Annotated in this window: 49 protein-coding genes and 1 other RNA gene (2 of these 50 running past the window's edge); 49 read left to right on the top strand and 1 reads right to left on the bottom strand. The window is 59.1% G+C overall.

The window, feature by feature from the left end:
• The 20 genes from recO to FFV09_RS02870 all read left to right on the top strand — a co-directional run.
• A protein-coding gene (gene recO, locus FFV09_RS02965) for a DNA repair protein RecO (protein WP_141446302.1) crosses the window boundary here: on the top strand, window positions 1-242 show its end. The gene continues 517 nt to the left of window position 1, outside the view; 242 of the gene's 759 nt are visible here — the last part of the coding sequence; the start codon falls outside the window, past its left edge; the stop codon is at window positions 240-242.
• Between the two features lie 472 nt (window positions 243-714).
• Window positions 715-1,596 (top strand): glycine--tRNA ligase subunit alpha, encoded by an 882-nt coding sequence (gene glyQ / locus FFV09_RS02960; protein WP_141446301.1) that lies wholly within the window; start codon window positions 715-717, stop codon window positions 1,594-1,596.
• Window positions 1,596-3,680, top strand: a complete 2,085-nt coding sequence (gene glyS, locus FFV09_RS02955; RefSeq protein ID WP_141446300.1) for a glycine--tRNA ligase subunit beta — start codon at window positions 1,596-1,598, stop codon at window positions 3,678-3,680. Before glyQ ends, glyS begins: the two co-directional genes overlap by 1 nt.
• Window positions 3,681-3,871: 191 nt before the next feature.
• On the top strand, window positions 3,872-4,336 hold the full coding sequence (locus FFV09_RS02950; protein ID WP_141446299.1) for a YaiI/YqxD family protein: 465 nt from the start codon (window positions 3,872-3,874) through the stop codon (window positions 4,334-4,336).
• Between the two features lie 37 nt (window positions 4,337-4,373).
• On the top strand, window positions 4,374-6,353 hold the full coding sequence (gene dnaG / locus FFV09_RS02945; RefSeq protein WP_141446298.1) for a DNA primase: 1,980 nt from the start codon (window positions 4,374-4,376) through the stop codon (window positions 6,351-6,353).
• A gap of 44 nt (window positions 6,354-6,397) precedes the next feature.
• Window positions 6,398-7,522 (top strand): RNA polymerase sigma factor RpoD, encoded by a 1,125-nt coding sequence (rpoD, locus tag FFV09_RS02940; protein WP_141446297.1) that lies wholly within the window; start codon window positions 6,398-6,400, stop codon window positions 7,520-7,522.
• Between the two features lie 298 nt (window positions 7,523-7,820).
• Window positions 7,821-8,654 (top strand): hypothetical protein, encoded by an 834-nt coding sequence (locus FFV09_RS02935; protein ID WP_141446296.1) that lies wholly within the window; start codon window positions 7,821-7,823, stop codon window positions 8,652-8,654.
• A complete protein-coding gene (locus tag FFV09_RS02930; RefSeq protein ID WP_141446295.1) occupies window positions 8,651-9,421 on the top strand; it encodes a tRNA (adenine(22)-N(1))-methyltransferase in 771 nt (256 codons plus the stop codon). The genes FFV09_RS02935 and FFV09_RS02930 overlap by 4 nt, the downstream gene beginning before the upstream one ends.
• Complete coding sequence (locus tag FFV09_RS02925) at window positions 9,388-10,503, top strand: Nif3-like dinuclear metal center hexameric protein (RefSeq protein ID WP_141446294.1); 1,116 nt, start codon at window positions 9,388-9,390, stop codon at window positions 10,501-10,503. Before FFV09_RS02930 ends, FFV09_RS02925 begins: the two co-directional genes overlap by 34 nt.
• 74 nt (window positions 10,504-10,577) lie before the next feature.
• Window positions 10,578-10,993: RNase P RNA component class A (gene rnpB / locus FFV09_RS02920), an RNA gene on the top strand.
• Between the two features lie 430 nt (window positions 10,994-11,423).
• The gene (locus FFV09_RS02915; protein ID WP_141446293.1) at window positions 11,424-11,924 is read left to right on the top strand and encodes a DUF3907 family protein; all 501 of its coding nucleotides are present in this window, start codon (window positions 11,424-11,426) and stop codon (window positions 11,922-11,924) included.
• 43 nt (window positions 11,925-11,967) lie between these two features.
• Window positions 11,968-12,753, top strand: a complete 786-nt coding sequence (locus FFV09_RS02910) for a lytic transglycosylase domain-containing protein (protein WP_246098456.1) — start codon at window positions 11,968-11,970, stop codon at window positions 12,751-12,753.
• 195 nt (window positions 12,754-12,948) lie between these two features.
• Window positions 12,949-14,100, top strand: coding sequence for a cysteine desulfurase family protein (locus FFV09_RS02905; protein ID WP_141446292.1), 1,152 nt, complete (start codon window positions 12,949-12,951; stop codon window positions 14,098-14,100).
• 3 nt (window positions 14,101-14,103) lie between these two features.
• The gene (gene thiI, locus FFV09_RS02900) at window positions 14,104-15,345 is read left to right on the top strand and encodes a tRNA uracil 4-sulfurtransferase ThiI (RefSeq protein ID WP_141446291.1); all 1,242 of its coding nucleotides are present in this window, start codon (window positions 14,104-14,106) and stop codon (window positions 15,343-15,345) included.
• A 137-nt stretch (window positions 15,346-15,482) separates the two neighbouring features.
• The gene (locus FFV09_RS02895; protein ID WP_141446290.1) at window positions 15,483-15,995 is read left to right on the top strand and encodes an intracellular growth attenuator family protein; all 513 of its coding nucleotides are present in this window, start codon (window positions 15,483-15,485) and stop codon (window positions 15,993-15,995) included.
• A 154-nt stretch (window positions 15,996-16,149) separates the two neighbouring features.
• Window positions 16,150-17,991: a translational GTPase TypA gene (gene typA, locus FFV09_RS02890; RefSeq protein WP_141446289.1), complete on the top strand. Its 1,842-nt coding sequence runs from the start codon at window positions 16,150-16,152 to the stop codon at window positions 17,989-17,991.
• 210 nt (window positions 17,992-18,201) lie between these two features.
• The gene (locus tag FFV09_RS02885; protein WP_141446288.1) at window positions 18,202-19,317 is read left to right on the top strand and encodes an LCP family protein; all 1,116 of its coding nucleotides are present in this window, start codon (window positions 18,202-18,204) and stop codon (window positions 19,315-19,317) included.
• 93 nt (window positions 19,318-19,410) lie between these two features.
• Complete coding sequence (locus FFV09_RS02880; RefSeq protein ID WP_141446287.1) at window positions 19,411-19,863, top strand: pyridoxamine 5'-phosphate oxidase family protein; 453 nt, start codon at window positions 19,411-19,413, stop codon at window positions 19,861-19,863.
• A gap of 132 nt (window positions 19,864-19,995) precedes the next feature.
• Window positions 19,996-21,333, top strand: coding sequence for a PhoH family protein (locus tag FFV09_RS02875; RefSeq protein WP_141446286.1), 1,338 nt, complete (start codon window positions 19,996-19,998; stop codon window positions 21,331-21,333).
• A gap of 127 nt (window positions 21,334-21,460) precedes the next feature.
• Window positions 21,461-22,723 carry an ABC transporter substrate-binding protein gene (locus FFV09_RS02870; protein WP_141446285.1) on the top strand — a complete coding sequence of 421 codons (1,263 nt, stop codon included), beginning with the start codon at window positions 21,461-21,463 and terminating at the stop codon, window positions 22,721-22,723.
• A gap of 135 nt (window positions 22,724-22,858) precedes the next feature.
• Here FFV09_RS02870 and FFV09_RS02865 read toward each other — a convergent pair whose 3' ends face one another.
• The gene (locus FFV09_RS02865; protein WP_141446284.1) at window positions 22,859-23,944 is read right to left on the bottom strand and encodes a hypothetical protein; all 1,086 of its coding nucleotides are present in this window, start codon (window positions 23,942-23,944) and stop codon (window positions 22,859-22,861) included.
• A gap of 269 nt (window positions 23,945-24,213) precedes the next feature.
• Between FFV09_RS02865 and FFV09_RS02860 the strand changes: the two genes are divergently transcribed.
• The 29 genes from FFV09_RS02860 to FFV09_RS02720 form a co-directional block, all read left to right on the top strand.
• Entirely contained in the window at window positions 24,214-25,194 is a 981-nt protein-coding gene (locus FFV09_RS02860; protein ID WP_141446283.1) for a ketopantoate reductase family protein, read from the top strand.
• A gap of 51 nt (window positions 25,195-25,245) precedes the next feature.
• Window positions 25,246-25,632 carry a DUF3397 domain-containing protein gene (locus FFV09_RS02855; RefSeq protein ID WP_141446282.1) on the top strand — a complete coding sequence of 129 codons (387 nt, stop codon included), beginning with the start codon at window positions 25,246-25,248 and terminating at the stop codon, window positions 25,630-25,632.
• 206 nt (window positions 25,633-25,838) lie between these two features.
• Entirely contained in the window at window positions 25,839-27,566 is a 1,728-nt protein-coding gene (locus FFV09_RS02850; RefSeq protein WP_141446281.1) for a peptide ABC transporter substrate-binding protein, read from the top strand.
• A gap of 227 nt (window positions 27,567-27,793) precedes the next feature.
• The gene (locus tag FFV09_RS02845; RefSeq protein ID WP_141446280.1) at window positions 27,794-28,726 is read left to right on the top strand and encodes an ABC transporter permease; all 933 of its coding nucleotides are present in this window, start codon (window positions 27,794-27,796) and stop codon (window positions 28,724-28,726) included.
• A 46-nt stretch (window positions 28,727-28,772) separates the two neighbouring features.
• The gene (locus tag FFV09_RS02840; RefSeq protein ID WP_170315131.1) at window positions 28,773-29,696 is read left to right on the top strand and encodes an ABC transporter permease; all 924 of its coding nucleotides are present in this window, start codon (window positions 28,773-28,775) and stop codon (window positions 29,694-29,696) included.
• 33 nt (window positions 29,697-29,729) lie between these two features.
• Entirely contained in the window at window positions 29,730-30,653 is a 924-nt protein-coding gene (locus tag FFV09_RS02835; RefSeq protein ID WP_141446278.1) for an ABC transporter ATP-binding protein, read from the top strand.
• Window positions 30,654-30,925: 272 nt separating this feature from the next.
• The gene (gene bshC, locus FFV09_RS02830; protein ID WP_141446277.1) at window positions 30,926-32,554 is read left to right on the top strand and encodes a bacillithiol biosynthesis cysteine-adding enzyme BshC; all 1,629 of its coding nucleotides are present in this window, start codon (window positions 30,926-30,928) and stop codon (window positions 32,552-32,554) included.
• Between the two features lie 57 nt (window positions 32,555-32,611).
• A complete protein-coding gene (locus FFV09_RS02825) occupies window positions 32,612-33,877 on the top strand; it encodes an adenosylhomocysteinase (protein ID WP_141446276.1) in 1,266 nt (421 codons plus the stop codon).
• Window positions 33,878-34,093: 216 nt separating this feature from the next.
• A complete protein-coding gene (gene mraZ, locus FFV09_RS02820) occupies window positions 34,094-34,531 on the top strand; it encodes a division/cell wall cluster transcriptional repressor MraZ (protein ID WP_141450301.1) in 438 nt (145 codons plus the stop codon).
• Window positions 34,532-34,577: 46 nt separating this feature from the next.
• Complete coding sequence (rsmH, locus tag FFV09_RS02815; RefSeq protein WP_141446275.1) at window positions 34,578-35,534, top strand: 16S rRNA (cytosine(1402)-N(4))-methyltransferase RsmH; 957 nt, start codon at window positions 34,578-34,580, stop codon at window positions 35,532-35,534.
• Between the two features lie 23 nt (window positions 35,535-35,557).
• Entirely contained in the window at window positions 35,558-35,965 is a 408-nt protein-coding gene (locus FFV09_RS02810; protein WP_141446274.1) for a hypothetical protein, read from the top strand.
• An 82-nt stretch (window positions 35,966-36,047) separates the two neighbouring features.
• A complete protein-coding gene (locus tag FFV09_RS02805; RefSeq protein ID WP_141446273.1) occupies window positions 36,048-38,453 on the top strand; it encodes a penicillin-binding transpeptidase domain-containing protein in 2,406 nt (801 codons plus the stop codon).
• Window positions 38,454-38,562: 109 nt separating this feature from the next.
• On the top strand, window positions 38,563-40,050 hold the full coding sequence (locus FFV09_RS02800; RefSeq protein WP_141450300.1) for a UDP-N-acetylmuramoyl-L-alanyl-D-glutamate--2,6-diaminopimelate ligase: 1,488 nt from the start codon (window positions 38,563-38,565) through the stop codon (window positions 40,048-40,050).
• A complete protein-coding gene (locus FFV09_RS02795; RefSeq protein ID WP_141450299.1) occupies window positions 40,050-41,459 on the top strand; it encodes a UDP-N-acetylmuramoyl-tripeptide--D-alanyl-D-alanine ligase in 1,410 nt (469 codons plus the stop codon). The genes FFV09_RS02800 and FFV09_RS02795 overlap by 1 nt, the downstream gene beginning before the upstream one ends.
• 7 nt (window positions 41,460-41,466) lie before the next feature.
• A complete protein-coding gene (mraY, locus tag FFV09_RS02790) occupies window positions 41,467-42,432 on the top strand; it encodes a phospho-N-acetylmuramoyl-pentapeptide-transferase (RefSeq protein WP_141446272.1) in 966 nt (321 codons plus the stop codon).
• Window positions 42,433-42,436: 4 nt separating this feature from the next.
• A complete protein-coding gene (gene murD / locus FFV09_RS02785; RefSeq protein ID WP_141446271.1) occupies window positions 42,437-43,870 on the top strand; it encodes a UDP-N-acetylmuramoyl-L-alanine--D-glutamate ligase in 1,434 nt (477 codons plus the stop codon).
• A 15-nt stretch (window positions 43,871-43,885) separates the two neighbouring features.
• Window positions 43,886-45,019 carry an undecaprenyldiphospho-muramoylpentapeptide beta-N-acetylglucosaminyltransferase gene (murG, locus tag FFV09_RS02780; RefSeq protein WP_141446270.1) on the top strand — a complete coding sequence of 378 codons (1,134 nt, stop codon included), beginning with the start codon at window positions 43,886-43,888 and terminating at the stop codon, window positions 45,017-45,019.
• Window positions 45,020-45,183: 164 nt separating this feature from the next.
• Entirely contained in the window at window positions 45,184-45,957 is a 774-nt protein-coding gene (locus FFV09_RS02775; protein WP_141446269.1) for a cell division protein FtsQ/DivIB, read from the top strand.
• Window positions 45,958-46,153: 196 nt separating this feature from the next.
• Window positions 46,154-47,407, top strand: coding sequence for a cell division protein FtsA (ftsA, locus tag FFV09_RS02770; protein WP_141450298.1), 1,254 nt, complete (start codon window positions 46,154-46,156; stop codon window positions 47,405-47,407).
• A 51-nt stretch (window positions 47,408-47,458) separates the two neighbouring features.
• Window positions 47,459-48,589, top strand: a complete 1,131-nt coding sequence (gene ftsZ / locus FFV09_RS02765) for a cell division protein FtsZ (RefSeq protein ID WP_141446268.1) — start codon at window positions 47,459-47,461, stop codon at window positions 48,587-48,589.
• Window positions 48,590-48,703: 114 nt separating this feature from the next.
• The gene (gene pgeF / locus FFV09_RS02760; protein WP_141446267.1) at window positions 48,704-49,579 is read left to right on the top strand and encodes a peptidoglycan editing factor PgeF; all 876 of its coding nucleotides are present in this window, start codon (window positions 48,704-48,706) and stop codon (window positions 49,577-49,579) included.
• Window positions 49,576-50,265, top strand: coding sequence for a YggS family pyridoxal phosphate-dependent enzyme (locus tag FFV09_RS02755; RefSeq protein ID WP_141446266.1), 690 nt, complete (start codon window positions 49,576-49,578; stop codon window positions 50,263-50,265). The genes pgeF and FFV09_RS02755 overlap by 4 nt, the downstream gene beginning before the upstream one ends.
• 2 nt (window positions 50,266-50,267) lie before the next feature.
• A complete protein-coding gene (locus FFV09_RS02750; protein ID WP_141446265.1) occupies window positions 50,268-50,723 on the top strand; it encodes a cell division protein SepF in 456 nt (151 codons plus the stop codon).
• A 10-nt stretch (window positions 50,724-50,733) separates the two neighbouring features.
• On the top strand, window positions 50,734-51,024 hold the full coding sequence (locus FFV09_RS02745; protein ID WP_141446264.1) for a YggT family protein: 291 nt from the start codon (window positions 50,734-50,736) through the stop codon (window positions 51,022-51,024).
• Between the two features lie 12 nt (window positions 51,025-51,036).
• Window positions 51,037-51,819, top strand: coding sequence for a YlmH family RNA-binding protein (locus FFV09_RS02740; RefSeq protein WP_141446263.1), 783 nt, complete (start codon window positions 51,037-51,039; stop codon window positions 51,817-51,819).
• A gap of 166 nt (window positions 51,820-51,985) precedes the next feature.
• Entirely contained in the window at window positions 51,986-52,516 is a 531-nt protein-coding gene (locus FFV09_RS02735; protein WP_141446262.1) for a DivIVA domain-containing protein, read from the top strand.
• A gap of 533 nt (window positions 52,517-53,049) precedes the next feature.
• Window positions 53,050-56,142: an isoleucine--tRNA ligase gene (gene ileS / locus FFV09_RS02730; protein WP_141446261.1), complete on the top strand. Its 3,093-nt coding sequence runs from the start codon at window positions 53,050-53,052 to the stop codon at window positions 56,140-56,142.
• Window positions 56,143-56,351: 209 nt separating this feature from the next.
• Complete coding sequence (gene lspA, locus FFV09_RS02725) at window positions 56,352-56,858, top strand: signal peptidase II (protein WP_141446260.1); 507 nt, start codon at window positions 56,352-56,354, stop codon at window positions 56,856-56,858.
• A 2-nt stretch (window positions 56,859-56,860) separates the two neighbouring features.
• On the top strand, window positions 56,861-57,671 hold the 5' portion of the coding sequence (locus tag FFV09_RS02720; protein ID WP_141446259.1) for an RluA family pseudouridine synthase. 161 nt of this gene lie beyond the right edge of the window; the window shows 811 of its 972 coding nt (coding positions 1-811); its start codon is at window positions 56,861-56,863; its stop codon lies beyond the right edge, outside the window.

The following is a 57,671-nucleotide window of genomic DNA, read 5'->3' as shown; positions in this document are numbered from 1 at the left end:
TGCTCAGCGTGCCTTTTCGCGCGGCCGATCCGTACGCGGTTCCGGTGTCGGCCCGCACGCTGTCGCTGCTGCGCGTATTCGCGCGGCTCGACCTGCGCCGCCTCGGCAACGTGGACGTCAAGCCGGAGACCAAAGCCGAACTGAAGATCGTCATGGAAGCGCTGATGCGCGAACATATCGGCATCAACTTGAAATCCAAGCGGTTTCTGGATCAGCTGGATCAGTACGGCTTTGACAAATAACCGTTCGGGTTTTACAATAAAGGTAGATTGCTGAAAGTTTCGCAGCAGCGTTGAACGGAAAATGCGCGGATGATTTACGAGGCCCAACACCAGCGAACCGGGAACAGTGCAAGCCCGGGAGGCCCTATTCCGCGTTTATCGGCATTTCCGGGAGCGTGCGACACGGGAAGCGTACGGAAAAGAGGAATGCGCATCGCGTCCGCTGGCGGACGCCGCGTATTCAAGTAGGGTGGAACCGCGGGAGCAAGGACGTTGGACGGGCTGTATTCGGATCTGCCGAATGCCTCATCCGCTTAACGGACCCGAACCCGGGAACGGCGCATGCAGCGGTATGATGTCGTTTCCGGGTCCGAAACTCTCGTCCCTACGTCTGTCGAATCAGGCGTAAGGACGGGAGTTTTTTGTGTACAGTCAGATAGGTGCCCAAGTTCCTTGTCCGGTCTGCCGATCCATTTTGCAAAGGGGTGTTTGTATGAATTTTCAGAACATGATCCTGACGCTTCAGAAGTTCTGGGCGGATCAGGGATGCATTAACGCGCAGCCGTACGATACGGAAAAAGGCGCGGGCACGATGAATCCGATGACGTATTTGCGTTCCCTCGGTCCCGAGCCGTGGAAAGTCGCTTACGTCGAGCCTTCGCGCCGTCCGTCGGATGGACGCTACGGCGAGAACCCGAACCGGTTGTACCAGCATCACCAGTTCCAGGTCATCATCAAGCCTTCGCCGGACAATATTCAGGAATTGTATCTGGACAGCCTCAAAGCGCTCGGCGTCGATCCGCTCGTGCACGATATCCGGTTCGTCGAAGACAACTGGGAGAACCCGACGCTCGGCTGTGCGGGCCTCGGCTGGGAAGTCTGGCTGGACGGCATGGAAATTACGCAGTTCACTTATTTCCAGCAGGTCGGCGGTCTGGAGACCCATCCGGTTGCGGTCGAGATCACGTACGGCATGGAGCGCCTCGCTTCCTATATCCAGGACAAAGAGAATGTGTTCGATCTGGAATACGTGGAAGGCATGACTTATGGCGACGTCTACCGCCAGGCGGAATACGAGCATTCCAAATACACGTTCGAGCTGTCCGACGCCAAGATGCTGTTCACGCTGTTCAACATGTACGAGCAGGAAGCGGCGCGTGCGGCCGAGGCGAACCTCGTGTTCCCGGCTTACGATTACGTGTTGAAATGTTCGCATACGTTCAACCTGCTCGACGCCCGCGGCGCGATCAGCGTGACGGAACGGACCGGCTACATTACGAGAGTGCGCAATCTGGCCCGTAAAGTGGCGGCTTCCTACGTGGAGGAGCGCGAGAAGCTCGGCTTCCCGTTGATCAAGAAAGGAGGGGAAGCGTAATGGCAAAAGATCTGCTGCTCGAAATCGGGCTTGAAGAAGTACCCGCCCGCTTCCTGCGCGCGGCGATGAACCAGCTGCGCGAGAAAACGGAAAAATGGCTGGACGCTTCGCGTCTGGGCTACGATACGGTAGAAGCGTACGCGACTCCGCGCCGCCTGGCCGTATTGGCGCGCGGCGTTGCGGAGAAGCAGGAAGACGTCAGCGAAGAAGTCAAAGGCCCTTCCCGCAAAATCGCGCAGGACGCAAACGGCGAATGGACCAAAGCCGCTCTGGGCTTTGCCCGCAGCCAGGGCGTGGAAGCGAGCGACTTCACGTTCAAGGAACTGGCCGGCGTGGAATATATCTACGCGACCAAAAGCCTGAACGGACAGGAAGCGTCCGCGCTGCTGCCGGAAGGACTCAAAAGCCTCATCTCGTCGATGAGTTTCCCGAAAAACATGCGCTGGAGCACGTACGATTTCAAATTCGTCCGTCCGATCCGCTGGATGGTCGCGCTGTTCGGCGAAGAAGTCGTGCCGTTCGACATTACCGATGTGCACACGGGCCGCGTTACGCGCGGACACCGGTTCCTCGGCGGCGAGACTTCGATCGAGCGGGCTTCGGATTACGTCGAAGCGCTGCGCGCGCAGCATGTCATCGCGAACGTGGAAGAGCGGCAGGCGCTGATTCTTAAGCAGATTCGCGACCTGGCCGAAGAACGCAACTGGAATATCGCGATCAAGGACGACCTGCTGGAAGAAGTGGTGTTCCTCGTCGAGACGCCGACCGCTTTGTTCGGTACGTTCGAGGAATCGTTCCTGAACATTCCGCAGGACGTGCTCATCACGTCGATGCGCGAACACCAGCGGTACTTCCCGGTTCTGGACGCCGAAGGCAAGCTGCTGCCGTTCTTCGTAACCGTGCGCAACGGCGATGCCAAGTCGCTCGACGTGATCGCCAAAGGCAACGAGAAAGTGCTGCGGGCCCGTCTGTCGGACGCCAAGTTCTTCTATGAAGAAGACCAGAAGCTGCCGATCGCGGACGCGCTGTCGAAGCTTGAGAACGTCGTGTTCCACGAAGAGCTCGGCAGCACCGGCGACAAAGTGCGCCGTATTCGCCAAACGGCCGACCGCATCGCGGAACTGCTCAACCTGGACAGCGAAGACAAGCAGGACGTCAGCCGCGCCGCCGACATCTGCAAGTTCGACCTCGTAACCCAGATGGTGTACGAGTTCCCCGAACTGCAGGGCGTCATGGGCGAAGACTACGCGCGCAAAGCCCGCGAGAAAGAATCCGTCGCGCGCGCCGTGTTCGAACATTACCAGCCGCGTTTCGCCGGCGAATCCGTGCCGGCTTCCATCGTCGGCTCGGCGGTCAGCCTGGCCGACAAACTGGACGCCATCGTCGGATTTTTCGGCATTGGCATCATTCCGACCGGTTCGCAGGACCCTTATGCGCTGCGCCGCCAGGCGGCGGGCATCGTGCAGATCCTGCTCGACCACAAGCTCGACCTGACGCTCGACCAGCTGTTCGACGTGTCGATCTCGGTGCATGAGCAGGCCGGCAACCTGAAGCGGACGGCGGATGAAGTGCGCAGCGACCTGCGCGACTTCTTCGAGCTTCGCGTCAAAAAACTGCTGTCGGAGACGCTGCGTTACGACGTCGTCGACGCGGTCATCGCGGCCGGCTTCGGCGACGTTCCGGCCGTCGTGGCCCGGGGCAAAGCGCTGATGAACGGTATCTCCGGCGAAGGCGATTTCAAGATCACCGTGGAGTCGTTCACGCGTACCGGCAATCTGGCATCCAAATCGGACGGCAGCAGCGTGCAGCCGGAGTTGTTCGAAGGCGAACCGGAGCAGGAATTGTTCCGCGCGTGGCAGGAGCTTCAGCAGCAGCGGGCGTCCTGGGCAAACGGCGAACGCGGCGCCGCCGAAGCGGAACTGGGCGCGCTGGCGGGGCTCAAGCAGCCGATTACAACGTTCTTCGACCGGGTAATGGTAATGGCAGAGGACGAAAAGGTACGCGCCAACCGTCTGGCCCTGCTTGCCGCGATCGATGCGGATCTCAAGCGCTTCGCCGATTTCGGCAAGTTGGTCTGGCAGTAAGACGCGCGGCCGCGCAAGCAGCTGAATAAGGAATCGATACGGAATCTTCCCCGTACAGAGAAGCAGGATCCGGCACGCCAGAGCGGCGCCGGCGCATTGTGTGCTCTGGCGGGGGAATTCCGTTTTTCGCATAGGGGCAGGCGGCGGTCTTCAAGCGGCCGCGGCGCGCCTTCGCGAAAAGGGGGAAGAAGATGGAAGCGGAAGGACTGCGGATTTTGGTCGATGCCGATGCGTGCCCGGTCAAGGAAGAGATCAAGCAGGCCGCAAGATTGACCGGCGTGCCGGTCGTCATGGTGTCCTCGTACGACCATGTGCTGCGCGAATCCGACAACGTGCGGGTCGTGCGGGTGGACCCCGGCAAGGAAAGTGCGGATCTGTATATCGTCAATCATCTGCGCGCCGGCGATCTGGTCATTACGCAGGATTACGGGCTGGCCGCGCTGGTGTTGGCCAAACGGGCTTACGCCCTGTCGGAGCGCGGCCTCGTGTACGACGCGGACAATATCGAACTTTTGCTGGATCGCCGGCATATTAGCGCCAAAGTTCGCCGCGGCGGCGGAAGAACCAAAGGTCCCAAAAAATTCACGTCGGAAGACCGAAGCGCTTTTTCGGAAAAATGTTTAAAACTTTTACATGATTTGCAGGAGAAGGCTTAATTATAGCGAATATTATTTTCATTAGAAGGTGGTTACTATGAGTACGGAATACGGAAATATTCCGGAGGAAACGATCGATGCGGTGCTCACGCAGCACGATATCGTCGAGACGGTGGGCAGACACGTTCATCTGACCAAGCAGGGCAAGTACATGAAAGGCCTGTGCCCGTTCCATTCCGAAAAGACCCCTTCTTTTACGGTGACGCCGGATCGCCAAATCTTCTATTGCTACGGCTGCGGCATGGGGGGCAACGCCATCAAGTTCAGGATGGAAATCGAAGGACTTTCTTTCCCCGAAGCCGTGAAGATTATGGCCGAAGAGTCGCATATCCCTTTCCAGAATACGAGCGGAAAGCCGGAGTCGCCTCAAGACCGAGAAACCGGACGTCTCCTTCAAGCTTACGAATGGAGCGAGAAATTTTATCATTTTCTGTTGAAAAACACGGAGCACGGGCTGCCCGCGCTGGAATATTTGCGCGGCCGCGGCATTAACGACAAGCTGATCGAACAATTCCGGATCGGATTCGCGCCGGACCGCTGGGACACGCTGGTCCAGTTTCTGGACAAACGGTCGTTCGACCTGGCGGAGATGGAAAAAGGCGGATTGATCTCGGCCCGCCAGAGCGGCGACGGTTACGTCGACCGCTTCCGCAGCCGGATCATTTTCCCTATCGCGAACCGCAGCGGCAAAACGATTGCCTTTGCCGGCCGGATTCTGGGCGAAGGTCAGCCGAAATACTTGAATTCGCCCGAAAGCCGGTTGTTCAACAAAAGCCGGGTGCTGTACAATTTCGACCAAGCGCGCAGCGCGATCCGCAAGCAGCGGCAGGCCGTCCTGTTCGAAGGCTACGGCGACGTCATCGCGGCGTGGGAAGCCGGCGTCCAGAACGGCGTCGCCACGATGGGCACGTCGCTTACCGAACAGCACGCCGCCATGATCAAGACGACGGCGGACGAAGTGCTCGTCTGTTACGACGGCGACAATGCCGGCCAGAACGCCGCGCTCAAAAGCATTCCAATTCTGGAGCAGGCCGGCTTGCAGGTCAAGGTGGCGATGCTGCCGCCCGGCCTCGACCCGGACGATTATATCCGGTCGAACGGCGGCGAACGCTTCGTACGCCAGATCGTGGAAGACGCGGCGTCGACAACGAAGTTCCGGTTGTCCAATCTGAAGCGGGGCTACAAGCTCGCCGAAGAAAGCGGCCGGCTCGACTATGCCAAAGCGGCACTGCCGATCATCGCGGCGCTGCATTCCCCGACCGAACGCGAAGTGTATCTGCGCGACCTGTCTTCGGAAGTCGACATCTCGTTCGACAGCCTGAAGCAGGATTCGAACCTGATCCGCCAGGAACAGAGCCGGCCGGCGCCGGGTCAGGAAGATCCGGGACCGGCCTACTCCGGGCCCCAGCAGGGCGGCCGGGGCGGCGGGCAGGGTCAGTACGGCGGCCAAGGACGCAAGCGGAGCGATTACAACAACAAAAGCGATTACGGCAACAAGGGAGGCTACGGCAAAAAAAGCGGCTTCGGCGGCGGCAATTACGCCAATGCCGAAGAAGACTTTTTCCCGCAGCAGCGCAGGTCGCGTCCCGACCGCAATCTGCTGCCGGGCCATCAGGCGGCCGAACGCCGTCTCCTGTTCCTCATGCTGCAGGACCGCCAGGCGGCCGATTACGTCGCGGCCCGCCTCGGCGAAGAGTTCAACACACCCGAATATGCGGCAATCGCCGCCTATCTGTATGCTTTTTACGCGCAGGACCGCGAGCCCGACAGCAGCCGCTTTATCTCGTCGCTGCAGGACGAGAAGCTGGAGAAAGCCGTCAGCTCGATCGTCATGATCGAAGGGCCGCGGGAGTGGAACGAGCAGGTACTCGACGACTGCATCCGGGAAGTGCGCAAGTTCCCCCGGCTGCGCGGCATCGAAAGCAAGCGCGAAGAGATGATCCGTGCCGAAAAAGACGGGGATTTCCTGCTCGCCGCTCAAATCGCAAGTGAAATCATAGCCCTGGAGCGTCAGTAACGAACGAGTTTCCGGTTCGAAGTCCGGGGAGGAGGGAGTCTAGAATGGCGAACGAGCAACATACGGAATTGGAAGGCGAACAGACCCTTGAACAGGTGAAAGAACAATTGATCGAACTCGGCAAAAAAAGATCCCATCTCAGTTACAAGGAGATTGCGGAGAAACTGTCGCCGTTCGATCAGGACCCCGAGCAGATCGAAGAGTTTTACGAGCAGCTCGGCGACCAGGGTATCGAAGTGAGCGACGAAACGGACGAGGAAGAAGAACAGGCACGGCCGCGCGAACGGGAGGGCAGCGAGGAATTCGAATTCAACGATGACCTGGCGCTGCCTCCGGGTATCAAGATCAACGATCCGGTGCGCATGTACCTCAAAGAAATCGGCCGCGTTCCGCTGCTGTCCGCCGACGACGAAGTCCAGTTGGCGAAGCGGATCATGGAAGGCGACGACGAAGCCAAGCGCCGACTGGCGGAAGCTAATCTTCGGCTTGTCGTCAGCATCGCCAAACGCTACGTCGGCCGCGGCATGCTGTTCCTGGACCTGATCCAGGAAGGCAACATGGGTCTGATCAAAGCGGTAGAAAAGTTCGATTACAAAAAAGGGTTCAAATTCAGTACGTATGCCACCTGGTGGATTCGTCAGGCCATTACCCGCGCGATCGCCGACCAGGCGCGTACCATCCGGATTCCGGTGCATATGGTCGAGACGATCAACAAGCTGATTCGGGTCTCCCGCCAACTGCTGCAGGAATACGGACGCGAGCCGTCGCCCGAAGAAATCGCGGCGGAGATGGAACTCAGCGTCGAGAAAGTGCGCGAGATCATGAAGATCGCGCAGGAGCCGGTATCGCTGGAGACGCCGATCGGCGAAGAAGACGATTCGCACCTCGGCGACTTTATCGAAGACCAGGAAGCGTTGGCTCCGGCCGACGCCGCGGCTTACGAACTGCTCAAGGAGCAGCTCGAAGACGTGCTCGACACGCTGACCGACCGCGAGGAGAACGTGCTCCGGCTGCGTTTCGGCCTGGACGACGGACGTACGCGCACGCTCGAAGAAGTTGGCAAAGTGTTCGGTGTGACCCGCGAGCGGATACGCCAGATCGAAGCCAAAGCGCTGCGCAAACTTCGTCATCCGAGCCGCAGCAAGCGTCTCAAAGATTTCCTCGAATAGAACCGGATACGCACAGCCGAACGCCGGAGCGCCGCTCCGGCGTTTTTTTGCCTCAAAACCTGCCCGCACCCGTCGGATTCGTTTCGTTCACGATCAAAAGTCCCGGATGTTTATGCAAAGCGCCGGATAGGCGGGACGATTCTTTCCGGGTAGACTGGTCGTAGAAGAATGTTCGCGTCCGCTTGTCGACGGGGACAAGCCGGTTCGCGGCAGAAAAATGCGCGTCCGCTTAATCGCGGCGAAGCGACCTGCCGATATAGAAGAAGAGAACGGCTTCAGTCATGGAGGAGGAGCGCTTTTGGAACGGGAAAAAAAGAGAGTCATTATTATGGAGATCGAAAATTGGCGCAAAGGCAAACTTTTGCCCGAACATTACTGCGATTTTTTGTTAAACTTATATGACGACGAAGCGACGCAGACCCAGAAAAGCACTTTGTCGGTCACCGAACTGAAAAAGGGCAATTTCAAGCTGTGGGCGCTTTCGTTTATCAGCGTGGCGCTGATCTTCCTGATCGGGTTCTATTTCCCGATTCTGGATTGGCCGTTTCAGGCGGCCGCGATCGCGGCGCTTGTCTCGTTCTGCTACGGGCTCGGTACATACGCCAGGGGAAGAGCCTGGATGGGCGGCATGGGCGGGCAGATGCTGTACGCGATCGGCAGCATCGTGCTGCTCGGCCTCGGGGCGTGGATGATTCGGCTCAACGGCTGGCAGGAACCGATGGCCATGCTCGGATTGATCGCGGTATGCGCCGTCGTCTGGTTGGCGGTCGGGATGATCGTGCCGAGCGGACTGCTGCATTACTGCGGCTGGGGCGCGCTGATTCTGCTGTACGCCAAATTTTTCGGGCAGATGAATCCGGCGGCTTCCTGGCCGATGCTCCAACTGCTCTGGGTGCCGCTCAGCATGCTGCTGCTGTGGCTCAGCTGGCTCGCCCATCATAAAGCGAAACGCTTCGCTTCGATTTACTTCGCGGTCGGCATCACGCTCTGGTTTATGCCGGAGCTCGACGACCTGCTGCTGCGCCAGAATACGACGGACGGCATCATTTTGTACATCCTCGGCAAGCTGGCGCTGGCGTTCATCTTCTTATTTGTCTGGCGAAAAAAATGGATTGCGTGGGTGTCTGTATGAAATTATCGGAACGTTTGAACAAGATTTGCGGGTTGATCCCGCCCGGCAGCCGCCTGGCGGACATCGGCTCGGACCATGCGCTGCTGCCGACTTTTGCGGTGCGCGAAGGCCGCGTTCCTTCGGCGATCGCGGGCGAGGTCAATCGCGGCCCTTACGACGCCGCGTCGAAGCAGGTCGCGGAAGCGGGACTGCAGAGCCAGATCGAGGTGCGGCTCGGCGACGGTCTGGCCGCGATCGAAGCGGGCGAAGCGGACGTCATTACGATCGCCGGCATGGGCGGCGCGTTGATCGTCCGCATTTTGACCGAAGGCAAAGCCAAGCTTGCCGGCGTGCAGCGGTTGATTCTGCAGCCGAACGTCGGCGAAGATCTCGTGCGCCGCTGGCTGCTGCGGGAAGGCTGGCTGCTGACGGAGGAACATATCCTCGAAGAAGACGGCAAAATCTACGAAGTGCTGACCGGGGACCGCAGTCTCTCGGCGGTCGAGGACAACGCGCGCCTGTACGCGCCGACGACCGTGGGCGAGCCGCCGGTCCGGCTTGAAGCCGACCAGCTGCTTGATTTCGGCCCTTTTCTCGTGCGCGAAGCTTCGCCGGTGTTCCACCGGAAATGGCGGAGCGAGATCGCGAAGCTGGAAGGGGTCGCGGCATCGATGGGCCGCTCGGATAGCGAAGACGCACGCGGCAAAAAAGAATCGCTCGAACGCCGTATTCAACGGCTCAAGGAGGTGCTGGCATGTTTGCCAAAGGACAAACCGTTGTCCAACTGATGGAGAAGTTCGCGCCCAAAGCGCTGGCCGTGGAGAACGACAAAATCGGCCTGCAGCTCGGCACGCTGAACAAGGAAATTCCGAAAGTGCTCGTCGCGCTTGACGTGACGCCCGAAGTGGTGGACGAAGCGATTGCACTCGGCGCCAATCTGATCGTCGCGCATCACGCGATCATTTTCCGGCCGCTTGCGAACTTGCGCACCGATACGCCGATGGGCGCCCTGTACGAAAAATTGATCAAGCACGATATCGCCGTCTATATCAGCCATACAAATCTGGATGTGGCCGAAGGCGGCATGAACGACTGGATGGCGGATCTGGTCGGCATCGTCGAACCGAAGCCGCTCGAAGAACTGCAGCGCGAGCCGCTGTACAAGCTCGTCGTCCATGTGCCGTCAAGCCATCATCAGGGCGTGCTCGACGCGCTGCTATCGGCCGGCGCGGGCACGATCGGCGACTATTCGCACTGCAGCTTCAGCACGGCAGGCACGGGCACTTTTCTGCCGGGCGAAGGGACCCGTCCGTATCTGGGCAGCCCCGGCAAGCTGGAGCGGGCCGAAGAAATCCGGATCGAGACCGTGCTGCCGGAGAGTGTGCGCGCCAAAGCGATCCGGGGCATGTTGAAGGCGCACCCGTACGAAGAAGTGTCGTACGACCTGTACAAGCTTGAGCAGACGGGCCAAGCGTACGGCCTCGGCCGTATCGGCAAGCTGGCGCAGCCCAAGACGCTTGGCGAGCTGACGGAAGTCGTCAAGCAAGGCTTTGACGTGCCGGCGGCCCGCGTCGTCGGCGATGCGGAGCGCGTAATCAAAAAAGCGGCCGTGCTCGGCGGATCGGGCAGCCGCTATATTCATCATGCGCTCCGTCAGGGAGCCGACGTGCTGATCACCGGCGATATCGATTACCATACGGCGCACGACGCGCTGATGGCCGGACTTGCGATTATCGATCCCGGCCACAACTCGGAGAAAATCATGAAGCGCGAAGTGGCGAATATTTTGGGCAAAATGCTGCGCGAAAGCGGCAGCGAGACGACCGTCCACGCTTCCGAACCGAATACGGAACCGTTCCGTTTCGTGTAGGAAGAAGTTCATGTCAAGAAAAAAGGCTTGTCACCCGCGGGAATTCGCGGTATAATAAATGCCGTTGCTTAAGGAAAGTTTAACAGACAATCGCCGGTGCCGCGTAAGGCGGCACGGGAGGAAAGTCCGGGCTTCGCAGGGCAGGATGCTGGATAACGTCCAGTCAGCGCGAGCTGAAGGATTAGTGCCACAGAAATGGACCGCCGATGGCCGCTTTCGGGCGTGCACAGGTAAGGGTGGAACCGGAGTGTAAGAGACTCCGAGGGGCGCTGGTGACTTCGTCCCTGGTAAACCCCATCCGAAGCAAGACCTAATGAAACGCCGTTTCCGGCTTGCCGGAAGCAGCCCTTGCCCGGGGTGCGTTTAGGTTGGTCGCTTGAGCCGTACAGCAATGTGCGGCCTAGACAGATGATTGTCGCTCACAGCGGGAGGGTAGTTCCCGTCTGCACCGCAAAGTAGCACAGAACCCGGCTTACGGTAAGCTTTCCGCACTGCGCAACCTCAAATCTTGATCGCGCCCCAGGGACGGTCGGGAACCGAATGTTTTGCACGAACACTTCGATTTGGCGGCGTCCGTTTCCTTCTTGCGAAGGAAACGGACGCCGTTTTGCTTGGGCTTCGTTGTATCGACAGCCGGGTCCCGCCCCGTACGCGCGTTTTGAAATTGCGCTGCCGGTTAAGTAACGGGTACAGGGATCTTGCGGCGCGTTCTCTTGCAGCTTCCGAAGGCCCGCCTCGAATCCGATCTCTTTTCACGGCATCGACCGCTTATCACGATTGTTTATCGGCGGCGGGGCACAGGCCCTTTGCGGATGCTTTTACTTCAATTTTATGCTACGATGGACGGAGCAGGGACAGGGTTTGCAAGGAAGCCCGCTTCGCGCCTTCGCGCGATCAAATACCAAGGGGGAAACGCCGTTATGTCAGCGTCTAACGTACAGAAAATGTGTGAATCGACCAGGGATAAGTTGAAAGCCGCCATCGTGAGAATCGAAGACTTTTTGAATGAATACTCTCTGCCTCAGCTTGCCGAATCGCAGGAAGAGGAAGAAGTCGCCTATTACAAAGGTTTCTTGTCCGATCTTCGCCATCTGCTCGTATTCTCGGAAACGTCCTCCGAAAAAATCGGAGTGCTGCTGCGTCGGGCCAATTTCGACGTCAATTCCGCGGAAGATACGCTGTATAAGGTATACCACAACGTGATCAACAGCTTCTTTTACCCGAAAAACGAATGTTATGCCGAAGACGGCCGCTATGCTTACACCGGCCAGGAAGCGATTCGTTTCCGCAGACATATCGCGGCTCCGGCCCGCGAAGTCATTCTCGACGTGACCAAGACGTATGAAGAACTGCGTGACGATCTGGATTACTACGAGAGCGATTATTTGAGCCAGCGCCGCATGAGCGCTCCGCGTTCTTAACGACACCGAGATTCCGGATCAACGCTGGAAAGGGAGTGTAAGGATGATTATCGATCCGAGGACGGCCAAGCAGCTGATCGAGCTGCAGTGGATAGACAGTATGAATCTGGACAAATCTTCGCTCAAGAGCATGGAACAGGGCAAGATCGACTCTTCGGTCTTTGCCACGCTGCTGCAGCAGAAGATGGACCAGTCCGGCACCGCTTCGATATCGGCGCAGGAGCTGATGAAGACGCTCGACGCGATCGCGCTGCCGGCCAACCAGATGGGCAAGCTCAAGCCCGGCGCCATGTCGCTGGACAGCGCTTCGGACTCGTCTGGCGCCGCCGGCGCTTCGCTGGACCGTTCGGCCGCCAAGATCAGCATGCCGAACGTGTCCGAGCCGACCGTCAAATCCGGCACGCCGAACAGCAATGCGGCCCAATACGCGGACCTCGTGCAGGCGGCAAGTTCCAGGTTCGGCATTCCGCAGTCGTTGATCAACGGAATCATCGACGCGGAATCTTCCTTCAACCCGAACGCCCAATCGGGCGCGGGAGCCAAAGGATTGATGCAGCTCATGGACGGAACGGCCGCCGGATTGGGTGTCAAAAATTCGTTCGATCCCGAGCAGAACATCAACGGAGGCGCAAGCTATATCGCTTCGATGCTGCTTCGGTTCGACGGATCGCAGCGGTTGGCGCTTGCGGCTTACAATGCGGGGCCGGGCACGCTGCAGCGTCTGGGCATCCGGACCGAAAGCGATTTGAACGCCAAGTTCGACCAGCTTCCGCGAGAAACGCAAAATTATATCGGCAGGGTCGAAACGGCCCAGGCGAAATACATTTGAGCCGATTCGGCGCAGGCGAAGATCAAAAAGGAAAGCTCGACTTTCCCTTTTTGATCTTTTTGCCGTCCGAGGGAATCCGGCTCCGGCAAACGGCAAACGGCAATCTGCCTGCCACAGACCACAGAAAAGTCCCTCCAAGAAAACAATTCGCCTAAAAAACAAGTCCTATAAGAAAACGAAAGAAGGTTCCGGTGTATGCTTAATTTCGACCATGCGGCTTCGACGCCCGCCCATCCCGACGTCGTTGCGACCGTCGCCCAGGTGATGGAGGCGCATAGCGGCAATCCGTCGTCGATCCACCGCGCCGGTCAGGACGCGGCCCGGCTGCTCCGGCGCGCGCGCGAAGTGTGCGCGGCGGCACTCGGCGTAACGCCCGGGGAAGTGCTGTTCACTTCCGGAGCGACGGAAAGCAACAATCTGGCGATCAAGGGCACGATGCTCGGCCGCAGCGACGGCAGGAACCATATCGTGACGACCGCGATCGAGCATGCTTCCGTGTATGCCAGCTGCCGCCAGTTGGAAGATTTCGGCTTCGAAGTGGCGTACGTCCGGCCGGAAGCCGACGGAACCGTCTCGCCCCAAAGACTGCTGGAGGCGGTCAACGAACGGACGGCGCTCGTCAGCGTCATGCACGTGAACAACGAGACGGGCGCGGTGCAGCCGGTCGAAGAGATCGGCCGGCGGCTCAAATCTCTTCATCCGCGCGCGCTGCTGCATGTCGACGGGGTGCAGGGCTTCGGCCGTCTGCCGCTTGATCTTCAAGCCGCCGGGATCGACCTGTACAGCGTATCGGCGCACAAAAACGGCGGTCCCCGCGGCGTCGGCCTGCTCATGGTGCGCAGCGGCGTCAAGCTGCTGCCGCTGCTGTCGGGCGGCAGCCAGGAGAACGGCATGCGTGCCGGCACGGAGAACGTCGCTTCGATCGTGGGCGCGGCCAAAGCGTTTCGCCTCGCGGCGGAAGGGCAGGCGCAGCGCGCGGCGCGGCTGAACGCGCTGCGGGAGACGCTCGCGGCGGAAGTGCGGCGGCACGGGGCGCTGACGCTGACCGAGCCGGCGCAGGCCGCTCCGCATATCGTGCATTTTACGTTTCCGGGCTTGAAATCGCAGGTCATTCTGCATACGCTGGAAGAGCTTGGGGTGCTGGTGTCGGCGCAGTCCGCCTGCGCGGCGAAGACCGAGAAACCGAGCCGGGTCCTCGAAGCGATGGGCCGGGACCGTCCGCACGCGACGTCGGGCATCCGCTTGAGCCTCGGAGAAGAACATACGCAAGAACAGATCCGGCTGCTGTCGGAGGCGCTGGACAAGGCCGTGGGCCGGCTGGCGCCGTTTGAGGGGAGAAAACGATAACGAATGAAAAAATACGATTACCTGCTGCTGCGGTTCGGCGAAGTGACACTCAAAGGCCGCAACCGCGCACGATTCGAAAAAGCCGCGGTCGAACACGTCCGCGCCCTGCTGCGTCCGTACCCGGACGCGAAGATCCGCCGCGAGTTCGGACGCATCTACGTCGATCCGGGCAGCGAGAACGTCGAGACGCTCATTCCCGTGCTGCAAAACGTATTCGGCATGACGTCGATGAGTCCGGTCCGGGCCGTGCGGCCCGAACTGGAAGAGATCGCGCGCGCGGCCGGAGAACTCGTCGAAGCGATGGACATCACGCGGGAAACGAAGTTCAAGACGAACGTCCGCCGCGTGTGGAAAGACTTTCCGCATTCTTCGCAGGAGTCCAATCCGCTTATTGCCGCGCCGCTGCTCAAACGCTTTCCGCTGCTGAAAGTGGACGTCCGGGAACCGGAGCTTGAACTGCGGGTCGAGATTCGCGACAAAGCCGCTTACGTATTCGGCGAAGTCATTCCCGGCGCGGGCGGTTTCCCGCTCGGCACGAACGGCAAAGCGCTGCTGCTGCTGTCCGGCGGAATCGACAGCCCTGTCGCCGGCTGGTCTTCGCTGCGCCGGGGGCTGGAAGTCGAATGTATCCATTTCCACAGCTATCCGTTCACGAGCGAGCAGGCTAAGGAAAAAGTGGTGGATCTGGCGCAGGCGCTGGCCGAATATGCGGGCAAAGTGCGTCTGCACGTCGTGCCTTTTACCGAAATCCAGACGTCGTTCACGCAGATGGGGCAGGACAATCTGATGATCACGCTGATGCGGCGGGCGATGCTGCGGATCGCGACGATAGTCGCGGAGCGGGAAAAAGCGCTGGCGCTCATTACGGGCGAAAGTCTCGGCCAGGTGGCGAGCCAGACGCTGCCGAGCATGAACGTGATCGAGCGCGCGACCGAGCTGCCGATTTTGCGGCCGCTCGTCATGACGGACAAAGACGAGATCATTCGCCTGTCGCGTACAATCGGCACGTACGACATTTCCATTTTGCCGTATGAAGACTGCTGTACGCTGTTCGTGCCGAAATCGCCGACGACCAATCCGAATCTGCGCATCGTGAACAAGGTCGAAGCGATGACGCCGAATCTCGAACGGCTGATCGAAGAAGCGGCCGCGGGCACCGAGACGATCGAACTGTTCGCGGGCGGTTCCCGCCTCCGCGTCGAAGAGAACGCCGCCTCGGCCGCGATCAATCCGGACTGGTTCTGAGCGACGGCAAGAACAAGGCGGAATTTTGGCAATTATCTGAATAAAAGGCCGAACATGTCCGATAATAAAAAGGATGGGATGCTCGCTTGGCGGCGCATGCCAGGAAAACGCGAAAATTCCGCAAGAGGAGACTCGGAATGTCAAAAAACGATAAAAAGGCTGTCGGAATTTTTATTTTAACTGCCGGACTGATCATTCTCTTGGGACAATGGGGCGTATTCGCTTTTCTGGGCCGGGTCTTCTGGCCGCTCCTGATCCTGCTTCCCGGCGTGGGCCTGCATCTGGCTTTCGCCTCGCGCGCGCTTCCCGCCTGGGCGTTGATTCCCGGAGGGACGCTGACCGTGTACGGACTTGTATTCTCGCTGTGCAACACGTGGGGATTCGGGTTGATCGAAGTGCTGTGGCCGGCGTTCCTGCTCGGTCCGGGACTCGGGCTGTACGAATACGCGCTGCTCGGCCCGGTCCGGCCCAAAGGAATTTATTACGCTTCCCTCGGCTTGATCGTGCTGTCGCTCGTACTGTTCATTTTCAGCCTGCTCGGCCCGTTTTTTCTCTACGCTTTCTCGGTTTTGCTGATTTTGTCGGGAGCGTGGCTCGTGTTTTGGCCTGAAATTCAGCCCGCCGGACGCCGCGGCAAGCGCAGAATGTAAAAAGTCTTGAAATTTTATGAAAATCGTGTATAATCAAAGGGATCGAGGAGCGTCGGCGGTTTTGCCAGACGCTTCTTTTGTGAGAAGCCTAGGCCCGTATACACCGAGTACAAGTTTTTTAAACATTTTTAATAGAGAAGGGAACATTCCATTCATGCATTCAAGACAAGAAATTCGCAATATCGCGATTATCGCTCACGTCGACCATGGTAAAACCACGCTCGTTGACAAACTGCTTCAGCAATCCGGTATTTTCCGCGACCACGAGCATGTCCAAGAGCGCGCCATGGACTCCAACGATCTCGAAAGAGAACGCGGCATTACGATTCTGGCGAAAAATACGGCGATTCCTTATAAAGATTACCTGATCAACATCGTGGATACGCCAGGACACGCCGACTTCGGCGGCGAAGTGGAACGGATCATGAAGATGGTCGACGGCGTTCTGCTCGTCGTGGACGCTTACGAAGGCTGCATGCCGCAGACCCGTTTCGTATTGGGCAAAGCGCTCGCGCACAACCTGACTCCGATCGTCGTCGTTAACAAAATCGACCGTCCGGCTGCCCGTCCGTCGGAAGTCATCGACGAAGTGCTCGACCTGTTCATCGAACTGGGCGCGAACGATCAACAGCTCGAATTCCCTGTCGTGTACGCTTCCGCACTGAACGGCACGTCGAGCAAAAACGCCGATCAGCAGGACGACAACATGAAGGCGATGTACGACACGATTATCGAGAACATTCCGTCGCCGACGGAAAGCGTCGATGAGCCGCTGCAGTTCCTCGTTACGCTGATGGACTACAACGAATACCTCGGCCGGATCGCAATCGGTCGCGTTAACCGCGGCATTATCCGTCAAGGACAATCCGTTGCGGTCATGACGCGCGACGGCGGCATGAAGCAGGCACGCATCGAGAAGCTGTTCGGCTTCCAGGGACTGAAGCGGATCGAGACCGACCAAGCCGGCGCCGGCGACATCATCGCCATCGCAGGCATCAAGGACATCAACATCGGCGAGACGATCGCCGATCCGCAAAATCCGGAAGCTCTGCCGGTCCTCAAGATCGACGAGCCTACGCTGCAGATGACGTTCCTCGTCAACAACAGCCCGTTCGCGGGCCGCGAAGGCAAATGGGTCACTTCCCGCAAACTGCGCGACCGTCTGTTCTTCGAACTCGAGACCGACGTCAGCCTGCGCGTGGATGAGACCGACAGCCCAGATGCGTTCATCGTATCGGGACGCGGCGAGCTTCACCTCGGCATCCTGATCGAGAACATGCGCCGCGAAGGATACGAGCTTCAAGTATCCAAGCCGGAAGTTATCGTCAGAGAAGTCGACGGCAAGAAAATGGAGCCGATCGAACGTCTGCTGATCGACGTGCCGGAAGAAAGCACGGGCGCCGTCATGGAAAGCCTCGGCGCACGCAAAGCCGAAATGGTCAACATGATCAACAACGGCACGGGCCAGGTTCGCCTGGAGTTCCTGATCCCGGCTCGCGGCCTGATCGGATACCGCACGAACTTCCTGAGCTTGACGCGCGGATACGGCGTCATGAACCACGCGTTCGACAGCTACGGCCCGCTGATCGGCGGACAGGTTGGCGGACGTCACCAGGGCGTACTCGTCTCGACCGAGAACGGCAACGCGACATTGTACGGCATTCTCGGCGTCGAAGATCGCGGTACGCTGTTCGTTGAACCGGGTGCCGAAGTATACGAAGGCATGATCGTCGGCGAGAACACTCGCGACAACGACATCGTCGTTAACATCTGCCGTGAAAAGCAGCTGACCAACGTACGTTCCGCGACCAAAGACGATACGGTCAAAATGAAGACGCCTCGCCTGTTCTCGCTGGAGCAAGCGCTGGAGTACCTCAATGACGACGAGTATTGCGAAATCACGCCTAAAAACGTTCGGATGCGCAAAAAGATTCTGAACAAAGGCGAGCGCGAACGTTTCGAGAAACAACGCAAAGCGGCTCAAGCGAGCCTGTAAGCCATAGCACGACAAAAGCAAGCAATCGGTAACTTTTCCCGCCCCGCCTACGTCTGATTTACGAGACGACAGGCGGTTCGGCGAACAGGGTCCGCCGCCGGGGTGGCGTGCGGACCCTGTTTTCGTTTGTACGGAAAACGGCAGACGGTCTTGTGAAACGGCCGCCTGCGCGATTCGTGCGGATTGCACAAGAGAAGGAGCTGGATAGACATGAGCAGTACACAAGGAGGCGGCCTTCCGCCGCGTTCCAACGCAGCCCGCGGCGCCAAGCCCGCGGAAGCGCCGCCGGTCCGCCGCAGCGCCGGAGGTTCCGGCGGCAGCGGAGGTAACGGCGGCGGACGCCGGCCCGCAGGCCAAAAGAAAAAAAGCGGCGCCAAGCGCTTCTGGACGTTCTTCGTCATTTTCCTGATTCTGTTGATCGCCGCGGCCGGATTGTATTTCGCCTGGGTGTATCAGAAATCGCAGTCGATCGGCACGGGCGGCGAACCGGCCAAGCCCGCCGATACGCAGCCGATCGCGATGGCGCTGCTCGGCACCGATTTTCGGACGGAGACCGGTTCCCACCTCACCGACGTCGTGATGGTGGCGGCGCTGAATCCGAATACCGACACCGCGACCGTCGTATCGCTGCCCCGCGATACGCGGATCGAACTCGAAGGCTACAAAGTCCGCAAAGTCAACGCCTACTACCCCGCTTTCCTGGCGCAGGAAAAGAAGGGAGAAGGCGAAGCCAAAGAAGCGATGCAGCGGATGCTCGGCAAATATTTCGACATTCCGCTCGACTACGTGACGGTCGTCAACTTCGAGAGCCTGCGCGACATCGTCGACGCCCTCGGAGGCATCGAAGTCGACGTGACGATGGACATGTGCTACAAAGATACGGCGGACGGCACGAACATCGATCTTACAGCCGGCCTGCAGAAGCTGGACGGCAAAAGCGCGCTCGATTACGTGCGCTACCGCAAAACGAACTGCACGCCGCCGACGGCACCGTCGGACGACTTCAGCCGCAACCAGCGCCAGCAGCAGGTTATCGGCGCGATCATGGACAAGGTGCAGTCGTTCAACGCGCTGACCAAATCCGGTTCGTTGATCGACGCGGTAGCGCACAATACGGAGACCGATCTGGAGAACAAGCAGATTCTCAATCTGGTTAGAACGTATTGGGATATCCCCAAAGAGAATATCCGTTTCCCGAAAGTGTCCGGCACGTGGAACAGTCCGTTCGTGTACATTAACGACGGCGAGCTGTCCGCCGCCAAGCAGGCGCTCAAAGACGAGCTCGCCGGCAATCACCGCGCGGCCGCGGCCGAAGCTTCGCCTTGATTGAATGCTCTTTTGCCGGTGTGATATAATCGGATTAGCAACAGAAACGTTCTTGCGACTATTCCGATCAGATGCCGTATAGGAGGCCACGTCATGTCCGAAGCCGTTACGCAATTGACCGAGACCCTCTTCACGCAGCTGCAGGGCGAGACTTTCGCCTTGTTGGCCACCGTCGATGCCGAGACACAAGGTCCGACTTCAACGGCGATTTCCTGGGTTTATGCCGTCAATCCGGGCACGCTCCGGTTTGTGGTGGACCATCGTTCGCGCCTGGTCCGCAATATCCTGGCCAACCCGCAGGTGACCCTCACCGTGTTCGGGGGCGAGAAAGTGTACGCCGTCAACGGAACCGCGGTCGTCGCGCAGGACCCGCTGCAGGACGTACCGTTCAAAATGTGCTGTTTCGACGTCGAAGTCGAAGCGGTGCGCAACGCTCTTTTTTACGGAGCGCATCTGTCTTCGCCTCCCGTCTATACCCGTATGCTCGACCTGCGCGCCGCCGAAACGCTGGACGGACAGGTCATGAGCGCCATGAAAAAAGCCTAGCGGTTTTCCGCAGGCTTTTTTTCCTTTGGACGGCGATTGAAAGGGGGTGAGGCCCGGTTTTGGACGGCTCGTGTGAAGCGCACCGCGAATGAATCAGACTCGTGTTCCATTAAGCCTCGGGAGGGATTTCTCGTGAAAAAGCTTTTTGTTCTCGATACCAACGTTCTGCTGCATGATCCGCGCTCCATTTTTTCGTTCCAGGAACATGAAGTGGTGATTCCGGCTACGGTGCTGGAAGAAATCGATTCGAAAAAAAGGCTGGCCGACGAGATCGGACGCAATGCCCGAAGCGTATCGCGGGAATTGGACGCCCTGCGGGAACGGGGGCATCTGCATGACGGAGTCACGCTCGAATCGGGCGGCACACTCCGGGTTGAACTCAATCATCGCAGCTTCCAGAGCATGCAGGACAAGTTCGGCGAGATGACGAACGACAATCGCATCCTGGCCGTTGCGCTTAATTATCATAACGAACAACAAAATTTGCCCGACAGCGAAGCGCGGCCGGTGATCATGGTCAGCAAAGACGTGCTCGTTCGCGTCAAAGCCGACGTGCTCGGCGTGCTCGCGCAGGATTACATGACGGACCGGGCCGCCGATCCCGACTCGCTCTATGCCGGTTACGTGACGCTGCAGGTGCCGGAAGAGATCGTGGACCGTTTTTACCGCGACAAGTACGTGTTCGTCTCCGAAGTCGGTGGGGCGGCGGAGCGGCTCTACCCGAACGAGTTTGCGATTCTCAAAGACGAAGCCGGCGGCAAATCGGCGCTCGTGAAGCTGAATGCCGAAGCGAACCGGCTGGACCCGCTGTTTCAGGGACATGATCCGGTCTGGGGCATCGGAGCCCGCAACGCCCAGCAGCGCATGGCGCTCGAACTGCTGCTGTCGGACGATATTCCGCTCGTGACGATTACCGGCAAAGCGGGCACGGGCAAGACGCTGCTGGCGCTCGCCGCGGCCCTGATGAAAGTCGAAGACGAACGCAAGTACAAAAAGCTGCTCGTCGCGCGGCCGGTCGTGCCGATGGGCAAAGATATCGGCTACCTGCCCGGCGAGAAGGAAGAAAAGCTGCGTCCGTGGATGCAGCCGATCTACGATAACCTGGAGTTTTTGTTCGATACGAAAAGTGCGGGCGATATCGACAAGATTCTGATGGGACTCGGCAGTATTCAGGTCGAAGCGCTGACCTATATTCGCGGCCGCTCTATTCCTTCGCAGTTCATCATTATCGACGAAGCGCAGAATTTGTCCCGCCACGAAGTAAAAACGATCATCTCGCGCGCCGGGGAAGGCAGCAAGATGGTGCTCGTCGGCGACCCGGAACAGATCGACCATCCGTATCTGGACGCGGCAAGCAACGGGCTGACCTACGTCGTGGAACAATTCAAGACGCAGAAGTTGGCCGGCCATATCCATCTAGAAAAAGGGGAACGGTCGAAACTTGCGCAGCTGGCGGCGGATCTGCTGTAGAAGCCGCTTGGATAGGGAAGCTCGCCTAAATATAGAAAGAATCCGGTTTTGCTACCGGATTCTTTTTTTGGTTGGAAAAAGGATCGTTTGTTACAATAGGGAAATCAGGAAAAGGAGGGGACGGACTTTGAAGCGAAAAAATCATCTCGTGCTGTTCGGCGTACTGCTGCTTGCCCTGATCAATTTGTCGCCTTCTCTGCCCGAAACTTCCGATTCCGGCCCGCAGCCGCGTGCGGGCACCGGATCGGCAGCGCTTGGAGGCGGCCAGTCCGAACGGCCGCTGCGCGATATCGAAGTGTACACGATGATGGCTTCGGAAGAATTCGAAGCGCTCCAGTCGGTCAATGCGGAATACGAACGTCGTTCGGGAACGGTCGTTACGCTCGTGAACGTGGCGCCGGGACAGGCTTACAAAACGTACCGCGAAGCGTACGCGTCCGGACGGGAACCGGACGTCTTGATGCTCGACGGAGCGTGGGTGGCGGACTTCGCTTCCGCCGGCCGGCTGCTGCCCGCCGATCTGTACGAAGCGGGCGTGGCCGCCGCCGCGGATTCGCTGCCGCTGCCGGCGGCTTCGGTCGAATGGAACGGCTACCGCTGGGCCGTGCCGCTCGACCTCGATCCGTACGGGGCCGTCTGGGACCCGAAGCGGTTCGAGCAGACTTCCGGCGAGCTGCCGCAGACTGCCGCAGACTGGGAAGCGTGGGCTTCGCCGGCGGCCGGCGGCAAATCGTCGGCAGGCCGCGCCGCCGATCCCGCCTCGGCGCTCGGCCTGCCGTCCGGCGACGTTCGGGCTTTTGCGGCCTTGATCGCGCTGTGGACCGAACCGGATACCGAAGCGGCCGGATTGAAGCGTTCGCTGAACTTGGCCGGCACGCTGCGCGGTCGGACCTACCTGTCCGGAATGTCCGCCCAGGAAGGACGACCGGCCGCGACGCTGCGCGAAAAGGTCGACGCCCGCGAACTGGGGCTCGCGGTCGACCGACTGTCCAAACTTGGGGCCGAAGACTCGGAGACTTCCCGGCTTCGCCCGCTCGCTTTCGCCGCGCGTACAGCGGCGCTGCGCTGTTTCGGCATTACGGCCGACACGGAGCGCTCGCGCGAGGCTTCTCTCTGGATCTCGTATGTGACCGGCCGGGAAGCGCAGAGCGACTGGTACGTCTCCACGGGACATCTGCCCGTCCTGCGCGCAATCTACGACGAGCCGGGCAGCGCGCAGCTGGTACGCTGGCTGCCCGATCCGCAGGCCGGTCGTCCGGCGTCCGCGGCCGGCGCGGCAGCCGATCCCAAGACGGCCGCGGCCCGCGAAAGCCTGTGGAGCCGGTCGCTGGACCGGTTCTACCAGGGAGAGTTGAGCGTCGAAGGGTTTTCCGCTTCTTTGCGGCCTTAGAGTCTTGTGCCGCAGCCCGGTCCGTTTGCGGAAAATGCGCGCACCCAAAAACGCTCCGCCGCGAATCGGCAGAGCGTTTTTGCTTCGTTCACACGTCGCCGCTGCCGCCAAACAGGCGCAGAGACGTGAAATAACCTAGAGCGTCAGCTGGAGGCGGATGCGGAGCCGGCCTTGCTGCATCTCCACGTCGTTGACTTCGACGGGAGCGACCTGCTGGGGATAGAAGCCCAGATCGTACTTTTGCTCCAGCTCCCGGCGGGTGCTCTCCGGCAGTTCGAGACCGTTGAACACGAGCTTGTCGACATGGAACAGCACGGCGTTCTGCGGTTCGGTCTGAAGCGTGTACCGTCCTTCGATCCGCAGCGTCAGCCGATCGCGCCGGCCTTCCGCAATGACCCGCCCGTCTTCGAACGCAAACGAGAAGTTGTCAAAATCCGCGCTGCGCGAACGCAAAAAGCCGTTCAACTCCTGATCGGTCAGCTCGATCGTATAGCGGGTCCCGAGGCCCGACACTTTCAGTTTGCCGCTGCTCTGCAAAAAGTCGGGCAGTTCGGAGCTTGCGGAAGCCAGCTGCGAGAAATACTCGTCCACTTCGTACAGGCCGACATTGTTCCAGTACGCGTCCAATTCTTCGGCCAGGCGGTTGAGGCTGGCCGGATCGCCGCTTTCCAGCAGCCCGGAATCGATATCCTCCTGCAGCGAGCGCAGCCGGCGCTGCTGCTCTTCGATGCCGGTCTTGACCTGCTCCAGCCGCTCCGAGTTGGCGGCCAATGCGCCGCGCCGACTCTCCAGCGCGTCCGTATCTTCGCGGAAAGACAGCAGGGCGTCTTCGTTGTACCGCACGGCGATGCGGTAGTAACCGTACAGCCGGTTGAATTCCCCGAGCGATCTTGCGTTGAGCAGCGACAGAAGCATCGGGCGCCGGCTCTGCAAGTATTGGGCGCGTACGAGCGTCGCGGTGAGTTCGCGGTTGTCCGCGACGCGGCTCTCCAAAGCGTCGATCTCCAGGCCGAGCTGTCTGCGCTCAAGCGCGAGTTGTTCCTGTTCTTCCGCGATCCGCTCCACATCGCGCCGGAGCTCGCTTAGCGACAACGTATCCTGCAGCAGCTCGCGCTGCTCGGGCGTCCAGTCCCCGCCGAACGATTCCGCCCGCGCGCTCTCCGCGCCGGAAGCGAAGGCGAGCGAGGCCGCGAGCATAACGGCGCATACACGTTTCGACATGGCTGTATTCCCCGCTTTCCGTTTCCGTCTTCGAAACTTGCATGTACGGCGTTTCCCGGACCGTGGCGCTGTGATAAAATGAAAATCCGCGGCGGAAATCGATATCATCGACGGCATGCCGCATTTTGAATCAACCGGAGTGATTCATTTTATTTATCACTTGCCCCGATTATGCGTCCGGACCGCTTTTTCCTGCTTTAATTATAAGGCCTGCGGACCGTGCGAGTAAACCGGGGGAGACCGGGGACAACGCTTGGGAGGAAATCGCGATGAGAATCGAAGTGATCGGCGGAGGCGCGCTCGGCCTGCTGTTCGCGGCGGGTGCGGCTTCGGCGGCAACGCCGACCGTCCTGTATACGCGAACCGGCGAACAAGCGGCGATCATCGCCCGCGAAGGCATCGAAGTGCGAAGCCCGGGCGAAGCGGGGACGGGGCGCCGGATCCGGCGCAATCTGCACGCCAGGCCGATCGAAGCGTTCGGAGTGTCCGGCGCAGAAGGGCGGCCGACCGACGACGGCGACCGCTGGATCGTGCTCACGGTCAAGCAAAAAGACGTGGACGACGTATTGATCGCAACGTTGGCGCGGGGAATACGCCCCGGTGACCGGCTGCTCTGCCTGCAGAACGGTATCGGGCATATCGAACGGCTGGCCGCGGCGCTGCCGCAGGCCGACGTCTACGCGGCCATTACGACCGAAGGCGCGAGGCGCCTCGGACCGGACGTCGCGCTGCATGCCGGGCAGGGTTCCACTTCGTTCGGATTGCCGCAGGGGGGAGAGTCGTCGACGCCGGGCAGGATCGGGGCGGAGAAAAAGTTGACCGACACTTTCGCCGCGGCAGGATTGCCGCTGTCGGCGTCGAATGACATCCAGACCGCCATCTATAGAAAACTGCTCATGAACGCCGTCATCAATCCGCTGACCGCGCTCTGGCACGTCGAGAACGGCGCCCTGCTTGAGAGCGCCGACCGGCTTGCGGCGATGAAAGCGCTGTTCGACGAGACGGTCGCCGTTTACGCGTCCGCGGGGGTGGTCGTTCCGCCCGAATGGTGGGACGAACTGCTCGGCGTCTGCCGCGCGACCTCCCGCAACCGGTCTTCGATGCTCGAAGACGTGTCGCACGGCCGGGAGACGGAAGCGAAATGGATCGGCGGAGGCATCGCGGCGCTTGCCCGGCGCTGCGGCACCGCAGCGCCGCTCAACGAAATGCTGCTGCGCCTGATCGAGGGCATACGCCCGGACAAGCGGTAAGCGTGCAGCTTGTCCGATAGGAAAGGGAAGCGAATAAGAAGGAGGAGCGGTATGCTCGAAACGGTCTCTGGCTTTTTGATTACGCTGTGCGTGCTGCCTTTTTTGCCGTTCATGCTCGTGTACGCCGCAGGTTTGCTGCGCAGGGAATCGAAGCCGCGCTCGTTTCGGCAGGCGATGGACGTCACGACGCCGTTTCTGCTGGTTGCCGCGGCCGCGCTGTACAATTACCTTTTCGCGTCCTCGTTCGGATTTTATCTGTTTATGCTTATTTTGCTGCTGCTTGCCGGACTGCTCGGCAGCGCCCAGAACCGCAAGCGCGGCCGGATCGAGCCGATGCGCCTGCTGCGCGGCGTATGGCGATTGAGCTTCCTCTTGTTGGCTTTTTGCTACGTTTTGCTCGGAGTGAGCGGTTTTATCGTGCATATCGTGAATAGCTGACATGACGATGGGAGATACACGGGAAAAGAGTGAAAAACAAAGTCTTTTTTTACCGAAATCTCAAGCTTCAAGACAGAAAAGATGACAGAAAACGAATAAAATCTGAAAAAAACCGTAAGATTCTGAAAAAAGGTTATAGATTTTTTTTGCCACCCGGGGTATAATCAATAAAAAAAATAATCTTTTTGTAGGGGGAAAGTTGCAGGATGAAAAAGAAAAGCTGGATGTTGCTTCTTACGCTGGTTCTTGTAATCGGCACGGTTCTCGCAGGGTGCGGAAGCGCCAACGAGACAACGACTACGGAACCGGGTACTACGACCGAGACCGGAACTACGGAAGGTACGGCTACCGAACCGGCAGCCGACGCTAACCTTGCCGCCGACCAGACCCTGCACTTGAACCTCAGTGCTGAGCCGCCGACGCTTGATCCGGCACAAGCTCAAGACAGCCAAGCCAACACGGCGCTGCGTTTCATGTATGAAGGTCTTGCGACGATCGACGCTGACGGCAACCCGGCTCCGGGTGCTGCCGAGAAGTGGGACATCTCCGAAGACGGCCTGACTTACACGTTCAACATGCGTCAAGGCGCAACTTGGAGCAACGGCGACCCTGTAACGGCGAACGATTTCGTATTCGCTTGGGAACGCGCTCTGAGCCCGGAAACTGTTCCGGCTCCGGTCTACGCTTACCAGCTTTACTACATCAAAGGTGCTGAAGAGTTCAACACCGGCAAAACGAAAGACTTCTCGACTGTAGGCGTCAAAGCCGTTGACGAGAACACGCTTGAAGTTACGCTGACGAACCCGACTCCTTACTTCCTGGGTCTGACTTCGTTCTACACGTTCTACCCGGTTCACCAAGCAACCGTTGAAGGCAACGAAGCTTGGGCAGCCGATGCAAGCACGATGGTAACAAACGGACCGTTCACATTGACGACCTGGACGACAGGTTCCGAAATGGGCTGGACCAAAAACGAAAAATACTGGGATGCGGCCAACATCAAGCTGACGAACGTAACAGCTTCGATCGTAAACAGCGGCGCAACCGAAACCGCTTCGTACCAAGGCGGCGAAATCGATTACGCGGGCGCACCTACCGGCGAAATCCCGACCGACCAAATTCAACCGCTCTCGCAGCAGTTCGCTGACGAGTTCAAATTGACTGACATCGCTTCGACGTACTACTACGAGTTCAACACCAAAGAAAAACCGTTCAACAACGTCAAGATCCGTAAAGCCTTCGCTATGGCGATCGATCGTCAATCCCTGATCGACAACGTAACGAAAGCCGGACAAACGCCGGCATACGGTTTCGTACCGACTTCGATCGCAGGACTGAACAACCAATCGTTCCGCGACGAGCATCCGGACAGCGAATACTTCAAGGAAGATGCGGCACAAGCCAAAACGATGCTTGAAGAAGGCATGAAAGAAGAAGGCTACACCACGCTTCCTCCGATCACTCTGCTCTACAACACAAGCGAAAACCACCAGAAGCTGGCCCTGGCCGTAGCCGACATGTGGAAAACGAACCTTGGCGTTGAGATCGAAACGAAAAACGAAGAATGGTCCGTATTCCTGGAAAGCAGAAAAACGGGCAACTTCCAAATCGCTCGCGCAGGCTGGTCTGCCGACTACAACGATCCGATGACTTACATGGATATGTTCGTAAGCGGTGGCGGCAACAACAACACCGGCTATGCGGACCCGGCTTACGACGCTCTGATCGACGGCGCTTACAAAGGCGGCAACGATCCGGAAAAACGTATGCAGGATATGGCTGCAGCCGAAAAAATGCTGATCCAAGACAACATGGTTATCATGCCTGTCTACTACTACACGCAGGCGTCGCTCACCAAGCCTTACCTCAAAGGCGTAACGACTGACTTCTCCGGTGCTATCAACTTCACTCGCGCTTATCTGGAACAACAATAAGATTCCCGCTTTGAAAGTTGAAAGAAGATCGACCAAAGTTAAATAAAGGCTCGGGATATATGTGGATTCCCATATATATCCCGATTTTTTTGCATGTTCGCTAAACTTCCATTTTTGCTCTTGCTTAACCAGTAAATAGGGTTGAATATAATGAATATGCAACTATACATTCAAGATATTAGGTGACATTTCGAGCAGGACCAGAATGAAGGAGGAGAGGTACGCAGATGGCACGGTATATAACCAGTAAACTTCTATATACGCTGCTTTCGCTGTTTATTTTGATAACGGCGACGTTTTTCTTGATGAAAGCTATCCCGGGCGATCCGTTTATGTCCGAAAAAGAAGTTCCCGCTCCGATTCGTGCACGTTTGGAAGCGCAGTACGGACTGGATAAACCTCTCATGACGCAGTACGCGAACTATCTCGGCAACATCGTGCAGGGCGACCTGGGCATCTCGATGAAAAAGCTGAATCAGGAAGTATCCGGCATTATCGGTCAGACGTTCGGCGTTTCGCTGCGTCTCGGTCTGATTGCCGTTGTCGTGTCGACGATCGTCGGGGTGACCCTCGGTCTGCTCGCCGCTCTCTACCATCGAAAATTCATCGACAGTATGGTCATGGTGCTCGCCGTCATCGGCATAGCCGTGCCGAGTTTCGTGCTGGCCTCGCTGCTGCAGTACGCACTCGGCCTGAGGCTGGACTTGTTCCCGATCACGGGCCTGCGCAGCCCGCTCGGCTATGTTCTGCCGGTTATCGCGCTCTCGGCCGGACCGATCGCTTATATCGCGCGCCTCACCCGTTCGAGCATGCTCGAAGTGCTGCACGCCGATTACATCAAAACGGCCAAAGCCAAAGGCTTGAAATGGCCGGCTATTCTCTGGAAGCACGTTATCCGCAACGGCATTTTACCGGTCGTCACTTACGTGGGACCGATGACGGCCAACATCATTACCGGTTCCGTCGTCGTGGAACGCATCTTCGGTATCGGCGGCATCGGCAAAGTGTTCGTCGACAGCATCACTAACCGCGACTACACGTTGATCATGGGCATCACGCTCTTCTACGGTATCATTTTGATGGCGGCTCGTTTCGTTACCGATATCGTTTACGTCCTTGTCGATCCGCGTATCAAATTAACATCGGGTAAGGAGGGCTAAACCAGTGTCTAACGAAAAAAACTTAAACAAACAGCCTCTTCCCGCTTTGACGGCGGCCGATTTCGAGTCTGTCAACGTTAACGAACGCGAATCGGAAGTTATCAAACGCGAAAGTCTTACGGCTTGGCGCGATACATGGGAACGCCTGCGCAGAAACAAAGTCGCGATGAGCGGCCTCGTCGCGCTCGTCGTCATCATTATCGCTTCCATCTTCGGTCCGCTGGTCTCCTATTGGGTACACGGTTACGATTACCAGACGAACGACCTGTTGGCGACCAACAAGCCGCCTTCCGCGCTGCACTGGTTCGGAACGGACGATCTGGGCCGCGACATGTTCGTCAGAACGTGGTCGGGCGCACGGATCTCCCTGATCGTCGGTATCGCTGCCGCGCTGATCGACCTGCTGATCGGCGTCATCTACGGCGGCATCATGGGTTACTTCGGCGGCCGCGTCGACACGATCATGAACAAGTTCTCCGAAATTCTGTACGCGATTCCTTACCTGCTCGTTACGATCCTGCTGCTCGTCGTATTCAAGCCAAGCTTGGGCACGATCATCCTGGCGCTGACGATTACGGGTTGGATCAATATGTCGTGGATCGTCCGCGGCGAAATCATGAAATTGAAAAACCGCGAGTATGTGCTCGCTTCCCGCTCGATGGGCGCCGGTACGGGCAGACTGTTGTTCCGTCACCTGCTGCCTAACGCAAGCGGCCCGATCATCGTCACGCTGACGCTGTCGGTTCCGAACGCGATCTTCGCCGAGTCGTTCCTGAGCTTCCTCGGTCTGGGCGTTCAGGCTCCGATCTCCTCGCTCGGTTCGATGGTCGAAAACGCTTTGACCGGCTGGATGTTCTATCCTTGGCGGATGCTGTTCCCGGCTGTTCTGATCAGCATCATCATGCTGGCGTTCAACCTGCTGGGAGACGGCCTGCGTGATGCGCTCGATCCGTCGCTCAAAAACAAATAATTCGCAGATCCTAAAGTGAAGGAGGCGTCAGCCATGAGAACAGAACTCGGCAAAAACCTGATTGAGGTTGAAGGACTGAAGAAGTATTTTAATGTAGGAAAAGGCAAAGTGCTCAAAGCGGTCGACAACTTGAACTTCTCCATCCGCGAAGGCGAGACGCTGGGTATGGTCGGCGAATCCGGCTGCGGCAAGTCTACGGCGGGCCGGACCATTCTGCGCCTGTACGAGCCTACCGGAGGAAGCGTGCGGTACAACGGAACGGATATTTACAAACTGCCGCCGAACAAGATGAAAGCGATGCGCCGCGATATGCAGATGATCTTCCAGGATCCTTACGCCTCGCTGAACCCGCGCTTCACGGTGTCGGACATTATCGGCGAAGCGCTGGATATCCACAAAATGGCGGGTACCGGCGGCGAACGCAAAAAGCGGATCGAAGAGCTGCTGGATCTGGTCGGCTTGAACACCGATCACGCTACGCGTTACCCGCACGAATTCTCGGGCGGCCAGCGTCAGCGGATCGGGATTGCCCGCGCACTCGCGGTCAATCCGAAATTCATCATCTGCGACGAGCCGATCTCGGCGCTTGACGTCTCGATTCAGGCGCAGGTCGTCAACTTGCTGCAGGAACTGCAGGAACGTCTCGGCCTGACCTACCTGTTCATCGCGCACGATCTGTCGATGGTTAAGCATATCAGCGACCGCGTGGCCGTGATGTATCTGGGTAAAATGGTGGAACTGGCGGAGAGCGAAGAGCTGTACAGCAATCCGATCCACCCGTACACCAAATCGCTGCTGTCCGCGATTCCGATCGCGGACCCGGAAGTCGAATCGCAGAAAAAGCGTATTCTGCTGACGGCGGAAGGCGGCGGTCCGATCCGTTCGGCCGGCGAGCAGAGCGAAGAAACGGCGCTGGTCGAAGTTTCTCCGGGACACTGGGTCGCCATGCCTCACTAAAAGATTGAACGTTTGATCGAAAATAGCGGCAGGACGGACCCTGATCTTATTAATCGGGAACCTTCCGCCTCGCCGCACGCTCTGTCCGCCTTTGAACGGACAGGGTTCAGCCGTCTTTCCGAAGCGCACGCCGCTTCGGGAAGACGGCTTTTTGTTTGGTTCGGCGCCGGACTTTTATCCGAATCGGCAGAAAGTGGCTTTGACGACTTGAGAGCGATTGGGTACAATCAAGAAGGGTTTAAGCAGATAGCAGACAGGAGGCAAGGCCAGACATGAATGTCATTCCGCAGGCGCTTCGCAAGGGTTCGGCCTTGGGAGAAGATTATGTGCGCGGACAGCACGCGCATAACTTATACGAATACGATTTAGAGGATGCTCAGGCGCTTCGGCGCAGAGCCGAATGGCTGGATGCCCCGCACCGGCCGCAGGCCGATCGCCAAGCGCTGGTGAAAGTGCTGAGCGCCTATAATGCCAAATATAACGATCATGAAGCGGTGCATAGCTCGATCGCGACGCTCGCCGACGAGCGTGCGCTCGTCGTAGTCGGCGGCCAGCAAAGCGGATTGTTTACCGGTTCATTGTTGGTCATCTACAAAGCGGCGACGATCGTGAACGCGGCGCGGCTCGCCGCGCAGCAGCTCGGGCGCGACGTCGTGCCGGTATTCTGGATCGCGGGCGAAGACCACGACTGGGACGAAGCGGACCATACGTATGTGCTGACGCCGGAACTGGAAGTGCGCCGGCTGCGCATGGAATCGTGGCATGACGGCAAGTCTTCCGTGAGCGATGTCGAAGTGACGGCGGAGAAATGGCAAGCGGTCATCGCGGAGCTGGAGCGGGTACTGGCCGATTCGGCGTTCAAAAGCGAGCTGCTTGATATGCTGCGCAGCGAACTGCCGCATTCGATCAGTCTGAGCGAAGGATTCGCCCGTCTGATCGGCCGTCTGTTCGGCCGCTACGGCCTAGTGCTGGTCGATTCGGCCGATCCGTCGCTGCGGCAGGTGGAACAGCCGATGTTCCGGCGGTTGATCGAACGCAACGACGAGCTGGAAGCGGCGTATCTGACAGCGGCCGCGCGGATCGAAGAAGCGGGCTACGAGCAGCAGGCGCAGGCCGCCGAAGGCGCGGCCAACCTGTTCTATATCCATGAAGGGCAGCGTCTGCTGCTGTTCAAGCAGGACGGCAAATTCGTCGATCGGCGCGGCACGGTTATCTTGAGCCGGGACGAACTGCTGGAACGCGTGGAGCGATGTCCGGAATGTTTTAGCAACAACGTACTGACCCGTCCGCTTATGCAGGATTATTTGTTCCCGGTGCTGTATGCGGTGCTCGGCCTCGGCGAAGTCGCCTATTGGGCCGGAACCAAAGACGGTTTCGAAGCGGCGGATATGCAGATGCCGATTTTGCTGCCGCGCATGTCGTTCACGCTCGTCGACGCTTCGACGAAGAAATATATGCAGGCGTACGATCTGAGCTTCGAAGACGTCATGGAGCGGTTCGGCGAGCGCAAGGAAGCCTGGCTTGCGGAGCAGGACAAGCTCGGCACGGACGGGCTGTTCGAGCAGACCAAAGCCGAATTCGAGCAGCTGTACGCGCCGCTGATCGAACGGATCGGCGAGCTGCATCCCGGCCTTGCCGACCTGGGCGAGACGAACCGCGGCAAGATCATGGCGCAGATCGACTTTTTGCAGGGCAAGACGAAGCAGACGATCGCCCGGCAGAACGAAGCGGAGCTGCGCAGATGGGACCGCATTTACAAAACGCTGTTCCCGCTCGACCGTCCGCAGGAACGCGTCTATACCGTCTTTTACATGCTGAACCGTTATGGCCCCGACTGGATCGACGATTTGATGCGGATCGAGCCGGACCTGACGGGAGCGCATCGCATCATCGAAGCTTGACCGGTTCGCGAATCGCGGATCGCTTTACCATTACGCAAGCGAAGCGGAGGAAAACCTATGAGTTCGTTGGCCAAGCAAAACAGCATTATCGCGGATATCAATCTGGCACCGGAAGGCCGCCTGAAGATCGACTGGGCTTCGGCGCACATGCCGGTACTGAATCGTATCCGGGAGCAGTTCGAACGCGATCAGCCTTTTAAAGGACTCAAAATATCGGTCTGCCTGCATCTCGAAGCCAAAACGGCTTACCTGGCGAAAGTCATTCAGGCCGGCGGCGCGGAAGTGACCATTACGGGCAGCAATCCGCTCTCCACGCAGGACGACGTGTGCGCGGCGCTGGTCGAAGACGGCATTACCGTATTCGCCAAGTACCAGCCGGCTCCGGGTGAGCTCAAAGCGTTGAATATCAAAGCGCTCGAAGCGAAGCCGGACCTGATCATCGACGACGGCGGCGATCTGGCCACGATTTTGCACGGAGAGCGTCCCGACCTGCTGGCAACGATTCGCGGCGGCGCGGAAGAGACGACGACGGGCATCATCAAGCTGCGTTCGCTCGAAAACGAAGGCACGCTCCGCATTCCGATGATCGGCGTCAACGACGCGTTCTGCAAATCGCTGTTCGACAACCGTTACGGCACCGGCCAATCGGCGTGGGACGGCATTATGCGCACGACGAACCTGATCGTGGCCGGCAAAACGGTCGTCGTCGTCGGCTACGGCTGGTGCGGCAAAGGCATGGCGATGCGCGCGCGCGGACTCGGGGCGAACGTGATCGTGACCGAAATCGATCCGATCAAAGCGGTGGAAGCGCATATGGAAGGCTTCCGCGTCATGACGATGCTCGAAGCGGCGCCGCTCGGCGACTTCTTCATTACGGTGACGGGCAACAAAGCGGTCATCGCCGGCGAACATTTCGACGTCATGAAAGACGGCGCGATTTTGTCCAATGCCGGACACTTCGACGTCGAAGTCAGCAAGCCGGACATGGAAGAACGTTCGGAATCGATCCGCACGGTGCGCAAAAACATCGAAGAGTACCAGTTCAAGGACGGCCGGAAGATCTACCTGCTGGCCGAAGGCCGCCTCGTCAATCTGGGCGCCGCGGACGGACATCCGGCGGAAATCATGGACATGACGTTTGCGCTGCAGGCGCTGTCGCTGCGTTACATCAACGAAAATTACGAGGAAATCGGCCGCCATATGATCAAGGTGCCGTACGAGCTCGACGAGCAGGTCGCCCGCTACAAACTGGAAAGCATGGGCATCCGGATCGACGAATTAAGCGAGATGCAAAAAACGTATTTGCAGAGCTGGAACGTCTAAATCGTCATCCAAAAACAGGTCGTTTCTCCCAAATCAACCGGGAGAAGCGGCTTTTTTCTAATTATGAAAGAGCACAAAGACAGAAAAAACGTCAAATACGGCGAAAAAGCGTGAAATTTGCGGAAGGACTTTGATTTTGGGCGTGTAATCCATTATGCTGTAAGTGGCGGGAAGTGGTACAAAGTGGAGGGAAAAGGACGAAGGGTGGGTCTGACGATGTTTATGGGCGAATACCGGCACAACATCGACGATAAAGGCCGCCTGATCGTCCCTGCCAGATTCCGGGAGAAATTGGGCTTGCGCTGCATCGTGACCCGGGGTCTGGACCAATGCCTTTTCGTTTACTCCGAGCAGGAATGGGAACTTCTCGAACGCAAACTGAACAACCTGCCTTTGATGAAATCCGACGCGCGGGCTTTTACCCGGTTTTTTTTCTCGGGCGCGGCGGAATGCGAATGGGACAAGCAGGGAAGAGCCAACCTGCCCGCCAACTTGCGCGAGTACGCGCAGTTGGACAAAGAATGCGTCGTGATCGGCGCGGGCAGCCGGGTCGAGATTTGGAGCCGGGACAACTGGGACCGTTATTACAAGCGGTCGGAAGAGTCGTTCGGCGAAATTGCGGAGAAGCTTTCCGATTTTGACATCGACTTTTAACAGGAACATCCATTAATTTGACAAGGTACGTCTGGGGGATACGAAATTGTTTCATCACATTACGGTGCTTAGGGAAGAAGCCGTCGAAGGGCTGAATATTAAGCCGGACGGCATTTACGTGGATTGCACGCTCGGCGGAGCCGGGCACAGCGCGTTGATCGCGTCCTCGCTCGGCGAAGGCGGACGATTGATCGCGCTCGATCAGGACGATTGGGCGCTTGACAACGCGCGCGAGAAATTGGCCGCCTACGGCGACCGGATCACGCTCGTCAAGACCAATTTCCGCGAGCTGGAACAGGCGCTGATCGAAGCGGGCGTTCCGCAAGGCGAAGACGGCGTGCCCCAGGTCGACGGCTTTCTGTTCGATCTCGGCGTGTCTTCGCCGCAGTTCGACGAAGGCTCCCGCGGATTCAGCTACAATCACGAAGCCCCGCTGGACATGCGGATGGACCAGTCGGCCGAACTGACGGCGCGAACGATTATCAACGAATGGCCGGAAGAAGAAATCACGCGTATTTTGTACCGGTACGGCGAAGAGAAGTTCTCGCGCCGGATCGCCGGCAAGATCGGGCAGCATCGATCCAAGCAGCCGATCGAGACGACGACGGAACTGGCGGAGATTATCAAGGAAGGCATTCCGGCCGCAGCCCGCAGAACAGGCGGCCATCCGGCCAAGCGCAGTTTCCAGGCGCTGCGGATCGCCGTCAACGACGAGCTGTCCGCGTTCGAGGACGCGCTGCACGCAGCGGTACGCTGCACGGCCAAGGGCGGACGGATCAGCGTGATCACGTTCCATTCGCTCGAAGATCGAATCTGTAAACAGATTTTACTCGGTTATACGGGCAAAAACGTGGCTCCGCCGGGATTCCCCGTCGAAGTGTACGAAGGGCCGAACAGCATCAAATTGATCAACCGCAAACCGGTTTTGCCGACGGATGAAGAGATCGAACAAAATCCGAGAGCGCGTTCGGCCAAACTTCGGGTAGCGGAGAAGACGAAATAATTCCACGACGAGGAGATTGATCAATGGTACAGACACGCGGAAATCTGGCGGTCCGGGAACAGGAGCAGCGGCAGAGCTCGCAGCAGTATCGTCAAAAGACGACGGTGGTCACACGCCGGGCCGAGCTCCCGATGCGGGAAAAAATGCTGTATCTGGCCAGCGTGCTGGTCGCGGTCGCCCTGTGCAGCATCGTGGCTTGGCGATACGTACATATCTACGATCTGAATCACCAGATCGCTACGATTCAGAGCGAGACGAACCAGATCAACAAAGATATTGCCCAGGCGGAACGGGACAAGCAGGAACTTCGCCAGGCGATCGTTCCGACGGCGCTGTCCATGGGCCTTGTGCAGGCCACGGAACACGAGCCGATCTTCGTCGAGCGCAAAAGCGGCGAAGAAACGCAGCCGGCCGCGGAAGGCAGCAATTAGCCGTTTTTTGAAGACCGAAGCGCCCCGGTGTTAGGGCCCCGCGCGGAAGCGTGGAACGAAACGAGCAGGAGGTTCCATCGCCATGCTGACAAAAAGAGTGAAAATGCGTACGCTTTTAATCGGAGGGGCAATTACCCTCTTTTTTCTCGTTCTGGTCGGAAGAGTGTTTTTCCTCCAAGTGATTCAGGGCGATTTCTGGCATAAGACGGCGGTCGACCAGTGGTCGGCTTCCAAAGTGCTGCGCGCGGAGCGCGGCGCGATCACGGACCGCAACGGCAAGGAATTGGCGGTCGATTCGCCTGCTTATTCCGTCGTGGTGGAACCGAATATCATCAACCAGCGCGGGACGGCGGACGAAGTCGTCCGGATTCTGCATGACAAGCTGGGCGTCGACGAGACGAAACTGCGCGATATGGTCTCGCGAACGTACGACAAAGACAGCGAGAACGGCACGTACAAAAAAGGCGATTACAGCGTCTGGGTCGAAGTGCGGCCGCAGGGCTGGAAAATCGACGGCGACCTCAAAGCGGAAATCGAAACCGAGATCGCCTCGGTGCGCAAGCAAAAAGACCTGTCGGAAAAAGCCGATATCGGCATCGTGTTCGACGACCAGATCAAGCGCTTCTATCCCCAGCATATGCTGGCGGCGAACGTGCTCGGCTTCGTCGATAACGACGGCAACCCGAAATACGGCATCGAGTCTTTTTACGGAGAAAAACTGCAGGGCATCGACGGCAAAATCGCTTACCAGAGAGACGCCAAAGGCGTCGAACTGCCGAACGCGAAAAGTGAAGTGACCGCACCCAAAGACGGCACTTCGATTCAGCTGACGATCGACAGCACGATCCAGTATTATGCCGAACAGGCTGCCAAAAAAGCGTACGAGCAGTACAAACCGAAAAGTATGTCGATCGTCATGGCCGATCCGAACACGATGGATATTCTGGCCATGGTCAACATGCCGACGTTCGATCCGAACAGCTATGCGGACTACGCCGATCCGGAAAACGATCCGTACCGCGCGTTGGCCGTATCGGGCATGTACGAGCCGGGTTCCACGTTCAAGATCGTCACGTTGTCGGCGGCGGTGCAAGAAGGCAAGTTCAACCCGAACGATCTGTATCAATCGGGAACGATCCAGGTCGGCCGCAGCACGGTGCATGACGTAAGCCGGAATTGGGGCACCATCTCGTACCTGGACGGCGTCAAGCATTCCAGTAACGTCGCGTTCGTGAAGTTGGGCATGGAGATGGTCGGTACGAAGAAGCTGGCCGAATATATCAAAAACTTCGGGTTCGGCGAGAAGACCGACATTCAACTGCCGGGCGAACTGACCGGTACGATGAACGTAACCGAGAACAGTCCGCTGATCGACCAGGCGGCGATTACGTTCGGCCACAACGTTAACGTGACGCCGATTCAGCAGATTGCCGCGATCTCGGCTGTCGCCAACGGCGGTCGGCTGTTGAAGCCGCATATCGTCAAGTCAGAAAGCAATCCGATGACGGGCGAAGTCGAGAAATTGAACGACGTGGCCAAAGTGCGCGACGTCATTACGCCCGAAACGGCGAAAGTGGTCAGCGGCTACCTGGAGCAGGTCGTGTCCGACCAGAAAATCGGCACCGGCCGCAACGCCTACATTCCGGGCTACCGGGTAGCGGGCAAGACCGGTACGGCCGAGAAGACGGGCACCGTCAATGCCGACGGCAACGCTTATGACAAGACGCGTTCCGCCGTCTCGTTTATCGGTTACGCGCCGGCCGACGATCCGAAAGTCGCCATTTTCGTCATGTTGGACGAACCGAATGACCCGAACGCGAGCGGCGGACGGATCGCCGCTCCGGTCGCCAAAGAAATTTTGGCGCAAACGCTGGAATATATGGGCGTGCCGAAGAAATTTTCCGATACCGAAATCCAGAGCGAATCCGAGAACGCCGAGACCGGCGATACGCTGCTCAAAGTCACGGCGCCGAACCTGGTCAAAATGAATTTGCAGGACGCGAAGGACAAACTTCTGGACGAAGGGCTGGCCTATGAACAGGTCGGTGCGGGCAAGACCGTGCTGGAGCAGTATCCGGCCGCGGGCAGCGCCATGTATGCCGGACAGAAGATCTATCTGCTGTCCGAGAACAAGGAACAGATGAACGTGCCGGATCTGACCGGATTGTCGCTGCGCGACGCGGTGGACATCCTGGCGCTGCTGGACGTCTCGATCAGTACCAAAGGATCGGGCTACGTCGCTTCGCAAAAGCTGTCGAAGCATGCGGACGGCAGCCGGGTGGTCGTGCTGACGCTCAAATCGGCCAAAACGACCGTGACCGGCATCGACGATCCGGAGACCGAGGACGTGACGGTCGGAGGCGAAGCGATAGCGGAAGAGCCGGCCGCAGAGGACGGGGAGATCGAGACGAACGAACCGCTGATCGACGGCGGCATCGTGGCGCCGGCCGATCCCGCTCCGGAAAGCGACGCGGCTCCTCTGAACTGATGCGCGAGCAAAGCCCGGGCCTGCCATTGGCGGGCTCGGGCATTTTGCGGCCCGGGCAGGATAGGAAGACGGAGCAATACGATTACGAGGAATAAGGGGAGAATGAATGATGCGATTGCAGCAGTTGGCTACAAACTTGATTACCGCGCGTCTGATCGGCAGCGGAGAAACCGAATGTACGGGGATCGAGATCGATTCCCGCAAAGTCTCTTCCGGCGACTTGTTTATCTGCCTGCCGGGCTTCACGGTAGACGGACACGATTACGCCAAACAGGCGGAAGCGCAAGGTGCGGTCGCGCTCGTCGTCGAGCGCGAGCTGGACACGCAGCTGCCGCAGCTGCTCGTTCGCGACAGCCGGATGGCGATGGCCGTCTTGGCCAACGCGTTCTTCGGCGAGCCGAGCCGCGCGATGCGCATGATCGGCGTCACCGGAACGAACGGCAAGACGACGACGACCTACCTGATCGAGCGGATCATGCAGGATCACGGCGTCAAGACGGGACTGATCGGCACGATCGAGATGCGCTACGACGGCGAGACGTTCCCGATGTCGGGCACGACGCCGGAATCGCTTGGCCTGCAGCGCTCGCTCGCGGACATGTCAGGGCGGGGCGTGGAATGCTGCATCATGGAAGTGTCTTCGCACGCACTGGAGCAGGGACGCGTCAAAGGGACCGATTACCGCACGGCGGTCTTCACGAACCTGACGCAGGATCATCTCGATTACCATCATTCGATGGAAGAGTACCGCGCAGCCAAAGGGCTGTTCTTTTCCCGGTTGGGCAACGCGCTTCCGGCGGACCCGTCGCAGCGCAAATACGCCGTGCTGAACGCGGACGACGCAGCTTCGGCGGAATTCGCCAAAGCGACAGCGGCCGAAGTCGTGACGTACGGCGTCGAGAACGACTGCGACGTTCGCGCTTCGGCGATCAAGATCACGGCCCAGGGCACGTTTTTCCACGTTGACACGTTCAAAGGCTCGGCCGACGTCCAGCTGCGCATGGTCGGCAAGTTCAATGTCTATAACGCGCTGGCCGCCATTTCGGCGGCCCTGATCGAAGGCGTGGCGCTGGAGGAGATCAAAGCCAGCCTCGAAGCTGTCGCCGGCGTCGATGGCCGCGTCGAAGCGGTCGATGCGGGGCAGCCGTTCGCGATCATCGTCGATTACGCGCATACGCCGGACGGACTGGAGAACGTGCTGCGCACCGTGGTCGAGTTTGCCGAGAAGCGGGTGCTGTGCGTCTTCGGCTGCGGCGGCGACCGCGACCGGACCAAACGTCCGATCATGGGCCGCATCGCGGTCAAATACAGCGATATGGCGTTCGTCACGTCGGACAATCCGCGCACGGAAGATCCCGACGCCATCCTGCGCGACATCGAAGCGGGCCTCATCGAAGACGGCGTCGATCGAAGCCGGTACACGCTCGTCGTGGACCGCGCCGAAGCGATCCGCCTCGCCGTGGCGGAAGCGCAGCCCGGCGACGTCGTGCTGATCGCGGGCAAAGGGCATGAGACCTACCAGTTGGTCGGCAAACAAGTGCTGGACTTCGACGACCGGATCGTCGCGGCGGAAGCGGTAAGGGGAGTCGCGAAGTGATCGAACGGACACTCGGCCGGATAGCCGATATGTGCGGCGGCCGTCTTCTCCGGGCGGCCGACGCGGACAAGCCGATCGCGGGCGTCGTTATCGATTCCCGCAAGCTGGGCGAACGCTCGCTGTTCGTACCGCTCGGCGGTTCGAACGTGGACGGGCACGAGTTCGTGGCCGGGGCGCTGGAAGCCGGCGCGGCTTCTTTGTGGCAGCGCGGCCGGGCCGGTGCGCCCGAAGGCGCGCTGATCGAAGTGGACGACGTGCTGGAGGCGCTGCAGCGCCTCGCTTCGGCCTATCTGCAAGAAAGCGGCGCCAAAGTCGTCGGCATTACCGGCAGCAACGGCAAGACGACGACCAAAGATATGGTGTACGCGCTGCTGGATACCAAGCTGCGCGTCCATAAGACGCAGGGCAACTTCAACAACCATCTGGGGCTGCCGCTGACGCTGCTGTCCATGCCGGAGCAGACGGAAGTCGTCGTGCTGGAGATGGGCATGAGCGATCTCGGCGAGATCGCGCTGCTTGCGCGTATCGCGCCGCCGGACGTGGCGATCGTAACCAATATCGGCGAATCCCACCTGCTGAATCTGGGCAGCCGGCACAATATCGCGCGCGCCAAGCTTGAAATCGCCGCGGGAACGAAGCCCGGCGGGCTGCTGATCTGCAGCGGGGACGAGCCGCTGATCCCGCAGGTGCTGGAAGAGATCAAGGCCGATCTGCCGCAGGATCTGCGGATCTTCACGTTCGGCGCGGACGCTGCCAGCGACGATTATCCGATCGGCATGAAGCCGGAAGGCGGCGGCATGGCGTTCTCGGCGCGAAGCGAAGGCGAAGCCCGCTTTGCGATTCCGGTACTCGGCAGCCATAACGTGGGCAATGCGCTCGCGGCGATGGCGGCGGCCCGGGAATTCGGCATCGACGCCGAGCGCATGAAGACCGGCTTGGCGAATCTGCGCCTGACCGGCATGCGCATCGAACGCTTGACCGGCGTGTCGGGACTTGCCCTGTTCAACGATGCCTACAACGCAAGTCCCACGTCCGCCCGCGCGGCGATCGACGTGCTGGCCGGGCTACAGGGCTTCGCTTCCCGCGTGCTCGTGCTCGGCGACATGCTCGAGCTCGGCGCAGACGAACGCCGGTACCACCGCGAAGTCGGCCGGTATGCCGCGGATGCGGGGATCGACGCGGTATACGCGTACGGCCCGCTGTCCGCGGACGCCGCCGAAGGCGCGCGCGAGAACATGGCGCCGGACCGCGTGCACGCGTTTACCGACAAGGCGGCGATGATTGCGCATCTGCGCGCGCATCTGAAGTCCGAAGACGCGGTACTGTTCAAAGCTTCGCGCGGCATGCGGCTGGAAGAAGCGGTACAGGCGCTCCAGAGCGAGCCTTTGACCGGGGAAAACGGAGTCTGAGCGGCCTATGGACCTGCAGCTGCTTTTCCTGACCGCCGCCGTCTCGTTTCTGTTGGCCGTGCTGGCCGGTCCCCTGTGCATCCCTCTGCTGCAGCGCCTGAAATTCGGGCAGCAGGTACGGGGGGAAGGTCCGCAGGCCCATCTCAAAAAAGCGGGAACGCCCACGATGGGCGGGATCGTGATCCTGCTGGCGTTCACGCTGTCTTTTGCCAAGTTTTCTGTCATCAATACGGAGTTTTACGTGCTGCTGACCGCGACGCTCGGGTTCGGCCTGGTCGGATTGCTGGATGATTGGATCAAAATCGTGCGGAAGCGTTCCATGGGCCTCACTTCGCTGCAAAAGCTCGCCGGGCAGCTGGTCTTCTCCGCGATCGTCTGCTGGCTGCTGATCGATTCGGGCCACAGCACGGCGCTGTCCGTTCCCGGCACTTCGATCTCGCTCGACTGGGGCGGCTGGTTCTATTATCCGTTCATCGTGCTGATGTTGCTGGCGATCTCCAACGCGGTGAACTTTACCGACGGCGTGGACGGACTGCTCTCCGCGGTCAGCGCGCCGGCGCTCGGCGCGTACGCGCTGATCGCCATGCAGGCGACCCAGTTTCCGGCCGCGCTCGGCGCGTCGGCGATGGCGGGAGCCGTTCTGGGCTTTCTCGTCTACAACGCGCATCCCGCGAAAGTGTTCATGGGAGATACCGGCTCGCTCGGGATCGGCGGAGCGCTTGGCGCCGTGGCGATTCTGACCAAGCAGGAATTTTTGTTTCTGCTGATCGGCGGCGTGTTCGTCATCGAACTGTTGTCCGTCGTGATCCAGGTGATCTCGTTCAAGACGCGGGGCAAGCGGATTTTTAAAATGAGTCCGATTCATCATCATTACGAGCTGTCCGGCTGGTCGGAATGGCGGATCGTTGCCGTATTCTTCGGCGTCGCTCTGCTTCTGGCCGCGCTCGGGCTGTATCTCGGCAAGGGGCTGTAGACAAATGGAACATCCAAAACAATATGCAAACCGCGAAGTCGTCGTGCTGGGCCTTGCGCGCAGCGGCGTATCGGCGGCCAAAACGATGCACGCTTTCGGCGCGAACGTGACGGTAAATGACCGGAAAACGCGCGAAGAAAGCCCCGAAGCTTCCGCGTTGGAAGAACTGGGAATCAAAGTGGTGTGCGGCGGCCATCCCGACGACCTGATTCATTCGGAAGTCGCGCTGGTAATTAAGAACCCGGGCATTCCGTACTCGTCGCCTCCGATTGCCGCCGCGCTTGCGCTCGGGATCGAGGTCGTCACCGAGGTGGAAGTGGCTTATTATCTCTCGGCCGCTCCGATGATCGGGATTACCGGTTCGAACGGCAAGACGACGACGACGACGTGGATCGGCGAGATTCTGAAGTCCGCCGGCCTGAACCCGATCGTCGCCGGCAATATCGGCACGCCGCTGTGCGACGCCGCGCTCGATGCGCAGCCGGACGACTGGCTCGTCGTCGAATTGAGCAGTTTCCAGCTCAAAGGCACGCTCAAGTTCGCGCCGCGTATCGCCTGCCTGCTGAACGTGGCGGAGACGCATCTGGATTATCACGGTTCCATGGAAGACTACTCGTCGTCCAAAGCGAAAATTTTCGTCAACCAGACGCCGGAAGACGTCAGCATCGTCAACTGGGACGATCCGTTCTGCCGGGATCTGGTTCCGTATCTCAAAGGGCGGGTATTCCCTTTTTCGATGACCGAGGAACTGACGCTCGAAGGCGTGTACGCTTCGCCCGCCTATCCGGCGGACGGCAGCGGCGATAACGCCGACCGCCGAATCGTCTACCGCGACGCGTCGGGAACGGTGCACGAGTTGATCCGCACCGAAGAGATCCGCCTTGCGGGCACGTACAACGTGGCGAACGCGATGGCGGCCTGCGCCGCGGCGATCGCGGCCGGGGTCGAACCCGCCGCGCTCCGGGCGCCGCTTGCCGCGTTCGGAGGCGTGGAACACCGCCTGGAAGCGCTCGGCACTTTCGGCGGCCTGTCGTATTACAACAACTCGAAAGCGACCAACTCCCAGGCGACGCTGACGGCGCTGTCGGCGTTCGAAGCGCCGGTCGTCCTGATCGCGGGCGGACTCGATCGCGGTTCCGATTACGAAGAGCTGCTGCCGGGATTGCAGTCCAAAGTCAAAGCGCTCGTCACTTTCGGCGAGACGCGCAGCACGATCGCCGGCGTCGCGCGCCGCGCGGGCGTGGGCGAGGTCTCGGTCGTCGAACCGCTGGGCGACGCGGCGGACACGCTGCGGGCCGCGGTCGCCGAAGCGCAGCGCCTCGCCGAAGCCGGCGACACGGTGCTGCTGTCGCCGGCCTGCGCCAGCTGGGACATGTTCGCTTCGTTCGAAGAACGGGGACGGCTGTTCAAGGAAGCGGTCCGTTCGATATCTGAATAGACGGGAGGACATCGTATGCGTGTCGTATTGACCGGCGGCGGGACCGGCGGACATATTTATCCCGCCCTCGCCATTGCCGAGCAGTTGAAGGCGGACAAGCCGGATACCGAATTTTTGTACGTCGGAGGAAAAAGGGGACTGGAGAACACGATCGTGCCCGCCACGGGCATGCGTTTCGAGACGCTGGACATCACCGGGTTCCGCCGCAGCCTTTCGGCCGACAACATCAAGACCGTGCTGCGCTTTCTGCGCGGCGTGCAGGCTTCTTCGGAACTGCTGGAGAAGTTCAAGCCCGACGTCGTGATCGGGACCGGCGGCTACGTGTGCGGCCCGGTCGTCTACGCGGCCCACAAGCTGCGCATTCCGACGCTGATTCACGAGCAGAACGCGATTCCCGGATTGACGAACCGCTTCCTCAGCCGCTACGTGAACACGGTGGCGGTCAGTTTCGACGGGACGCAGGATCAGTTCCCCAAAGCCAGACGTGTCATGTACAGCGGCAATCCGCGTGCCACGACCGTGCACAGCGCCGATGCGGCGGAAGGATTCCGCCTGCTCGGCCTGCCGCAGGAAACGCCGGTCGTGCTCGTGGTCGGAGGCAGTATCGGCGCCAAAGCGATCAACGAAGCGATGCTGCAGATGGTGCCGGACATCGTGCGCATGCCGGACGTGCATTTTGTGTACGTGACAGGCAAAAGATACTACGAAGAAGCCAAAAGAACGCTGGAAGAGGCGCCGTGGGTGACGCCTTCCAATCTGCATGTGCTGCCTTACGTGGAGCGCATGCCCGAGGTGCTGGCCGCTTCGACGCTCGTGGTTAGCCGCGCGGGTGCTTCGTTCCTGGCGGAAGTGACGTCGCTCGGCATCCCGGCGGTATTGATTCCGTCGCCGAACGTCACGAACAATCACCAGGAAGTGAATGCCCGCGCGCTGGAAGAAGACGGCGCGGCCATCGTCATTTTGGAGCGCGAACTCGGCGGAGAAAGTCTGTTCGCCGCTGTCGAAGCGGTCATGCGCGACGAATATTTGCGCACCCGCATGGCGGAACGGTCGGCGGAACTCGGCAAGCCGGACTCCGCGGTCGTCATTGCGACCGAGCTTCGCAAGCTTGCCGTGAGGGCCCAGGCGATTCGCCGGGGCGTCTTGTGACGGTGTTATCTTTGCCATCGTGCTTCGCACGTGTATAATGAACGTAACACAAAAGCCCGTCGTTTTTTCGGCGGCGCGGATGCCGCGTACCGCGCAATTAACCGCTCTGTTCCTATTCCCGTTTTTGGAGAAGCGGACGCCGGGCGGCCGGATGGAGAATATGCATGCTTAAAGTAGTCAAACCGATCGAAAACCGAGAGTCGGACACCCGGAAGCCGCGCCGCGGGAAACGCTGGAAGTTGGGGCTGATCCTTGCCTTGCTGCTGGCAGCCGGGTTAAGCCTGATCTTTTTCCGTTCTTCGTTGAGCCGCATTCAGCAGATCGAGGTCGAAGGCAACGTGTACGTCGACCGTTCGGCGGTGATCGAAGCGGCGGGACTGCGGATCGGCGGCCAATTTTTCGGATCGAGCGCGGAGAGCGTCGAGCAGCGGGTCGTAGCGAATCTGAACGCGGTCGAAAAAGTGACGGTGGACAAAAATTTTCCGGGCACGGTGCGGCTGATCGTCGACGAATACGATCCGGTCGCGTACGAACTGCTGGAAGACGGCAGCATTCAGGCGCTGCTCGGCAGCGGCGCGGAGATCAAGCTGCGCGATCAGGGGCTGCCGGCCGAGAAGCCGATGCTGACGGAGTGGGCCGGACGGGAAGAAGAGAAGGCGAAGCTGTGCCGCGTGCTGGATTCGGTGCCCGACAGCCTGCTGGCCGACCTGTCCGAGATTATGCCCTGGCCGTCGGAGGCTTATCCGGACAAGATCCGGATCTACACGCGCTCGCGGTTCGAGGTGGAGACGACCGTCGCGCTGCTGAAGGAAAAGCTCGAAATTTTGGGCGGAATTACCGAAACGCAGGCGCCGGGCATGATCAAAATGCTCGAAGCCAACGATTTGGTTCCTTTCGTGAGTACGGAAGACGGAGAGAACGGCGTGATCTCGCCCTAAAGCCCGCTACTCCCCGCTGCCAAAAGATGCTATAATGTTTGCTGTATTCTCGCAAAAAGATACACAATCCGCATAAAAATCTTTAAAACGAAAGAGGGAAAGTTTAAGCCGTGTTGAATTAGGTATGGAGATACGCCAAACATCCGGCTTTAGACGAACCAGATGAACAATTTTGCAAACGGGAGGTGCCAAGGGCTTGAGCAGCAATGACATCATTGTTAGTTTGGACATCGGTACATCCAAAGTTCGTGCTATTATTGGGGAAATCAACAACGGAACCTTTAATATTATTGGAGTTGGATCTGCCGATTCGGAAGGAATCCGAAAAGGCGCCATTGTTGACGTCGATCAGACCGTCCAATCGATTCGCGGCGCCGTGGAGCATGCCGAGCGAATGGTCGGCATTCAAATAACGGAAGTTTACGTCGGAATATCGGGCAGCCATATCGGGCTGCAGTCCAGCCGCGGCGTCGTGACCGTGTCGAACGAAGACCGAGAAATCGGGGAGGACGATATCGAGCGCGTAACCAAGGCGGCCGAAGTCGTGGCTCTTCCGCCGGAACGTGAAATCATCGATGTCGTTGCCAAGCAATTCGTGGTTGACGGCTTGGAGGGAATTCAGGATCCGCGGGGCATGATCGGATCCCGCTTGGAGGTGGAAGCTACGATTGTCACCGGCGCAAAAACGGCTATACATAACCTTTTGCGCTGCGTGGAGAAAGCCGACCTCAAGGTGAAAGAACTGGTGCTGATTTCCCTCGGGGCCGGCCAGCTGGCGCTTACCAAGGACGAGAAGACGATGCGTACGGCACTGATCGATATCGGAGCCGGCCAGGCGACCATTTCCGTCTTCGAAAGCGGCCATCTTACGGCCGTCTCGACGATTCCGGTCGGAGGCGAATACGTCACGAACGATATCGCTTACGGACTGCGCACGGTGACCGATCAGGCCGAGAAGGTCAAGCTGAAGTACGGATGCGCTATGATGGCGGATGCGGCGGCTGACGTCGTATTCAAGGTCAACCGGATCGGCAGCACGATCGAGAAGGAATATACGCAGGAAGACCTGGCTGCGATCATCGAGCCGCGGGTGCAGGAGATTTTCCAGCTTATTCATCAGGAGATTCAGCGCATGGGTTATCCGGACATTCCGGGCGGCTACGTGCTGAGCGGCGGAACGGTCGCGATGCCGGGGGTTCTGCAAGTTGCCCAAAGCGAACTGTCGGCGTCTGTCCGTCTTGCCGTGCCGGATTACATCGGCGTGCGGGACCCGGCCTTTACGAGCGGGATCGGCATTTTGTACAGCGTCATTCGGAAAAATCGCGGCAGAGGAAACGCAGCGCCGGGCAAGAAACCCGTCAATCGACCTAAATCCAATCCCGCACCGGAGACGACCCAGAAAACCGGTTTCCTAGAAAAGCTCAAAAATATGTTTAGCGAATTTATTTAAGTCACACAAAAACGAGCCCATCCAAGGAAAACGAGGGGGAGATGGAGGAATATGTTGGAATTCGATTTCGAAATGGAAAGCCTGGCGCGTATTAAAGTCATCGGCGTAGGCGGCGGAGGCAGCAATGCCGTCAACCGGATGATCGAGAACGGCGTTCAAGGCGTGGAGTTTATTACGGTCAACACGGATGCCCAGGCACTTCACCTGGCTAAGTCGGAACACAAGCTGCAGATCGGCGACAAGCTGACAAGAGGTCTTGGCGCGGGTGCCAATCCGGACGTCGGCAAGAAGGCGGCGGAAGAATCCCGCGAACTGATCAGCAATACGCTCAAAGGAGCGGATATGGTGTTCGTTACCGCCGGCATGGGCGGCGGCACGGGCACGGGCGCAGCTCCGGTTATCGCGGAGATCGCGCGCGAATGCGGTGCTTTGACGGTGGGGGTCGTCACGCGTCCGTTCACGTTCGAAGGCCGCAAGCGCGCTGCGCAGGCCGAACTCGGCATTGAAGCGCTCAAAGAAAAAGTCGATACGCTGATCGTCATTCCGAACGATCGCCTGCTTGAGATCGTCGACAAGAAGACCCCGATGCTGGAAGCGTTCCGCGAAGCGGACAACGTCCTGCGTCAGGCTGTTCAGGGCATTTCCGACCTGATCGCCGTTCCGGGTCTGATCAACCTCGACTTTGCGGACGTCAAGACGATCATGACCGAGCGCGGTTCCGCGCTGATGGGCATCGGCGAAGCGGCCGGCGAGAACCGTGCGGCGGACGCCGCGCGCAAAGCGATCATGAGCCCGCTGCTCGAGACGTCGATCGAAGGCGCCCGCGGCGTCATCATGAACATCACGGGCGGTTCGAACCTCTCGCTGTACGAAGTCAACGAAGCGGCCGAAATCGTCATCGAAGCTTCCGATCCGGAAGTGAACATGATCTTCGGTGCCATCATCGACGAGACGATGAAAGAAGAGATCAAAGTGACCGTTATCGCGACCGGCTTCGAACACAAGCCTGCGCCGATGAAGCCTCTGATCCGTCGTCCGGCGGCCCAGCAGCCCGAAGGCGGTCAACCCGACCGTCCTCAGCCGCAGCAGCCGCAGCGTCCCGCTTTCGAGCCTCAGGCCGGAGGCGACCAGCTGGATATTCCGACGTTCCTGCGGAACCGCTCGCGCCAGAACAACGACTAACAAGGATTGCGACTTACGAAAGATCCGCTTTCGCTATACGGAAGCGGATCTTTTTTTCAACATACGGATACGGGGCTATACGCTGTGCGTATTCGGCAAGGAGGAATCGATTAGATGACGAGCATGACGGAACCTTTCGTTCGCCGGACGGCGGACAACGGGGCGGAAGTATTCGATATCGCTCCGTGGCAGCGGTTCGACGGCTTGAGCGCGGGCTTCACGGGTCGCGGAGGCGGCGTCAGCGAGGGCTTCCGCGCCAGCCTCAACTGCGCGCTGCACGTCGGCGACGATCCGGCTCACGTAGCGGAGAATCGGTCGCGGGTCGCGGAAGCGGCCGGTTTCCGGTTCGAAGACTGGACGAGCGGCGAACAGGTGCATCTGGCCGAGATCGCTATTGTGACGGAAGAAGACCGCGGCCGGGGCCGGTCGGACCGCGACAGCGCGTTTCCCGATACGGATGGCCTGCTGACGAACGTGCCGGGCATTCTGCTGACTTCGTTCTACGCCGACTGCACTCCGCTGTACGTGTTCGATCCGGTACGGCAGGTGATCGGCCTTGCGCATGCGGGCTGGAAAGGCACGGTCGCCGGGATCGGCCGGCGGCTGGTCGAGCGCATGGGCGAGCAGTACGGCAGCCGGCCCGACGACGTTCTGGCGGCGATCGGTCCCTGCATCGGGGAACGCCGCTACGAGGTGGACGAAGCGGTGCTTGGGCAGGTCGGCGTTTTGCTGGAAAAGGAGTCGGGTAATGGTTCTCGTTCGCTGTCTGACTTTTCCGAAGATTTGGGCGGAGGCAAAGCGCTGCTTAACTTGAAAGAATTGAATCGACACCTTATGATAAGAGCAGGATTACGTCCGGAAAACGTGCTGCGCACGCAGTGGTGCACGGGCAGCCGGACCGATTTGTTCTTTTCGCATCGACAGGAAAAAGGACAGACCGGCCGAATGGCGAGCTGGATCGGATTACGAGAAGGAGGCACGCTCCGGTGACTTTACAGCAGCGGATCGCGCATGTGAACGAGAAGGTGGCCGAAGCCTGCGCGCGCGCGGGCCGATCGCCGGAAGAAGTGAACATTGTAGCGGTAACGAAGTACGTCTCGACGGAAAAAACGGCGCAGGTGTTCGACAGCGGCATTCGCCATATCGGCGAAAACCGCTGGCAAAACGCCAAACCGAAATGGGAAGCGCTCGGCAGCCAGGGCACGTGGCATTTTATCGGCCAGCTGCAGAGCAATAAAGTAAAAGACGTGATCGGGAGATTCGCGTATATTCATTCGCTGGATCGTCTCTCGTTGGCCAAAGAACTGGAACGTCAGGCCGCCGCGTCCGATATAGAGGTGAACGTCTTCGTTCAGGTCAACGTATCGGGCGAAGATTCCAAATCCGGCATGCCGCCCGAAGAAGTATACGATTTCGTGCGGCAGCTGCGGGACTATTCCCATCTGAACGTGGTGGGCCTGATGACGATGGCGCCGCTCGACCGGGACGCCGAAGGCGCCCGCCCGACGTTCCGGGGACTGCGCGAGCTGCGGGACGAACTCAATGCCCGCGAAGCGTGGTCCGCGCCGATCGAGCATCTGTCGATGGGCATGTCGGGCGATTTTGAAGTGGCGATCGAAGAAGGAGCGACCTGGCTTCGCCTGGGCTCCATTCTGGTAGGAAAAGAGGAGGATTGAAGATGGGTGTCATGAACCGTTTTATGAATTTTCTCGGCCTGCAGGAAGAAGAAGAGATCGTAGAGCGCGAGAAAGTAGCCGATCCGGACGATCAGCCTTACGACGCGGCTTCCAATTACGAGACACGCAAAAACGCGAAAGCGAACAACGTGGTCAGTATCCATGCTCAGAAAAGCGTCAAAGTGATTCTGGTGGAACCGCGTACGTACGACGACGCCCAACAGATCGCCGACCATCTGCGCGCGCACCGTTCGGTCGTCGTCAATTTGCAGCAGGTTCGCCGCGACCACGCCAAGCGGATCATCGATTTTCTCGGTGGCACCGTGTACGCGATCAACGGCAACATTTCCAAAGTCGGAGGAGACATTTTCCTCTGCACGCCGGATACGGTGGAAGTGGAAGGCACCATCGCGGACCTGATCCGCGAAGATCACGAATTTAATAATCAAATGAGGTGAATATCGTTTAATGGAATTTCTTCTTCTGCTCCATAACGTCATTGTTCCTTGGGCTTTCCAGATCTATTCCTGGATTCTGATCATCTATATCCTGATGTCTTGGGTACCGAATGTGCGCGAGAGCCAGGTCGGCGTCATTTTGGGCAAAATTGCCGAACCTTACCTGGCCATCTTCCGCCGCTTCATCCCGCCGATCGGCGGCATGCTCGACATTTCCCCGATCGTGGCATTCTTCGTTCTTCAATTCGTGCAGCGCGGCGTGCTGTACCTGATCGAACTGCTTGCCAGAGCGATCGGTTAAAGAGGGCCTGACATGAGTAAAAACATGTACGAACATATCCATCCCGACGAACGCGAATTCGTCGACCGCGCTTCCGAATGGCTTGAAGGCGCGGCCCGCTATCACGAGACGAAGCTGACCGATTTTCTCGATCCGCGCCAGCTGCAGATTTTGACGATGCTGGCGAACCGCGAACCGGACGTCGACTTTCGCCTGGACGGGGGCAGCGAGGCTGCCGAACGCCGGCGCGCCGTGATCGCTCCGGATTACCGGGACCTGCAGGAAGAAGACACGAAGCTTGCCGTGCTGTCGATCACTCCGTCGGACACCAAGTTCATGGAGCTCGGGCACGGCGATTATATGGGTTCGGTATTGGGACTCGGCATGAAGCGTTCCAAAGTCGGCGATATCCATCCGCGCGAAGACGGCTGCCATATCGTGGTAGCCGCCGAGATCGCGGATTTTCTTAATCTGGAGCTGCGTCAGGTGCACCGGGTGAACGTGTTCACTGAAGTGCTGCCGATTGCTTCGCTGCTTGCCGCGGAATCGGAGCTTGCGGAACTGGAACTGACGGTCGCTTCGCCGCGGCTTGACGGGATCGCGAGCGACGTATACCGTATGAGCCGGGCGAAGATTCTCGCTCCGATCAAGGCGGGGCGCTGCCGGGTGAACTGGAAAGTGGAAGAAGATCCTTCCAAAATGCTGCGCGAAGGAGACACGGTCTCCCTGCAGGGCTTCGGGCGCTTTCGGGTGCTGGAAGTCGGCGATTTGACCAAAAAAGGCCGGTATCGGGTCCGGATCGGCAAGTTTGTATAGAATTTGTGGAGAAGGCGTATCGTTTCATGCAGGAATTCGCGTGCGAACGTCGAAATTCCGATAAAGCAAAGGGGCCGCAGTCGGGCGGCCCGATTCACAAACCGGATACGGCCGGCCGTTCGCCGAGGGGTTGGCAGCGTGCTCAATACACTTGGAGGTGCACATCATGGCATTAACACCGCTGGATATACATAACAAAGAATTCAGCCGGCGTCTTCGCGGATACGATGAAGATGAAGTCAACGAGTTTTTGGATCAGGTGATCAAAGACTACGAGAGCGTCATTCGCGAAAATAAAGATCTTCTGCACCGCATGACGTCGATGGAAGAGCGTCTCAACCATTTCATGAACCTGGAAGACACGCTGAGCAAGACGATCATCGTGGCGCAGGAAGCGGCGGACGAAGTACGCGGCAACGCGAAGAAGGAAGCCCAGCTGATCGTGAAGGAAGCGGAGAAAAACGCCGATCGCATCATCAACGAATCTTTGGTCAAATCGCGCAAAGTCGCCGTGGAGATGGAAGAGCTCAAGAAGCAGGCGTCCATCTACCGCACCCGTTTCCGGACGCTGATCGAAGCGCAGCTCGAACTGCTCGCCCAGGACGGCTGGGACGCGCTGGATCGCCAGAGCCGCGAACTCGATCGCGAGATGGAGCAGGCCCAGGCCGAACGCCGCCGCGCGAGCGAATCGTACTAGGCGGACCGCGCTTAGGTCCGCTGCGGCGGTCGGTGTCAGCTATTGACAACCGCCGCGGATAGCGCTATAAATAAAGAACGCCGCTGCGGCGTTCCGGACGGCAAGTCCGGATGAGATCCATAACATGAACCAAATTCCACGATGGGAACAGTAAGCGATGCCGTTCGTTCTCCAGAGAGCCGGGCCTTCAAGAGCTGCAAGCCGGCGTACGAAGCATTGACCGAAGATCGTCCCGGAGAAGTACGCCCGAATCCTTTTGCGACATTCATGCAGGAGAGAGTAGGCCGTATCGGATGCCGACCGTTACAGCGGCCCCGCGTTATTGGACGCGGAAGACAAGGTGTCGCTCTGCTGCGCGATGCCCGAAAAGCGGCGTTCTCCGGCGTTTTTCGGACAGACTGTGCAGGCAGGCGAAACAAGGGTGGTAACGCGAGCAGGTCTCGTCCCTTTACGGGGGCGGGGCTTTTTTTGTTTTCGGATCGCTGATTTGGATTGACGAGCATTTATTCCCCATACAAAAGGAGCCGACAGACATGCAAAGAGTCGATGTCAGAGAAAAAGCGCGCGCGCGCGACCTGCGGGTGTTGAACCGTTGGAATGAAGAGAATACGTTCAAGCAGTCGATCGAGAACCGCGAAGGCAAGCCGAACTTCGTCTTCTACGAAGGACCGCCGACCGCAAACGGAGTGCCGCATATCGGACACGTGCTGGGACGCGTCATCAAGGACTTCGTCGGTCGCTACCAGACGATGAAAGGCTTCCACGTCGTTCGCAAAGCGGGCTGGGATACGCACGGCCTGCCGGTCGAGCTGGGCGTGGAGAAACAGCTCGGCATCTCCGGCAAGCACGATATCGAAGAGTACGGTGTCGAGAAATTTATCAAAAAGTGCAAAGAGAGCGTGTTTACGTACGAGAAGCAGTGGCGCGAGCTGACCGAAGCGATCGGCTACTGGACGGATCTCGACAACCCGTACATCACGCTGGACAACAAATATATCGAAAGCGTCTGGAACCTGCTCGGCACGATCCACGACAAAGGGCTGTTGTACCGCGGACACCGCGTCAGCCCGTACTGTCCTTCGTGCCAGACGACGCTGAGCTCGCACGAAGTGGCGCAGGGCTACGAAGACGTCAAAGACCTGAGCGCGACCGCCAAGTTCAAGCTTGAGAGCGGCGAGTACGTGCTGGCCTGGACGACGACGCCGTGGACGCTGCCTTCGAACATCGCGCTGGCCGTCAATCCGGCGATGACGTACGTCAAAGTACAGCAGGAAGGCGAAGTGCTGATCCTGGCGAAAAACTTGACGGGCAGCGTGCTCAAAGGCGAGTTCGAGACGCTGGGCGAACTGCCGGGCTCTGAACTGGTCGGCTTGAGCTACGACGCGCCGTTCCATTACTTCACGCCGGAAAAAGGGCATCTGATCCTCGGCGCGGACTTCGTCACGGACGCGAGCGGTACGGGCGTCGTGCATCTGGCGCCGGCGCACGGCGAAGACGATTACCGCGTCTGCCGCGAGAACGGGATCAGCTTTATCAACCTGGTCGATTCGCAGGGCCGCTTCGTCGACGAAGTGACCGATTTTGCCGGACGTTTCGTCAAAGACGGCGAGACCGATATCGAGATCGTCAAAGCGCTGTCGGAAAAAGGACGTCTCTACAGCAAAGAAAAATACGAGCACAGCTATCCGTTTTGCTGGAGATGCCACACGCCGCTGCTGTATTACGCGACAGACAGCTGGTTTATCCGCACGACGGCCGTCAAAGACAAACTGGTCGAAAACAACAAAGGCGTCAAATGGTATCCGGAACATGTGCGCGACGGCCGTTTCGGCAAATTCCTCGATGACCTGATCGACTGGAACATCAGCCGCAACCGCTACTGGGGCACGCCGCTCAACGTCTGGGTATGCGAAGAGACAGGCAGGGAATACGCGCCGAAGAGCATCGCCGACCTGCGCGAGCGCGCGGTTGATTTCGTGCCGGAAGACATCGAGCTGCACAAGCCTTACGTGGACGCGATCAAGCTGAAGTCCCCGTTCGCCGAAGGCGCGGTCATGACCCGGACGTCCGAAGTGATCGACGTCTGGTTCGACAGCGGTTCGATGCCGTTTGCCCAGCAGCATTATCCGTTCGAAAACGAAGAAGCGTTCAAAGCGCAGTATCCGGCCGACATGATCGTCGAAGGTATCGACCAGACGCGCGGCTGGTTCTACAGCCTGCTCGCGGTCTCGACGATGATCACGGGCGAAGCGCCGTACAAATCCGTTATGGCGACCGGACATATCCTGGACGAGAACGGCCAGAAAATGTCCAAGTCCAAAGGCAACGTCGTCGATCCGTGGGAAGTGCTCGAAGAATACGGCATGGACGCGTTCCGCTGGGTGATGCTGGCCGACAGCGCGCCGTGGAACACGAAGCGCTTTTCCAAAAGCGTCGTCGGCGAAGCCAAGTCCAAAGTCGTCGACACGATCGTCAACACGCACGCGTTCCTGACGCTGTACGCGGACATCGACGGATTCGATCCGGCGGCGCATCCTTTCCAGGTGCCGACCGGACGTCTGGATCGCTGGATTCTGTCGCGCCTGCACAGCCTGGTGGCGGCCGCGAACGAAGCGCTTGAAGACAACGACTTCCTGAGCGCCGCCAAAGGCATCGAAGAATTCGTCGACGGCCTGAGCAACTGGTATATCCGCCGTTCGCGCGACCGGTTCTGGGGCAGCGGCCTGACGGACGACAAGCTCGACGCGTACCGCACGCTGACCGAAGTGCTCTCGACGCTCGCGCGCCTGATCGCTCCGTTCATGCCGGTATTGGCCGAAGACCTGTACGGCAACCTGGGCGGACAGACGAGCGTGCATCTGGCGGATTATCCGACGGCCTACGCTTCGCTGATCGACGCGGAACTGGAACGCGACATGAAGACGTCGCAGCAGATCGTGGAACTGGCCCGCAACGTGCGCAACGAGAACAGCCTGAAGACGCGCCAGCCGCTGTCCGAGCTGATCGTCTCGATGGACCGCGAGTTCGACCTGACCGATTACGCGGAGATCGTCAAGGACGAGATCAACGTGAAGCAGATCCGGATCGAGAGCGGAGACAGCGACTTCGTCGACTACACGCTCAAGCTGAACCTCAAAGTGGCAGGCAAAAAGTACGGCAAAAACGTCGGCTTCCTGCAAAACCACTTCAAAGGCATGACGGCGCAGGAGACGCGTGCGGTCGTGGACAACGGACACTTCAATATCGCGTCGCCGGAAGGCGAAGAACTTCAAGTGACGGGCGAAGAGCTGCTGATCGAGAAAAAAGCGAAAGAAGGATTCGCGTCCGCGTCCGGCTACGGCCTGACGGTGGCGCTGAACACCGACGTGACGCCTGAACTCGAACAGGAAGGCTGGGTTCGCGAGATCGTCCGGGCCGTGCAGGATACGCGCAAAAAGCTCGACCTCAAAGTCGAGCAGCGCGTCGACCTGACGCTCGACGTCGACGCCGAACTGCAGGCCGCGCTCGAAGCGTTCGATTCCGTGCTGCGCGAGAACGTGCTCGTGGACGGCGTATCGTTCGGCTCGGAAGACGGCATGGAGAGAATGACGCTCGGCGGCAAGGAAGTCGGCATCAAGATTCGCTAGAATTCAGGGCGAACAGCAAGCAAGACCGCTGCGGGAGCCCCGCGGAGATCGTCCCTGCGGACGGTCGGCCGCGGGGTCTTGTGTTGCCCGGCGGCAGCCGGTCGGCACGATAGACGCTATCTTTGGCGCTGTGCTACAATAGACGGGCCGGAAAGGAAGCTTGCATCGTCCGCCGGTCCCAACTTGAAGGTATGAGGTGACGGATTAACGTGATTTATTATGTGATCGCGCTTGTAGCTTTTCTGATTGACCAGGGGACCAAATACCTGGTCGCTACGCGCATGGAGATTCGAGATCAAATTCCGATCATCGGCGACTTCTTCATTTTGACTTCGCACCGGAACAAAGGCGCGGCTTTCGGCATTTTGCAGGAGCAGCAGTGGTTCTTCATCATTGTGACGCTCGTCGTCGTCGCCGGGATCATCTGGTATCTGCAGCGCGTCAAAAACGCCAGAGGTTCGGCCCGCCTGCTGCCGATCGCGCTCAGCCTCGTGCTCGGCGGAGCGCTGGGCAACTTCCTGGACCGTCTTCGGATGGGCGAAGTCGTCGACTTTTTCCTGTTCAACTTCGGCAGTTACAGCTTCCCGATCTTCAACGTTGCGGACGCCTGCATCGTGGTCGGCGTCGCCCTGATCATCATCGATACGCTGCTTGACGCCAAACGCCCGAACGAACCGCAGTCTACGGACAAGCTTGAGCAACGCACGGAGGAATAGACATGGATAAGCATCAATCTGCCGATCCCGGCGCTTTGCCGGAAGAGATCGCAGTCGAAGAAGAAAGTATGCAGTGGAACGTGTCTGCCGAATTCAACAAGCAGCGCGTCGATAAATACGTAACCGAAGCGATGGGCGACGAAGTGTCCCGCTCCCAGATCCAGCTCTGGATCGATCAGGGGCATATCACCGTCAACGGCAAGACCGTCAAAGCCAATTACAAACTGTCCCCGAACGAGACGGTGGACGTTCGCGTGCCCGCGCCGGAATCGGTCGACATCGTGCCGGAGAACATCCCGCTCGACGTCGTGTACGAAGACTCCGACGTCATCGTGGTGAACAAGCCGCGCGGCATGGTCGTGCACCCGGCCGTCGGCCATTCGTCCGGCACGCTCGTCAATGCCTTGATGTTCCATTGCAAGGACCTCTCGGGCATCAACGGCGAAGTGCGTCCCGGTATCGTGCATCGCATCGACAAAGACACGAGCGGCCTGCTGATGGCTGCCAAGAACGACAAAGCGCACGCCTCGCTGGCCGAACAGCTCAAAGAGCACTCCGTCAGCCGCATCTATACCGCTTTGGCGCACGGCAACATCGCGCATAACCACGGCACCGTGGACGCCAATCTGGGCCGCGACCCGCACGACCGCAAAATGTTCACCGTCGTTCAGAGCGGCGGCAAGCACGCGATCACGCATTTCAACGTGTCCGAACGGTTCGGCGACTACACGCTGCTCGAACTGAAGCTTGAGACCGGCCGTACGCACCAGATCCGCGCGCATATGAAGTTCATCGGCCACCCTCTCGTAGGCG

Source organism: Saccharibacillus brassicae, from assembly GCF_006542275.1.
GTDB lineage: Bacteria > Bacillota > Bacilli > Paenibacillales > Paenibacillaceae > Saccharibacillus > Saccharibacillus brassicae.
This window is presented reverse-complemented; position numbering and strand designations above follow the sequence as displayed.

Bases quoted from the DNA above. Each gene is read 5' to 3' on its own strand.
- FFV09_RS02865 (WP_141446284.1), bottom strand. From the start codon at position 23,944: ATGTCGAAACGTGTATGCGCCGTTATGCTCGCGGCCTCGCTCGCCTTC.
- FFV09_RS02880 (WP_141446287.1), top strand. From the start codon at position 19,411: ATGTCCGAAGCCGTTACGCAATTGACCGAGACCCTCTTCACGCAGCTG.
- FFV09_RS02860 (WP_141446283.1), top strand. From the start codon at position 24,214: ATGAGAATCGAAGTGATCGGCGGAGGCGCGCTCGGCCTGCTGTTCGCG.
- murG (WP_141446270.1), top strand. From the start codon at position 43,886: ATGCGTGTCGTATTGACCGGCGGCGGGACCGGCGGACATATTTATCCC.
- thiI (WP_141446291.1), top strand. From the start codon at position 14,104: ATGAAAAAATACGATTACCTGCTGCTGCGGTTCGGCGAAGTGACACTC.
- FFV09_RS02800 (WP_141450300.1), top strand. From the start codon at position 38,563: ATGCGATTGCAGCAGTTGGCTACAAACTTGATTACCGCGCGTCTGATC.
- FFV09_RS02930 (WP_141446295.1), top strand. From the start codon at position 8,651: ATGAAATTATCGGAACGTTTGAACAAGATTTGCGGGTTGATCCCGCCC.
- glyS (WP_141446300.1), top strand. From the start codon at position 1,596: ATGGCAAAAGATCTGCTGCTCGAAATCGGGCTTGAAGAAGTACCCGCC.
- ileS (WP_141446261.1), top strand. From the start codon at position 53,050: ATGCAAAGAGTCGATGTCAGAGAAAAAGCGCGCGCGCGCGACCTGCGG.
- FFV09_RS02745 (WP_141446264.1), top strand. From the start codon at position 50,734: ATGGAATTTCTTCTTCTGCTCCATAACGTCATTGTTCCTTGGGCTTTC.
- FFV09_RS02805 (WP_141446273.1), top strand. From the start codon at position 36,048: ATGCTGACAAAAAGAGTGAAAATGCGTACGCTTTTAATCGGAGGGGCA.
- FFV09_RS02735 (WP_141446262.1), top strand. From the start codon at position 51,986: ATGGCATTAACACCGCTGGATATACATAACAAAGAATTCAGCCGGCGT.
- bshC (WP_141446277.1), top strand. From the start codon at position 30,926: ATGAATGTCATTCCGCAGGCGCTTCGCAAGGGTTCGGCCTTGGGAGAA.
- mraY (WP_141446272.1), top strand. From the start codon at position 41,467: ATGGACCTGCAGCTGCTTTTCCTGACCGCCGCCGTCTCGTTTCTGTTG.
- FFV09_RS02750 (WP_141446265.1), top strand. From the start codon at position 50,268: ATGGGTGTCATGAACCGTTTTATGAATTTTCTCGGCCTGCAGGAAGAA.
- FFV09_RS02925 (WP_141446294.1), top strand. From the start codon at position 9,388: ATGTTTGCCAAAGGACAAACCGTTGTCCAACTGATGGAGAAGTTCGCG.
- glyQ (WP_141446301.1), top strand. From the start codon at position 715: ATGAATTTTCAGAACATGATCCTGACGCTTCAGAAGTTCTGGGCGGAT.
- FFV09_RS02850 (WP_141446281.1), top strand. From the start codon at position 25,839: ATGAAAAAGAAAAGCTGGATGTTGCTTCTTACGCTGGTTCTTGTAATC.
- FFV09_RS02740 (WP_141446263.1), top strand. From the start codon at position 51,037: ATGAGTAAAAACATGTACGAACATATCCATCCCGACGAACGCGAATTC.
- FFV09_RS02775 (WP_141446269.1), top strand. From the start codon at position 45,184: ATGCTTAAAGTAGTCAAACCGATCGAAAACCGAGAGTCGGACACCCGG.
- FFV09_RS02825 (WP_141446276.1), top strand. From the start codon at position 32,612: ATGAGTTCGTTGGCCAAGCAAAACAGCATTATCGCGGATATCAATCTG.
- FFV09_RS02895 (WP_141446290.1), top strand. From the start codon at position 15,483: ATGTCAAAAAACGATAAAAAGGCTGTCGGAATTTTTATTTTAACTGCC.
- FFV09_RS02855 (WP_141446282.1), top strand. From the start codon at position 25,246: ATGCTCGAAACGGTCTCTGGCTTTTTGATTACGCTGTGCGTGCTGCCT.
- FFV09_RS02915 (WP_141446293.1), top strand. From the start codon at position 11,424: ATGTCAGCGTCTAACGTACAGAAAATGTGTGAATCGACCAGGGATAAG.
- FFV09_RS02845 (WP_141446280.1), top strand. From the start codon at position 27,794: ATGGCACGGTATATAACCAGTAAACTTCTATATACGCTGCTTTCGCTG.
- pgeF (WP_141446267.1), top strand. From the start codon at position 48,704: ATGACGAGCATGACGGAACCTTTCGTTCGCCGGACGGCGGACAACGGG.
- mraZ (WP_141450301.1), top strand. From the start codon at position 34,094: ATGTTTATGGGCGAATACCGGCACAACATCGACGATAAAGGCCGCCTG.
- rpoD (WP_141446297.1), top strand. From the start codon at position 6,398: ATGGCGAACGAGCAACATACGGAATTGGAAGGCGAACAGACCCTTGAA.
- FFV09_RS02810 (WP_141446274.1), top strand. From the start codon at position 35,558: ATGGTACAGACACGCGGAAATCTGGCGGTCCGGGAACAGGAGCAGCGG.
- dnaG (WP_141446298.1), top strand. From the start codon at position 4,374: ATGAGTACGGAATACGGAAATATTCCGGAGGAAACGATCGATGCGGTG.
- FFV09_RS02885 (WP_141446288.1), top strand. From the start codon at position 18,202: ATGAGCAGTACACAAGGAGGCGGCCTTCCGCCGCGTTCCAACGCAGCC.
- FFV09_RS02905 (WP_141446292.1), top strand. From the start codon at position 12,949: ATGCTTAATTTCGACCATGCGGCTTCGACGCCCGCCCATCCCGACGTC.
- FFV09_RS02950 (WP_141446299.1), top strand. From the start codon at position 3,872: ATGGAAGCGGAAGGACTGCGGATTTTGGTCGATGCCGATGCGTGCCCG.
- FFV09_RS02835 (WP_141446278.1), top strand. From the start codon at position 29,730: ATGAGAACAGAACTCGGCAAAAACCTGATTGAGGTTGAAGGACTGAAG.
- typA (WP_141446289.1), top strand. From the start codon at position 16,150: ATGCATTCAAGACAAGAAATTCGCAATATCGCGATTATCGCTCACGTC.
- murD (WP_141446271.1), top strand. From the start codon at position 42,437: ATGGAACATCCAAAACAATATGCAAACCGCGAAGTCGTCGTGCTGGGC.
- FFV09_RS02910 (WP_246098456.1), top strand. From the start codon at position 11,968: ATGATTATCGATCCGAGGACGGCCAAGCAGCTGATCGAGCTGCAGTGG.
- ftsZ (WP_141446268.1), top strand. From the start codon at position 47,459: ATGTTGGAATTCGATTTCGAAATGGAAAGCCTGGCGCGTATTAAAGTC.